42 protein-coding genes (1 of these 42 running past the window's edge) are annotated in these 57,671 nt (G+C 62.6%); 14 read left to right on the top strand and 28 right to left on the bottom strand.

What is annotated here, in order from left to right; genetic code table 11:
* The 16 genes from G3O00_RS05760 to G3O00_RS05685 form a co-directional block, all read right to left on the bottom strand.
* Nucleotides 1-338: the beginning of an SDR family NAD(P)-dependent oxidoreductase gene (locus G3O00_RS05760; RefSeq protein ID WP_206142376.1), read on the bottom strand. The gene continues 448 nt to the left of window position 1, outside the view; 338 of the gene's 786 nt are visible here — the first part of the coding sequence; its start codon is at nucleotides 336-338; its stop codon lies beyond the left edge, outside the window.
* The gene (locus tag G3O00_RS05755; RefSeq protein ID WP_206142375.1) at nucleotides 325-1,548 is read right to left on the bottom strand and encodes a capsular biosynthesis protein; all 1,224 of its coding nucleotides are present in this window, start codon (nucleotides 1,546-1,548) and stop codon (nucleotides 325-327) included. Before G3O00_RS05755 ends, G3O00_RS05760 begins: the two co-directional genes overlap by 14 nt.
* 241 nt (nucleotides 1,549-1,789) lie before the next feature.
* Nucleotides 1,790-4,006, bottom strand: coding sequence for a capsular polysaccharide biosynthesis protein (locus G3O00_RS05750; protein WP_206142374.1), 2,217 nt, complete (start codon nucleotides 4,004-4,006; stop codon nucleotides 1,790-1,792).
* Nucleotides 4,003-4,776: an SGNH/GDSL hydrolase family protein gene (locus G3O00_RS05745; protein ID WP_206142373.1), complete on the bottom strand. Its 774-nt coding sequence runs from the start codon at nucleotides 4,774-4,776 to the stop codon at nucleotides 4,003-4,005. The genes G3O00_RS05750 and G3O00_RS05745 overlap by 4 nt, the downstream gene beginning before the upstream one ends.
* Before the next feature lie 8 nt (nucleotides 4,777-4,784).
* Nucleotides 4,785-5,771, bottom strand: a complete 987-nt coding sequence (locus tag G3O00_RS05740) for a glycosyltransferase (protein ID WP_346778957.1) — start codon at nucleotides 5,769-5,771, stop codon at nucleotides 4,785-4,787.
* A gap of 76 nt (nucleotides 5,772-5,847) precedes the next feature.
* Nucleotides 5,848-8,364, bottom strand: a complete 2,517-nt coding sequence (locus tag G3O00_RS05735; protein ID WP_206142371.1) for a DUF6270 domain-containing protein — start codon at nucleotides 8,362-8,364, stop codon at nucleotides 5,848-5,850.
* A gap of 39 nt (nucleotides 8,365-8,403) precedes the next feature.
* Complete coding sequence (locus G3O00_RS05730) at nucleotides 8,404-11,781, bottom strand: heparinase II/III family protein (RefSeq protein ID WP_206142370.1); 3,378 nt, start codon at nucleotides 11,779-11,781, stop codon at nucleotides 8,404-8,406.
* A gap of 90 nt (nucleotides 11,782-11,871) precedes the next feature.
* Nucleotides 11,872-13,164, bottom strand: coding sequence for a hypothetical protein (locus tag G3O00_RS05725; RefSeq protein WP_206142369.1), 1,293 nt, complete (start codon nucleotides 13,162-13,164; stop codon nucleotides 11,872-11,874).
* A gap of 52 nt (nucleotides 13,165-13,216) precedes the next feature.
* Entirely contained in the window at nucleotides 13,217-16,624 is a 3,408-nt protein-coding gene (locus tag G3O00_RS05720; protein WP_206142368.1) for a heparinase II/III family protein, read from the bottom strand.
* A gap of 133 nt (nucleotides 16,625-16,757) precedes the next feature.
* Complete coding sequence (locus G3O00_RS05715) at nucleotides 16,758-20,981, bottom strand: glycosyltransferase (RefSeq protein ID WP_206142367.1); 4,224 nt, start codon at nucleotides 20,979-20,981, stop codon at nucleotides 16,758-16,760.
* Between the two features lie 72 nt (nucleotides 20,982-21,053).
* Nucleotides 21,054-22,322: a UDP-N-acetyl-D-mannosamine dehydrogenase gene (gene wecC / locus G3O00_RS05710; protein WP_206142366.1), complete on the bottom strand. Its 1,269-nt coding sequence runs from the start codon at nucleotides 22,320-22,322 to the stop codon at nucleotides 21,054-21,056.
* A 95-nt stretch (nucleotides 22,323-22,417) separates the two neighbouring features.
* Nucleotides 22,418-23,599: a UDP-N-acetylglucosamine 2-epimerase (non-hydrolyzing) gene (wecB, locus tag G3O00_RS05705; protein ID WP_241024974.1), complete on the bottom strand. Its 1,182-nt coding sequence runs from the start codon at nucleotides 23,597-23,599 to the stop codon at nucleotides 22,418-22,420.
* A 139-nt stretch (nucleotides 23,600-23,738) separates the two neighbouring features.
* Entirely contained in the window at nucleotides 23,739-25,529 is a 1,791-nt protein-coding gene (locus G3O00_RS05700) for a polysaccharide biosynthesis/export family protein (RefSeq protein ID WP_206142365.1), read from the bottom strand.
* 141 nt (nucleotides 25,530-25,670) lie between these two features.
* On the bottom strand, nucleotides 25,671-26,777 hold the full coding sequence (locus tag G3O00_RS05695; RefSeq protein ID WP_206142364.1) for a lipopolysaccharide biosynthesis protein: 1,107 nt from the start codon (nucleotides 26,775-26,777) through the stop codon (nucleotides 25,671-25,673).
* Nucleotides 26,770-27,432 (bottom strand): ABC transporter ATP-binding protein, encoded by a 663-nt coding sequence (locus G3O00_RS05690; protein WP_206142363.1) that lies wholly within the window; start codon nucleotides 27,430-27,432, stop codon nucleotides 26,770-26,772. The genes G3O00_RS05695 and G3O00_RS05690 overlap by 8 nt, the downstream gene beginning before the upstream one ends.
* The gene (locus G3O00_RS05685; protein WP_206142362.1) at nucleotides 27,429-28,232 is read right to left on the bottom strand and encodes an ABC transporter permease; all 804 of its coding nucleotides are present in this window, start codon (nucleotides 28,230-28,232) and stop codon (nucleotides 27,429-27,431) included. The genes G3O00_RS05690 and G3O00_RS05685 overlap by 4 nt, the downstream gene beginning before the upstream one ends.
* Nucleotides 28,233-28,560: 328 nt before the next feature.
* Here G3O00_RS05685 and G3O00_RS05680 point away from each other — a divergent pair, with 328 nt between their 5' ends.
* A complete protein-coding gene (locus G3O00_RS05680; protein WP_206142361.1) occupies nucleotides 28,561-29,373 on the top strand; it encodes a mechanosensitive ion channel family protein in 813 nt (270 codons plus the stop codon).
* A gap of 79 nt (nucleotides 29,374-29,452) precedes the next feature.
* Here G3O00_RS05680 and G3O00_RS05675 read toward each other — a convergent pair whose 3' ends face one another.
* Entirely contained in the window at nucleotides 29,453-30,136 is a 684-nt protein-coding gene (locus tag G3O00_RS05675; RefSeq protein WP_206142360.1) for a DedA family protein, read from the bottom strand.
* Nucleotides 30,137-30,309: 173 nt separating this feature from the next.
* Between G3O00_RS05675 and mutL the strand changes: the two genes are divergently transcribed.
* Nucleotides 30,310-32,301 (top strand): DNA mismatch repair endonuclease MutL, encoded by a 1,992-nt coding sequence (gene mutL, locus G3O00_RS05670; protein WP_206142359.1) that lies wholly within the window; start codon nucleotides 30,310-30,312, stop codon nucleotides 32,299-32,301.
* The gene (gene miaA / locus G3O00_RS05665) at nucleotides 32,298-33,272 is read left to right on the top strand and encodes a tRNA (adenosine(37)-N6)-dimethylallyltransferase MiaA (protein WP_206142358.1); all 975 of its coding nucleotides are present in this window, start codon (nucleotides 32,298-32,300) and stop codon (nucleotides 33,270-33,272) included. Before mutL ends, miaA begins: the two co-directional genes overlap by 4 nt.
* 5 nt (nucleotides 33,273-33,277) lie before the next feature.
* On the opposite strand, the gene tetR is transcribed toward miaA, so the two are convergent.
* Nucleotides 33,278-33,910 carry a tetracycline resistance transcriptional repressor TetR gene (tetR, locus tag G3O00_RS05660; RefSeq protein WP_206142357.1) on the bottom strand — a complete coding sequence of 211 codons (633 nt, stop codon included), beginning with the start codon at nucleotides 33,908-33,910 and terminating at the stop codon, nucleotides 33,278-33,280.
* A gap of 63 nt (nucleotides 33,911-33,973) precedes the next feature.
* On the opposite strand from tetR, the gene tet reads away from it, so the two are divergent.
* Together tet and G3O00_RS05650 are read left to right on the top strand one after the other, a co-directional pair.
* On the top strand, nucleotides 33,974-35,164 hold the full coding sequence (gene tet, locus G3O00_RS05655; RefSeq protein WP_206142356.1) for a Tet(A)/Tet(B)/Tet(C) family tetracycline efflux MFS transporter: 1,191 nt from the start codon (nucleotides 33,974-33,976) through the stop codon (nucleotides 35,162-35,164).
* A 102-nt stretch (nucleotides 35,165-35,266) separates the two neighbouring features.
* Complete coding sequence (locus G3O00_RS05650; RefSeq protein ID WP_241024979.1) at nucleotides 35,267-35,953, top strand: papain-like cysteine protease family protein; 687 nt, start codon at nucleotides 35,267-35,269, stop codon at nucleotides 35,951-35,953.
* A 67-nt stretch (nucleotides 35,954-36,020) separates the two neighbouring features.
* On the opposite strand, the gene purM is transcribed toward G3O00_RS05650, so the two are convergent.
* Nucleotides 36,021-37,076 (bottom strand): phosphoribosylformylglycinamidine cyclo-ligase, encoded by a 1,056-nt coding sequence (gene purM, locus G3O00_RS05645; protein WP_006484927.1) that lies wholly within the window; start codon nucleotides 37,074-37,076, stop codon nucleotides 36,021-36,023.
* Nucleotides 37,077-37,326: 250 nt separating this feature from the next.
* Here purM and hda point away from each other — a divergent pair, with 250 nt between their 5' ends.
* The 6 genes from hda to panB are packed head-to-tail and all read left to right on the top strand — an operon-like array spanning nucleotide 37,327 to nucleotide 42,416.
* On the top strand, nucleotides 37,327-38,061 hold the full coding sequence (gene hda, locus G3O00_RS05640) for a DnaA regulatory inactivator Hda (protein ID WP_006484992.1): 735 nt from the start codon (nucleotides 37,327-37,329) through the stop codon (nucleotides 38,059-38,061).
* A gap of 11 nt (nucleotides 38,062-38,072) precedes the next feature.
* Entirely contained in the window at nucleotides 38,073-38,750 is a 678-nt protein-coding gene (locus G3O00_RS05635; protein WP_011351031.1) for an HAD family hydrolase, read from the top strand.
* A gap of 5 nt (nucleotides 38,751-38,755) precedes the next feature.
* Nucleotides 38,756-40,294 (top strand): polynucleotide adenylyltransferase PcnB, encoded by a 1,539-nt coding sequence (gene pcnB / locus G3O00_RS05630; protein ID WP_206142355.1) that lies wholly within the window; start codon nucleotides 38,756-38,758, stop codon nucleotides 40,292-40,294.
* A 35-nt stretch (nucleotides 40,295-40,329) separates the two neighbouring features.
* Nucleotides 40,330-40,872, top strand: a complete 543-nt coding sequence (gene folK / locus G3O00_RS05625; protein WP_011351029.1) for a 2-amino-4-hydroxy-6-hydroxymethyldihydropteridine diphosphokinase — start codon at nucleotides 40,330-40,332, stop codon at nucleotides 40,870-40,872.
* Nucleotides 40,869-41,555, top strand: a complete 687-nt coding sequence (locus G3O00_RS05620) for a deoxynucleoside kinase (RefSeq protein WP_206142354.1) — start codon at nucleotides 40,869-40,871, stop codon at nucleotides 41,553-41,555. The genes folK and G3O00_RS05620 overlap by 4 nt, the downstream gene beginning before the upstream one ends.
* A 45-nt stretch (nucleotides 41,556-41,600) precedes the next feature.
* Complete coding sequence (gene panB / locus G3O00_RS05615) at nucleotides 41,601-42,416, top strand: 3-methyl-2-oxobutanoate hydroxymethyltransferase (RefSeq protein WP_206142353.1); 816 nt, start codon at nucleotides 41,601-41,603, stop codon at nucleotides 42,414-42,416.
* A gap of 131 nt (nucleotides 42,417-42,547) precedes the next feature.
* Here panB and G3O00_RS05610 read toward each other — a convergent pair whose 3' ends face one another.
* The 5 genes from G3O00_RS05610 to grpE all read right to left on the bottom strand — a co-directional run bounded on the left by G3O00_RS05610 (nucleotide 42,548) and on the right by grpE (nucleotide 48,983).
* Entirely contained in the window at nucleotides 42,548-44,482 is a 1,935-nt protein-coding gene (locus tag G3O00_RS05610; protein WP_206142352.1) for a bifunctional anthranilate synthase component I family protein/class IV aminotransferase, read from the bottom strand.
* Between the two features lie 13 nt (nucleotides 44,483-44,495).
* On the bottom strand, nucleotides 44,496-45,632 hold the full coding sequence (gene dnaJ / locus G3O00_RS05605; RefSeq protein WP_011351025.1) for a molecular chaperone DnaJ: 1,137 nt from the start codon (nucleotides 45,630-45,632) through the stop codon (nucleotides 44,496-44,498).
* A gap of 268 nt (nucleotides 45,633-45,900) precedes the next feature.
* Nucleotides 45,901-47,853, bottom strand: coding sequence for a molecular chaperone DnaK (gene dnaK, locus G3O00_RS05600; protein WP_011351024.1), 1,953 nt, complete (start codon nucleotides 47,851-47,853; stop codon nucleotides 45,901-45,903).
* Between the two features lie 148 nt (nucleotides 47,854-48,001).
* Nucleotides 48,002-48,427, bottom strand: a complete 426-nt coding sequence (locus G3O00_RS05595; protein ID WP_206142351.1) for a thioredoxin family protein — start codon at nucleotides 48,425-48,427, stop codon at nucleotides 48,002-48,004.
* 10 nt (nucleotides 48,428-48,437) lie between these two features.
* Nucleotides 48,438-48,983 carry a nucleotide exchange factor GrpE gene (grpE, locus tag G3O00_RS05590; protein WP_011351022.1) on the bottom strand — a complete coding sequence of 182 codons (546 nt, stop codon included), beginning with the start codon at nucleotides 48,981-48,983 and terminating at the stop codon, nucleotides 48,438-48,440.
* A gap of 355 nt (nucleotides 48,984-49,338) precedes the next feature.
* Between grpE and G3O00_RS05585 the strand changes: the two genes are divergently transcribed.
* The gene (locus tag G3O00_RS05585) at nucleotides 49,339-49,500 is read left to right on the top strand and encodes a hypothetical protein (RefSeq protein ID WP_006476841.1); all 162 of its coding nucleotides are present in this window, start codon (nucleotides 49,339-49,341) and stop codon (nucleotides 49,498-49,500) included.
* Here the strand turns inward: G3O00_RS05585 and G3O00_RS05580 are convergent.
* The 3 genes from G3O00_RS05580 to hrcA all read right to left on the bottom strand — a co-directional run bounded on the left by G3O00_RS05580 (nucleotide 49,472) and on the right by hrcA (nucleotide 52,198).
* Nucleotides 49,472-49,879 (bottom strand): RNA-binding S4 domain-containing protein, encoded by a 408-nt coding sequence (locus tag G3O00_RS05580; protein ID WP_011351021.1) that lies wholly within the window; start codon nucleotides 49,877-49,879, stop codon nucleotides 49,472-49,474. The two genes, G3O00_RS05585 and G3O00_RS05580, sit on opposite strands and share 29 nt — an antisense overlap.
* A gap of 84 nt (nucleotides 49,880-49,963) precedes the next feature.
* Entirely contained in the window at nucleotides 49,964-51,028 is a 1,065-nt protein-coding gene (gene hemH / locus G3O00_RS05575) for a ferrochelatase (protein WP_206142350.1), read from the bottom strand.
* Between the two features lie 147 nt (nucleotides 51,029-51,175).
* Nucleotides 51,176-52,198: a heat-inducible transcriptional repressor HrcA gene (gene hrcA / locus G3O00_RS05570; protein ID WP_096472512.1), complete on the bottom strand. Its 1,023-nt coding sequence runs from the start codon at nucleotides 52,196-52,198 to the stop codon at nucleotides 51,176-51,178.
* Between the two features lie 131 nt (nucleotides 52,199-52,329).
* Here hrcA and G3O00_RS05565 point away from each other — a divergent pair, with 131 nt between their 5' ends.
* Nucleotides 52,330-53,232, top strand: coding sequence for an NAD kinase (locus tag G3O00_RS05565; protein ID WP_011351019.1), 903 nt, complete (start codon nucleotides 52,330-52,332; stop codon nucleotides 53,230-53,232).
* 19 nt (nucleotides 53,233-53,251) lie between these two features.
* Nucleotides 53,252-54,901, top strand: a complete 1,650-nt coding sequence (gene recN, locus G3O00_RS05560; protein WP_206142349.1) for a DNA repair protein RecN — start codon at nucleotides 53,252-53,254, stop codon at nucleotides 54,899-54,901.
* A 117-nt stretch (nucleotides 54,902-55,018) separates the two neighbouring features.
* On the opposite strand, the gene glnE is transcribed toward recN, so the two are convergent.
* Nucleotides 55,019-57,670: a bifunctional [glutamate--ammonia ligase]-adenylyl-L-tyrosine phosphorylase/[glutamate--ammonia-ligase] adenylyltransferase gene (gene glnE / locus G3O00_RS05555; RefSeq protein WP_206142348.1), complete on the bottom strand. Its 2,652-nt coding sequence runs from the start codon at nucleotides 57,668-57,670 to the stop codon at nucleotides 55,019-55,021.
* Between the last annotated feature and the right edge of the window lies 1 nt (nucleotide 57,671).

Genomic DNA, 57,671 nt, shown 5'->3' with positions numbered 1-57,671 from the left:
TCGATCACGGCTGCCGTGCGTTCGAGGTCCTCCCAGTCGCCGGCGTGTGCGAGCGTGCTCGCGACGCCTGCATTCGCGATCAGCAGGTCGATCGGATACGCATCGTCGAACGCGTCCAGCCAGGTACGCATTGCGTCGGCGTCGCACACGTCGACGCGACCGCATTCGACCGTCGCCCCGCGTGCACGGCAGAGAGCCGCCACATCGTGGAGGCGCGCGGCATCGCGGCCGGTCAGCCCGATGACGGCACCAGGTGCCGCGAAGCTCAACGCAAGCGCGCGCCCGAGCCCAGCGCTCGCACCCGTGATCACGACATGATTTGCGCTACGCGAACGCATGACTGACCTCCACGCTAGCGGCCTCCAGACGCCGCACGGCACCCGTCACGGCCATGCCGATGCCGGTATCCGTATAGAAATCGCCGTTGATCTGCGTGTGATGGATGACGTAATCCAGGAAAACCTGAAACAACGCCTCGTCCGGTCGCTCGGCATGCTCCCAGAAACTGTCGAGCCCGCCCTGCCACGCCAGCCCCGGGATGTCGTAGATCGCCACGCCCAAGGCAATCAGCGGGCAATGGTGGTAAAGCGCCGACATGCCGGTCGTGCTGTTCACCAGCACCACGCCGCGCGTATGGTCGAGCAGCGTCGGAAGATGGCCAGCGTCGATGAACGACACACGCTCCGCGATGCCGAGCGTGCACGCAAGCTGCCGGACATGGCTGCGATAATCGAACTGGCCCGTGTCCAGCGGATGATTCTTGATCAGCAGATCGTGTCCGTCCGGTGCATGTTCCGCGAACGACTGCAGCACGAGGTCGATCGATTCGCGCACACCGTTGAACGGTGAATGATGGACGATCTGCGCGTCCGCATTGACCTGGAGCGGAAACAGGTAATACGGGCGACCAGCGAGCAGGCGACGCGTCACCTGAGCCGCCTCGCGCTCGAATAGCGGTTGCTTGAGCGCACGTGCCGCCAGCCCCGCGTATTCGACGAATCCGTTGCGCGGACGATGGCTGCGGTAATTCGGGAAACGCGCGCGATACAGCGTATTGGCCGCGCGATAGCGCATGTCGTGATATGCGCGCACGGCCAGCCGGTACCCGGTCGCTTGCCCGAGATCGCGCGGCGGCGTGACGCTGCGCCGGTCCCGATACCAGGCCGGATCGCGCGACAACAACGAACGGCCATTGACGCCGTGACGTTCGAGCGTCAACCAGTGCGGACGAACATACCCTTCTTCGAATACGTGAACAGTCACGCCGTAATCGCGTGCAGCCGCATGCACGGGCCGATGAATGGCCCGGCAGTCGCCGAACAGGATCACATCGGTCACGTCGCCGGTGCGAAGCAAACTCGCATACCACGCGGCAAGTTCGTCAGGATGCGCCGCGTAATCACTGGCCATGCCACTTCCTGCATAAGCCAGATCCCCCCCACAGAAATTGATTCTGCGAACACGATGGCCCCGGCTCCGCAGCGCATCGGCAAGCCGGCTAAAGAACGGCGATGCCGTGCCCTGCAGAACCAGAAAAGAGCGTCGCATTATTAATAAGATTTTTCATTTTTCAATATTTTTACGCACGTGCTTGAGATAAACACCCTATGCGCCGGCCGTTAAACCACTATTCCCGCCCTTATTTTTACCCCGGATTTATAGGTGAACGATTGTATCGTTTTACAAGATATCCTTACAACCGCGAAGGTTCGAAAGACGCTATCGCAGATTGGCCTTGCCAGATGCCGCCACCGGGCTTTGCACTGCACGGGCTACCGAGGCCCGCGGGCTAGAGCTTCGCAAGCCAGCGCTGAAGCGACATATAAAGCCTCTTGCGCGCCGAATCCCGATATTCCATATAAGTCGTCCGCGCCCACATTTTTACCTTCCCGGACTGTTGCATCAGCCGGTTTCGCCGCAACTTCCCCTGCCCCACCGACTGCCGCTGTGCGTGCAAAAGTGCGATCGCACAATGTGCGTCAATCGCGGCGCGGGAACCCGGATGGACATAACGCGGATAGCGCAGCAGCGTACCGACAATCAGTTCGTCGAGCATCAACCGGCGGCGGCGGCGCGCCCAGACCGGATGCGAATCGCGTGAAGCGCTTTCGATTGCCGCACGCTGCCCATGGTGCGGCGCGTTCCCGAAAACATCGTGCGTCAACCCCCAGCCTGCATAGAACGGCGCACCGTAGCAAACGACGCGCTTGCCGCGCAGCAGTGCTTCGAAACCGGTGAGCGAGGTCATCGTATGCACCTCGTCGGCCTGCTCGACGCATGCGATCACGTCGGACTCGGGCGCCACTACGTCGGCGAGCCGCAGCGCCTCATGCGGTGCAATCGCCCCCTTGCGGTTGCCGCTGACGACATCGGGATGCGGCTTGAAAACGATGAACGCATCGGGATGCGCGGCCCGCACCGCCGTCAGCAGGTCGAGATTCGTCGAGATCCACGGCGAACCGGTGCGAATCGACGCATCGTCTTCGACCTGGCCCGGCACCAGTATCACCTTTGCCGGCCGCGGCGACGGCAACGCGACACCGCCTTCGCCGACGTTGTACTTGCCGATGCGCGCATCGACCAGCGCGGTGCGCACGGTATGGGCCTCGGCAAGCTCGGCATCGTCAAAGCCGCCGCGCTCGAGGATCGCTTCGAGTCGCGACGGCGTGCGCGGATCGAAATAGATGCCGAGATCGTCGACGACGAGCGACAACGGCGCGATCAGGTTCGAACCGAGACCGACCGAGCGGATAAAGCCGTCCTCCATGCGCAGCACGGGCAAGCCCAGCTTTTGCGCGACTGCCGCACTCTCGGGATGCCGCGCGCCCCACAGGACGACACGCCGCGATGCATCCGGCGGCAGTCGTCGCAAGGCCGCGGGTGTATCGACGAAACGCACGCGGGCGCCGCCGTGCCGCAGAAACGGCGCCACCACGCTGCGTTTCCACAGGCTCAGCCCGATGCACACGAGTTCGCCTCGAGTCACTTCGTTCAACCGGCGTTGCTTCGCAAGATAGGCGATCACGTCGAAGATCGTGCCGCGCTTGCCGGTTTCCGGATTGACGTACCGGCAATATTGCAGGTACGCAGCGCCGAACAACTGGTGCAGCGTCGCGCTGCCGCGGCGCGCTGCGACAACCGGGGCATCCACATGCCGGTCGTCGGTGAGCCCCCAGCCGGCATACCATGGCAGCCCGAACGTCACGACCGGCTTGCCGCACAGCAGCGCCTCGAAGCCCATCTGGGACGAGACGGCGTAGACCTTGCCAACCCGCTTCAACAACGACGGCGGGCTGACGTCGGCGGGCAGCAGGCGCACGCGCGGGTCACTGAACGTTTCGTCGACGAGATAGCCGGACTTCTTGCCGCACATCACGTCAGGATGGGTCTTGATCCAGACGGGTTTGCCGGGATTTTCGGCGAGCGCGGCGGCGAGCATCGCGCGGAACGACGTGTCATCGGCACCGCCGAGGCTGACCGCAACGTCGCCACGCGTCTGGTCGATGACCAGGACTGCGTCGTCGCGCCAGTCTTTCGGCGGCACGAAGTCAGGGGCGTGGTTGTATTTGGACAGGCCGTGGCTGACGATCAGCGCGATCGCCCGACCGGCTTCGCTCGATTCGTTCGAAGACGTGTGTGCGGCGTCGCCCGCCGTCGCGATCGACGCTTTCACCAGCGCCTCGAGACGAGACGGGCGGCGGGCATCGTAGTAGATTCCGAGGTCGTCGATGACGATCGACAGTGCAGTGTCGCCGAGTACGCCAAGCGAGACCGAGCGGAGGAAACCGTCTTCGAGGCGCAGCACGTCCACGCCTTCCCGGGCCGCCCATACCTCGGCACGCCTGCCACTTTCGCGAAGGCCCCAGCCGACGATGCCGGAGGCGCCACCCGCACGCCGCCAGGGCAGACCGCATTCGACGGTCCCGTCGAGCCACGGGTTCGTGCCGCACCAGGACCATAAACCGACGCTCTGGAGCGGAACGATCCAGCGAGACGGCGAACTCATAACCGGACCTCACGTCGGTCTGCCTCACACCCGACGGAACGCCCAGCAAAAAGGACCTTGAGCTGTCGCACGAGGCTACGCGCATACGGCCCACGTGCATAGTGATGATCGAATCGGCGCGTATGCTTCCATGAAGACTTCACGAGACCGTCTGCCCCGAGTGCGTCCTGGCTCGAATCGAGGTAGGGCACCCCATGCGTGATACAGAAGGCCTTCACACGGGCATTGAATTCGCGGGCCAGCTCGGTACGCTCGCGTTGCGTCGCCGCGACCTGCTGGCGAACGGCAGCCGTCTCATCATGCGGCGCAGCCTGATCGGCTAGCGTCGGCAACGGAGCACTGAGCACTGCGACGCGATGCGATTCGGCGACTTCGGTGATGAAATCGCAATAATTGCGAATTGCCTCATCGAGCAATACCGGAATCGGGCACGAACGAAATTCAACCAGTTTCCACAGAGAATAAGCCGTGTCGACTTCGCCAAGATTGAGCAGGACCCAATCGTGGCTCGAAGAATGCAGACGATTCGTGAATCGAAGCAACGCGGATGTAATTGAGTGCCGGTTGTCGATTCCAATCGCCGTCGCACCTGGAACGTACTCGACGTCGAACTGCACTTGCGGCAACAGCAACACAAACCATGCGTGCTCGAATACACGGACGTGTGAATCTCCGAGGACCAGCACCCGCTTCCGCCCTCCTTTTTGCACGCTCGCCGCACATCGCCGCCAAAAACGAAACGGCAGACGTTCGCACACGTCCGGTGTCATCGCGCCCACTATCGCAACACCTCCTCGATCTGGCGCAAACGGTGCTGCCAGGTATGGTGCTGAGCGACATGGGCCGCTCCAGCACGCGCGCGTTCGAGATCGTCGCGGGACGGACCGCCACACAGACGTGCAAACAACTCACCTGCCTCTTCGTCACTTCGGACGACATGACAAAAGTCTGCGAACATCGTATCGACCGACAGCGCCGGCGTCGTTACCGCGATACCGCCGCAGCCGAGAATCTCGACGAGACGCCGGGAAAACATCGTCGGCGAATCCTCGACGGTGTTCACATTCAAGGACACAACGTAATCGCGATACATCTGGGCCGTTTGCTCGTGCTGGAGGGCATGCCGCACATCCAGTCCGTCGAGTACGGGAAACCGGTAATGGGCTGCCTTGCGGTTCGAGTTGCGGTCGACAACCGTCAGCCCAAGCCCACTCCGGCACGCCGCGCCGAATAGTGTGTCCTGCCATGTACGGCGGCGCGCGTGAACTTCGCTGCTGTAACTGCCGACGAAATTCGCGCGCCGGAATTTGAAATCGAAGCCCGTAAAGCCATGTGTTCGGGGTTGAATTGCAAACATCAGCGTATGAACTGAAGCATGCTCGCCCATCACGGCCTTGTACCGCGGCACAGCATTGGCATCCACCGTAAATACGTGATCGAATAGCTTCGCACTGTTCACGAAACGATCAAAATGAACGGAATCTTCCTTGTTCCAGAACACCGTCGGGATGCCCCTATCCCTCGCCGCCGCCACGAGCCGTACCAACGCATGATTGTTGCGCTCGGGATGATCAGGATAAGCCGCGATCCGATACTTCCACTTGTCGCGCAACCCGGACCACGCCGACTCGACGAGCAGGTAATCCGGACGTGCAAATGCCAGCCGCCAATGATAATCACGCGGACCAAGCGGAATGATTCGACCATCGAATACTAGACTCGACGACGTCAGCCCATCTGCAACTAGCGCGATGGTCGGATGCACTCCGGCACTCAAATTCGCACCTGCCGATTGACACACAACGACATCCGAGACTGTTCTGCAACGACTCGACCGTGCATCACGCCACCTTCTCTAGCACCAGCACACCGTCGAACAGATCCGCCGCATCCTCTTCGATGCCGAAATAGGCTAGTGCCCTCAAGTTACCGCCACGGAACCCTACTGAGAACCCGTCATCTGGAATCGGATTGCCTTTGAAACGTTTGGCTAAATAGCGCGCCACTTCCGGATGACTCTCTTCGACAGCCCGACTCGGGAACGGCACCAGAAAGCACGCACCAACCGGGTGAGACTCCGTACTCTCGCCGATGCCGACCGAGCAGAACCTCGCAAAATCGCCGTCGACCGGATGTGCCACACTGACCAACGGCCTACCAAGCAATGAATCAAGCCTTTTCACCAGTGACTCACGCTGCACAGACGCCCGTACGAATTCCCACTTCCCCAGTTTTACGCGCGGCTTCTGACTTTCTCGCGGCGCGTCGGGTACCGCATCGGCTTGTACGTCGTGTTCGGTCTCTGCATACTGGATCGCGTCCAGCGCACTGTCATACGCCATGAAGCGCTGCGACCGGAATCCGACGCTTCGCTTGAACAGGTTGATGCCCATCCCGTCGTCAACGACATAGAGATAATTGATCGATTTGACCCAAGGGAATTTCTCGATCAGTTCCTTCACGACGTAAAAAACGTTCAGGTTCATGACCCCGTTCTTCACGTGTTCCTTGTGACAGAGAATATGGTTGATCTGGGCGAGTTCCCCGAACATGAAAAGCGAAATGTACGAAACGAGATGGCCGTCGTGCACGATTCCGAAAAAGCGCTCGGTGTGGTATTCGCAGCCAACTGCGCTCGGATTCAGCACATAGACTGGCGGATTCGAATAGTAGTACTCGGGGATCGGCCGCCCCTGCCGCATCGGGTCAGACGTGCGGATCTCGTAAATGTCCTGTTCAAACCCCGCATGACCGCCCTCGTGAAAGCGATAGCCAAGACGGTTCGCTTTCTGAATCATGTTCCGCGACTTGTCCCCGATCGAACGCAGATACGTATCCACCGTATCCGGAATCGACAGGAACGCTGGGTTCGCCTTCTGCAGGCTTGCAGGCATCAGTTCGCCGCTCGCCGCCTCCACGAATACGGGCTCACGTCCGAATCGCGTGACGTCGTGCCGGGAAGCGAACGCATCCATCGACGTGAACCACTTGTCGCAATGAACGATGCATTCCGGTCCGCACCGATGCTTTCTGAGCATCAGGTTGGCGCGAATCGCGGGCTGGCGCGTGATGTTGACCGGCTGCGTGCTGTCTTTCCGCTTCGCCGTCAGCGCCGGACTGTCGAGCACAGCACCACCCGACTCGAAATTCACGTCCGCGAGCACAACAGGACCATCAAAGTTCCACGTCAGCACCTTGACCGACGTGATCCGGGCATCGACCACGATTTCCGTGCTCAACCTGTCGTCACGCATATCGCTCTTAAGATACCGGAAGTAACCGACCCACGACTTCATGTATCCCATTGCGTGCATGTCGGCGTCGACCAGATTTTCGCCGTCGACGACCAGCAGCAGGTTGCGGTTTCCGGACAGGTCACCGTTGACGATAGCACTGAACCGGATGCGAGCCGGTGCCGTCGCACGCACACTCGCTTCCAGCCCCTGCATCGCCTTCTGCAACGTTACCCGATCGCTAAACCACGCCGTCACCGGCGTCACGTCCTCGTGACGAAACCGGCTCCCGGCCAATCGCAGCTTGTCCTGGACGTATCTTACAAAACCCACGCTGCTCTCCTGCTTGTCGGAAGTCCTCTCAACCGTCGATCCGACCTGCGTCACATACCGCTCGATACGATCGAGCAGGCTGGTGTAATACTCACCCACATAGTGGAACGGGCTTTTCCCCCACTGATGATCGATTGCACCGACAAGCAACTTCGGATCGAACTGGAGAAACTGTTCGTCGGTAAGATCCTGTCGCATCCGTGCATATTGCCTGTGCAAGAAGGCGTTCGCCTGCGCAATGTCATTCTGCGAATATGCCGGTGCGAAATCGGTGCCGTCGGAGCACACTTGCGCCCAGTACACCTCGTTGACGACAAGTGCCTTCAGCCTGCCTTGCGCATCCAGCATCGCGACGAACGTACGCCACCCCTCTTCCCATCGGTCGAAGAATGCATCAGTAAACGGCTTGATGACCGTGCCGCGTCGCTTGCCTGCCTCGAATCCGGATGACAGCAGCTCGCCCGACACGGTGCAACTTGCCCCCCGCTCGTCCACAAACACGCTGAACCGTTCGTCGATCAGGTCTATCAACAGAAAATCAAACACACCGCCCGTCAGTGTTGCAGCCAGCCCATGCGTGACGTCCGATTGAACCATCCTGCGCTGAAACGGCGACACAATTGCGTCGAAGTCGACGTTCTCGACCACGCCCGGCGAAAACGCTGCCGCCAGCGAGCTGCGCGCAAGATAGCCCGCCAGCTCGTATCGCGCTGCTTGCGGATATCGATCTGTAAAGGCGTCTCGGCTTACGCAACTTCCGTGAATCAGAAGCTTCGGGTTACTGCGCGCCATCCATTTTTCCTCGTACTTGCTATTGTTGTAGCCACACAATCACGCCACGATCGCTCCAAAGAACGGGTCCGCGCGTTCTGCGAAATTCAATGCCGCCTCAGAGCATCGGTTCGATCCGTCATCGTCAAGACGAATGATCGTCGAATACACCCGCTCCGCGTTCGCCGACCGCAAATCAATACCGATGGTCGGCACGACCCGACCGAATTCGAATGCAGTCCAGCCACGAACCTTGCCTTCGGTCTGGCCCTTGTATATATCGGCATTTGCCCCGTGATTCCTGAGGGTGCCGGAAAACGACGGCGCGGTCAGGCGAATACCCCCATCGTCGGACAGCACGGTGAGTTCGGGGCCGAGCACGAAACGTTGCACGACATCGGCTGCGTCCGGCGCGTCGAACGTATCCACCACAACCACCTCGTCGGATTGCGCGACGAACACGTAGCGATTAAGCGTCGTATCGCATCCCGGCACGGTATAAGTACACGCAATACGGACGCCGTCATCCGACTCCTCGAAACGCTCGATCCGTCCGGACACCGGCCCGAATTTCGACTGGACTTCATGACGCGGCAAGCCGTCAAGCAGAGCCGGCACGATACCGCTGTGGCCGGTGGTCGACGTGACACACCGCGAATACGCATCGCTCTGGTCGTAGGAATAACTGCCTGCATCAACCACGACGTCGACTCCGTTGTATTGCAGATAGATCGACGAATCGTCCATCTGCTTGTGCCACTCCGTCGTGCCGCCACATACCAACGAGAAATAGAGACCGTCCCGCTTCACTACGGCAAAACCTGACTCAAAAAAGCAAAATGTACCGTCTCGCGACGGCAACCCGAGATCGTAGCGCGGCGAATCACCGATCGGCGGAATTTTACCGTCTGGGAGCACACACAGTTCGAGCGCACCAGATGCCTTCACGATCAGTGCATCAATCTTCTCGAACAAGGAATCGGCGATCCCTAGGTTCGCGAGCACCGCCCGCAACTTCCTGTAGAGCGACAGATTGAAATTGTGATAGCCGATCGTGTTTTCGTTGCATAGTCCGTCCTTGTCGAACGAATTATCTGCCAGCGACAGAATCCGATCGGCAGCAATGTCCAGATAACCCTGGCCGGCCCCGTCGTTCAATAATGCATACACATAGATCAGCGACATCGCACCCATCAGCTTGTGATTGCCGACGCCCAAATTACGGTCGTCGGAAATCCATTCGGCCCATCGATGGATTTCTTGCAACAGACGCATCCGGAATGCAGCTGACTCCGTTGCACCAGCCTCCTCGACCATCTGATGGCAGGTCAGCAGTACCTTCAAACGCTCACTGGCTGAATGATCGGCAGACGGGATGCTGCCGATCATCCGTCGATTCTCCGGAGATGCCGTGAAGCTCATGAAGTCCGAGATCAGTGCTATCGCCATCTGCCGTGCCGCCACATCCCGCGTCTGCGCCCACGTCGCGAGCAGGCGGCCGATATAAGCGAGCGAGTAATACCACATCCGGTCGGCATTCAATGCGAACTTGTGATTCCACGGAAAGCGCGCATTCATTCCGACTTCGACCCGCGTGGCTCCTGCCATGAACGACATCTGCGCGACGCCGTCGCTTAGCCAGCCTTCGGCAAGCGGCTGATAGTCGTTGACCAGCCGAATCAGATCCAGCCTGGGTGGACGATCGGCCGTTGCCGCAAGGAAGCTGGCGGCATCCATTACACGTGCTTCATTCTCTCCTTCAGCATCTACCGTCGCATCTGGCAGTTCAGTTACCTTCTCGAGCAACAGAAATCCATCGCAGAAGTCCTCAGCCCACTCGGCGACTTCGAAGAATGCAATCGCACGCAGTTCGCCCCCTTTGAAGCCAGCCTGAAAGCCATCATTTCCGACCGGCACGCCCTTGAAGCGCCGATGCAGATACTCAGCTACACCGTCTGCGAGATCCCGGCCACCGCGGCTAGGAAACGGTATGCCGATAACCGCCCCTGCTGGCTGTGCCAGGACCGAGGTCGAAAGCCCCTTGCCGATACACTCGACGAATCGCTCCGGAGCCGGCTCAGGCAACAGGGTGACCGTGCGCCCAACCCGCTCTTCCATACACTTGAGCGCGCCATCGAAACTGATCGACTCACGAATGAATGTCCACTCCGGTAACCGAAACCGCTCCTTCTTCTTGCCTGCCGGCCGTATGGCAGACTCGTCTGCAGCGGTAGAAGTGGAGCGATCACGATCGTCGTCGAACAATGCCAACGCACCGTCGTACACGAGAAATCCCCGTGACGCGAACCCGACGCTGCGCCGGAATGTATCGATTCCGTTGGCATGCTCGGCGATATACATGTAATTCACCGCCTTCACATGCGGATGGTGTCTGATCAGTTCATCGACCATATGCATGACGTTCAGATTCATTACGCCGTTTGCAACATGAGCCTTGTGGCAAAGGATGTGATTGACCTGCGCAAATTCACCGAACAGCAGCACGGTAATGTATGACACCAACCGGCTACCCAGAAAAATACCGAAGAATTTCTCGGTGTGAAGCTCGCAGCCGATCAAGCTGGGAGCGGTCACGTACTGCGGAGGGTTCGTGTGGAAATATTCCGAGATGGGCCGCCCCTGCCGCATCGGATCCGACGTTCGAATCTCGTAGATGTCCTGCCCGAGCGATTCCGGAGAAATCTCCCTGAACTCGTAGCCCATCTTGCGAGCCTTCCGGATCATGTTTCGCGATTTGTCGCCAATCACTTTCAGATACCGGTCTAGCGAGGCCGGGACGTCGAGGAAAGCGGGCTGCGCCCGCTGCAACGAAGCCGGAACAAGTTCGCCCGTCTGAGTCTCCACATAGACATCATCGCGGCTGAATGCCGTACTCTTCGACCGGACGGAGAACTCATCCATCGATTCGAACCAGCGATGACAATGAGCAACGCAATGGAAACCACATCCAGAGTGTCGAATCAGGAAATTCGCAGTCAACGGCCGGCTTCCGTCCGCCGTCTTCGCGTGCCATTTCTTCATGACTTGTCGCGATGACCCAGGAAATGCCGGTACGGCGCCCTCACTCGTCAAAACCACATCATCGAGAACGACGGGTGTCGTCATGTTCCACGCACGAATCTGGAACCCCGTCACTTCGGGAAGCACATCAAATTCGAAATCGATCCGCCCGTCCTCGATGAATGGCAACAGGTACTTGTAGAAGCCGAACGACGTCTTCACGAAACCGATCTCCGCGGCCTTCGTTTCGGTCAGTTGCTCGCCCGTGATCACGAAGAGCATGTTGCCCTTTTCCGGCGGAGTCCAGCCGATCGCCGCAGACAGGCGCACGGAGCTCTTGTGCTCGACACTGAATGTACCGCTCAGTGTTCCACGACCACGATTCAGTACTACCCGATCAATCCATGCTTCGTTCATAGCGATACCACGTCGTATTCATCGTTCACAGGTCGGCGGACCCGTATCGTACTCTTGCGATTCAAGCAATACCCTAGCGTCTTGCAACGCTTAACGCGCGGCGAACTTGACCGTCTCGATTTGGTCTGGACCCGCATGTGCCAGCTTGACCAGGAATGCGTTGATAGTGTCTCTCGGCGGTGGCTCGTGACCTTGAGCCTGGTTTCCGAGATGCAGAAAAAACCTGTCCCCCAACCAGCCCCAAAATTCGCTTCCACGAACACCATGGAAGCCCGTCTTCTCCAGAAAGGGTTTCAGGTGATGGTCCGTATGCCAGTCAGTGAAATTCTGCAGATAGATCACCCGATTTTCGGACTTTCCGTAGACCTGCCATAGATCGGCGACTGCAATGTCTTCGAGACGCCCTCTGAGCGTTTCGAGATCGTCGGTGCCGAAGCAGACACGACCGAAGTTCCGTACCGATGTCTCTTCGAACGCCAGAATCGAAGTTTGCGGATTCCACACGAACGCGGTCGAATCGGCAAATCTCGTCGACAGATACAATGATGCGAAGCCGCCTCCGGACCCGCCCCAGAATACGATCCGCTCAGGAGTGAGAACAGACCGAACCTTTCTCGTGATCAACTCATAGAGATACTGAAGCGGCGTCGGCGACGTGCCGACGTGCCATGCCAGTGTCAGCCCCGGATCAAGCAATAGCGCAGGGTCGGAGAAGATGAGAACGGAACTGTTCACGTCGTTCATCATCGAAACACCGCTGAAAATCGGTAGCTTGAAAACGTCCGATCGAGGCGCGTTTCCGTGGAGAAAGCAAAACAGAGCCGGTGTGTGTCGGTCGACGAGCAGAAACTCGACCATCAGGTCATTGACCGGAATGATATGTGCGGAACTCGGAAGCGTAGGCGCAGCCAAAAATTCACTGATGCTCGCCCAGATTTTCGGCGGATATCGTTCGGCATCGCGCGATGATGCGTAACGCTCCCCGAGCCCAGTTACCGAAGGGCTCGTCCACGCGACGAACGACATGAGACGAATGCAATCATCCGCGTTCCACGTCACGATATTGAAACGTACCGTGCCCGAGAATGGCACGGCTTGCGCAAATTCCCAGTCGATAGACACGCGCCCAGCATGGGTCGGGACATACCGGTACCACCACCCGTGATGGGAGCGCACAAGCCCGAACCGTTCGAGCTCCTCCGGCACCTCGCTGAACTCCACTTGAACCAGGGCGCGATTGGCCGTCGTCTTCGGTCCGCAATCGAGATCCATGCAAACCGAGAAGCGTGTCACGCCCGTGACGTCGAGCATGAATGGCGTGCCGGTATCGGAGAGCTGAATACCGACGGGCGAATGGTAACAATTCGGAATGTCCTTCAACATGGGTCGAGATCGCAAATCGGGTAAGGGCAACGCGGGATCCTGTATTCCCGGGTCAATTCATGAAGAACGGGTCTGATTTGTTCGAAAACGCGCGCGCCTGCTCCGAACAGCTCTCCGGACCGGTGCCATCCAGTAGAACAATCGACGAAAACTCACCTGTCACGCTTCCGTCGCGCAGGTCTATGCCGGTCGTCGGCGAGATTTCACCGAAATCGTAGGTGCTCCACCCTCGTACTTTTTCACCCTGCTCGCCCCGATAAAAATCGACATTCCGCGACGAATGAATAATTGCACCCTCAAACGTTTCGCCGATGAGTCGAATGATCCCGTGCTCGGCGTGCGCGGCAACACCGGGCGCGAGCAAATAACGCTGGACTGCAGCCTCCGGGTTAGGCGAACTGACCTGGTCCACGATTACAATCTCGCCAACCCAACGGACGTATACGAATCGTCGAAAGCTGGTCCAACAACCTGGTACCGAGTACGCGCATTCGATGCGCACACCATCCTCGCTTTCCTCGAACCGTCGGATGCTGCCGGTCACCGGCCCGTACTTTGCAATCAGTTCGTATCGCGGCAATCCATCGAACTGGGAAAGAAACACTCCACTGTGACCTGCTGACGAAGTGATGCAGCGCGTGTGAGGATTGCGCTGATCGTACGAGTAGCTGCCACCGTCAATGAATACGTCCTCGCCTTTGTACTGCAAGTAAATCGCCGTGTCGTCCATGTGCTTGTGCCAGTTCGTCCGCCCGCCACAAATCAACGACATGTAGAAATCGTCACGTTTAACAACCGCAAATCCAGATTCGAAGAAGCAGAACGACTGGTTAAGTGACGCTACGCGAGAGTCATAACGCGGCGAATCACCGATCGGCGGGATAAGACCATTCGGGAAGATAGCGAGTTGCAGTGCCCGCATCGCCTTCTCAAGTATCGGCTCGATATCCGCACGGACCGCTTCGGCGATCCCGAGTTTTCCAAGCGCATCGTGAATCCGAGCGTACAACGAGAGATTGAAATTGTGGTACCCGATCGTGTTTTCGTTACACAGCCCGTCCTTGTCGAACGACTCCTCCAGCAACGACTGTACCCGACGCAATGCGGTGTCGAGATACACGGATCCGACCGTGTCTGCCAAAAGCGAATAGGTATAGATCAGCGACATGCATCCCATGAGCTGATGATTACCCACACCAAGGTTGGCTTCCTCGGTCAACCATTCCGCGCAATAGTGCATCTCGTCAAGCAATCTCGGCATCAATGCAACGACCCGCGGCTCGCTCATTCCCTTGATGAGTTGATGCAGCGCAAGCATCACCTTCAAGCGCTCCGCGGTCGCGTGATCGGCCGAGGCGATCGAATCGACACCGGCTCGATGTTCCGCTGTCGCCACGTAATCGAGATAGTCCGATATCAAGGCCAGCGCCAAATCAAGCGCCGCCTTGCTGTTTGAAGACTTGAACGTCGCAAGCAGTCGTCCGATATAGATCAGCGAGTAGTACCACATGCGAACCGAATTGTTCGGCAACTCCGCGTCCCAGGTGAACTTCTGGTTTACGTCCACATCAACAGTCGCGCTTGCATACGGAAAACTCATCTTCACATTGCTGCCGATCAGCCAGTCGTTCGACAGAGGCTGATACTCGTCGGCAAGGTCGATTCGATCGAGATTTGACGCGAGATCGGAAACCGACGAAACGAATACGTCACGCGTCACGAATATTCCCTGCGACTTCTTTTGCGCTACCGAATCCGCACGCAATCCGCTCTTCCCGAACCGATGGAAAACCTCGCTCAGCCCTCGAACGTTGCTCTGTCCCACGCACGTCACTTTTTCTACTACCAGCAACCCTCTGAAGAACAGGGATTCATCATCGCTGACCTGGAAGTACCCCAGTGCACGAAAATCGCTGCCTTTGAACGCGGTCTCGAAACCGCGGTCGGTAATGGGACTGGACTTGAAACGCCGGCGCATATAGCCGCATAGCGCGTCCTCAGCATTCGGAATACGGTCAGGAAATGGAATGGCAAAGCAACTGCCCTCCATCCAGTCAATTACCGTCTCGCTCAATCCACGCGACAGGTAACGCTCGAACTCCTGATATACCGGCATCGGCAAGCGCGCGACTCGCCGCCCCAGCCGACTTTCGATCGCCGTCATGACGTCACCGCTCACGCGTTCGCGCAAGAATGCCCAGCTGGACGCCTTCGGCTTCATCCCGACAGCCTGCTTCTCCTGCACTGCCGGATTGGCCGTGAGCGATGGATTGTGTTTCCGTTGCGCATACAGTTCCACGACGCTGTCGTACGTCATGACACTCGCCTCTCGGAAACCGACACTCCTCTTGAAATGATTGATACCGCCGCTGGACTGCCCTATGTATAGGTAGTTCAGGCATTTCACCTCGGGCTGATGCCTGATGAGTTCGTCTACGACGTGAAACACATTGAGATTCATCGCACCACTGCTCGAATGGGCCTGATGGCACAACAAATGATTGACCTGAGCGAGTTCTCCAAAGAGGAAGAGCGTCACATATGAAACGAGCCGGCCGTCTTTGAATACTCCGTAAAATTTCTCGGTATGCAACCGGCAGCCAACTCGACTCGGAGCAAGAACGTGCACCGGTGGATTCGAATAGTAGTAGTCCGGAATAGGGCGTCCCTGCCGCATCGGATCCGACGTCCGGATCTCGTAGATGTCTTGATCGTAGCTTCCTGGACCGACCTCGCGAAATTCGTACCCGAGTCGCCGTGCTTTGCGAACCATGTTGCGGGATTTATCGCCTATCCCAGCCCAGTATTCGTCGATCGACTCAGGGATTTCGAGCATCGCAGGCCGAGCACGTTGAATGCTCGCCGGGATGAGCTCGCCGGTATCGCGTTCGACATAGACGTCATCTCGCCCGAATTCGGAAAGTTTCGTCCGGGCTTCGTAACCGTCCATTGATTCGAACCACTTGTTGCAATGCACGATGCATGCAGGCCCGCATGCGTGCCTTGCAAGCAGAAGGTTAGCAGCCAACGGCCGCTGTGGTTGTGAAACGAGTGGATCCCATCGCCGCACAATTCGACGTGCGCGTGCGGACAGAAACCTGACCTCCTCCGCGGTAGCCCCGGTCACCCGAAGGTCGTCCAGGATAACCGGCGGAACACCAACCCCCCAGAGGCGGATGCCGATCGACCGGACCTCGGGCAGGATTTCGAACGCGTGACGCAGCAAGTCACCGTTTACGGACGGTCTCAGGTATTGATAGTAGCCGCCCCTAGTGGGCACAAATCCAATCTCCGTTGCGTGTTGCTCGGTCAACGCATCACCGCTGATAAGAAGAATCAGATTCGTGCCGTCTGGCAGCCCACCTGCAATCGTTGCGCCGAACTCGATCGATGTCCGCTTCGCCACCTGTGCGGCACAATAGATCATCGAGTTTTTTTCGCTCAGTACGACGCGATCCATGTATTGGTCAACCATCATTCCCCGCAACAATTGCCGGCGACGGTGCAACTCGACGTATCAAGCAATCCCCTTCGCCATTATTTTCCTGTGTGTTCGTGCATACGGTCGGACTCCTGCACAAGATGCCGATCCGTTACACAATCTGGCCCGCTTCCCGGCCGGCTGCGTCCACACCGTTCGCAAAGCACGCGATCTCGCGGTGGATTACCAGATCGTGACCACTTTGCATTCTTACGCGGCGCGCCGCACGCGCGCTCATGTCAGCAAACAATCGAGGGTTCTCCGCGAGGGCGAGAAGCCCTTCGGCAATCGCGTGCACGTCTTCAGCCGGCGCGAGTACCCCGCTTGATTCGTCGACAAATTCCGGAATCGCTGCGACAGCATTGGTCACCGGAACGAGGCCCGACGCCATCGCCTCGTCTCGCGAAACCCCTTGTGTATCCATCCGGGACGGGCACAGAAACACGCCGTAGTCCTTGTGCAAGTCGGCGATCTCGCACTGCGTCAGGAAGCGCCGCTCAATACGGACATTCGGAAATTCCCGAAGCGGTGCAACGGTCTCATCGAAAAGCGCACCGTCCCCGATCAGATGGAACTGCATACGATCAAAGCCTGGCTTGCTTGACAACATGAGAATCGCAGCCACGCTTAGGTCATTGGCATAAACCTTCGATGCGTACGGTCGAATCGACAGAACCTTCGTTCGCAGTTCAACGTCCTTCTCCACATAGTCGAACCGCGTCGTGTCGATCGGGTTATGGATGATGCTGTATGCGTCGTCCGGCAACGTAATGCCAAGGTCCTCCATCGCCGTCGTCGCAAGATACTGCGACACGAATACGACATGCAGCGCCGGTGGCCGGTTCGTCAATACGTCACGCCAGAACTCGACGCGGCGCTCGCTCTTCGCGGCAGCCGCAGTACGCTGCTCGGCGTCGTCGTACAGGAATGCACGACGCTTGAAGTGCTGAATATCGGCGCCGTGTGCCCATACCACGATCTTTAGACGATCCGCATATGGCTTCAGCACGCGCCACATCGCATCATCGAGAAAATGCACGAGTACCGAGCGGTATCCGCCCGTCTTCAGCAAAAGCTCGAGGACATCCGCGCCGCCGGTCATTACATCGACGTTTTCGAATTCCTGATACTCGGCTGTCCGCTCATCACGGAAGCGGAACACGTCGCAGCGCACACCTTGTTCACGATAGGCGCGTACACGGCTGTGGACGAACGCGTTGCGATATAGATCGTCGTACGACGGATAGTGGTTCGTCAGAACGAGGTGAGGTCCCTGCGCAAACAAGTCGGCTGGCAGAAGCGAGCGATGGCCGAGCAACAGCGATTGCACGCGTGTCGAGCCACTTGCATAAACGCGTAGACCGATCCGCAGATACGCGGTGCCCGACGGCAGTTCGACGTCGTGATTGCGGTTCGCCGCCTTGACAACATGACCAATGCGGGCCTTCGCGCTGTCGAGAAACAGCACGGCGATCTGAAGATTTAAGCCAGGAGAAATCTCGAGATGGAACCGCAGGTTCCCGTTGTCGACCGACAACGCCGACGGTTCGAAATCGCGATCTGCATACCAGTACTCGTGCGAACCGTCAGGCAACGCGGAATCAACCTGGAGGCAACCTCCGCGCTCGACCATCGAAACACGACTGTTAGCCGGCGACTTCGACAACAGCGCGGCAAGATCGCCGCCACGAAGTTGCGGAAGTGCAACGCTGTCGACCCGCTCCGGCACGATCGCTTCAGCACGTCTCTGAATCTCCGCGAGCGTCAAGCCGTGATCCAGGTCGGCGATATCGTCGACTGCAGCGCGACCGTCGGCGTCGAGCGCGACACCGCTGCGGCAATAGTTGAATTCGTCGACGGCGAAACCGCTATCGCCACCGAACCGGGCGGTATACAGCTCCCGCACCCAATCGCGTAACGTAACACCAGGCAACGAGTCGAATCGTGCTATGCCGGCTCGCGCAGCAACACCGGCGACGCGCGCATAGGCCGTGCTCCCGTCCACCAGTGACAGGCCCTTGTTGGCCGACCAGACGTACTGGGCGCCCTTGCCAATCGCAAGTGCATCCGAATAGCGCGTCGCAAGCGCGAGATCCGTCAGATAGTGCGCGCCGTAGTAATCGTCCGCGACCATCACGGAAAGCCATGCGTCTGGTGATGCGAGCGCATGCAGCATTACGGTATCCGATTCGAGCGAAGACAGCACGCGCACCGAGCCGCCTTCCGGCGCCCCGTGGAGACTGAATTGCTCGGGAACGACCAATACCAGCGTCTTCGCCTCGTACTGCTGCCGAGCGAATGACTGCAGCAGGCAGTCTGCTTGCGCCTGATCTTTCGCGTAGCCGATCACGATGATCTGCGGCATCAGGGACGGCAGTGTTTCCTCGCTAACCTTCGAGATCACGTACGCCAGCCGATCCTGATACGTGTGTTCCCGCATCACCTTGCGAAGCGCGGCAAGGCGAAGTTTTCGCGCGCCGGACTCGTCATTGCCAAGTACTTCGAGGCGACGCCGAATCTCTGCCCCACTATCGCTCGTGACAACGAGGTCGCCAAACATCAAGCGCACCCCGCGCGAGAAATTGCTGACGGTAATCGTATTGGACGCAAGCAGTTCGTATACCCGGCGAGCGAACATCGATTGCGACTGCTTGATCGAGTTCAGGTTGATCGCGTAGCGGTAGCCCTTGTATGCCTTGTCGATCTCCGAGTACGGCAGATTTCCGACGACAAAAGGTTGATACTCGTCCGGAAATCGATAGTTCGCATCGTCCTTCCCGTAGTTTCTGTCGTAGATCTCCAGCGGCCGGAACTCAGGCAGATTGACAATGAAATTCCCGAGATCGCGCGTGCGCTCGGGATAGCGAACATAATAGGCGCCAGCAAAGCAGAACGCGTCTTTGCGCTCGTACTTCTCGACCGGATTGTTGACGAGCGGCTGCGCGGCGAACGGCAGCAGATAGACTCGGTCATGTCCAAGTGCCGACTTGTACCGATGAATACAGTCGATATCTGTCGTGAAGACAAAATCGAAGAGCTTTGCGGTGGTCAGGAACGTCTCGAAATGAACAGGATCTTCCTTATTCCAGAATATTGTCGGAATCTTGTGATCACGACACCACTGGATGATGCCCATGACCTCCTGGCTGAGGTGACCGACCTTGCTGCCCCAGAGATCGTCTTTGCCGCGCCAGGCTGATTCGATGAACAGCATGTCCGGATTGAACGTACTCAGTTCTGCTTGCCAGTGCGCGGGCGTCAATTGCAGCAGATTGCATTCGGGATCGTACGACCCAAACGTAAACTCGTCCATGATCGCAGCGACCTTCAGCTGCTTCATCCGATGCACGAGTTGCTGCCCATCGTCGTCATGCAATCCCTGTAGGCGCGCGCGCGCGGCTACTGCCACAGGTTCAGCGACCTCCCCATGCAAGCGGCCAGCGACCTCCTGCAGAACAGGTCGGAGGTTTGTGGTGTTCTGCCATTTGAGCGCCTTTTCATCACGCCGCTGGTTCGACAGACGATGAATCGCCAGCAGCTTGCCCGGCAATGCGACGAACCCGCCCCACGACTTGGTTGCAAAGATCAGCGCATGGCCGAGCTGAAATGAAAGAGTGTTCTTCGTCCGCAGAACCTGCTGGTTGGCTGCGATCAGTTGCTGGCGAAGGCGCTCGATCTGCGCATTTGCCTCGTTGAGCGCAACCTTGTTGCGAACCGCATCCACTTTGATCCGATCGAGATGCGCTGACGTCGATTTGCTTTCCGAGCGCAGCACGGAAAGGGTTGAACCGATCTCCTGACGCTCGACCGCTCGCGCATCGCGTTCCGCTTCCAGGTCGGCAACTTTCTGCTCAAGTGCAGTAACGCCGCTGACACGCAATTGCTCCTGCCGCTGCGCGTGACTTCGCGCCGCTTCGTTTTCTCCAGCCAGCGTCCTGATCGTCTCGTCGCGCCGGGCAAGCTCGGCTGCCAGCGCTTCGATCGTGGCACCGGTGTCGGTGCGGTACTGCCTGAACGTCTCCTCTTCGCGCTCGCGCTGAACCTTCAACGTGTCGAATCGGACTGCGAAATCGTCGAATGTCGGTGAATGCTCGATCTCGTCGCTAATGGTGACGTCAGTCGGCTGCGAGCTAGGAACTGGACTCGTAACGCGTTCGGTGTCTTGAATCCCGCGTAGGCGTTCGACCTCTGCCTCGAGCCGCACAACGATCGCGTCCTGCGCCGTCCGCTCGACCCGCAACGCAGCGCATTGCGCCGCATACTGGTCACACTCCTGCCGTAAAGCGTCCAGCTCACGGCAATTGTCGTCCGCCCCTGCCTCGACATTCACGCTCATCCGACTTCCCTGCCCTTTCAAAATTCACGTTCTTCTTTCCATCCGGTCGATGGAGGTGTCATCGAAGGTAGCTCACGCCCAGATACCTTTGGTGTCGACGAGTCGTTGATCCGCACGCAAAGCGGGTTTGATCTCCTTGAATCGCGCGTGATCGACCAGCATGACAAGCACGTCCGCCTGCGCCAGTGCATCGTCACAATCCAGCAGTTTCACGTTGCTCACCGAAAGCTCTTCGGGAACTGCCTCGACGTGCGGCTCGACGACGAGAACCTGGCCCGGATAGGCGTTGGCGAGCTTGTTTGCGATATCGAGCGACGGACTTTCGCGCAAATCGTCAATGTTCGGCTTGAATGCGAGACCGAAGCAGGCAATCCGGATATCGCGTGGCGACTTCCCTGCTTCGCACAGAGATTCGATAGCTGCACGAACCTTGTTGATCACCCACCTCGGCTTCGAATCATTCACTTCGCGGGCCTGCCGGATCAGTCGCGCCTGATCCGGCGTCTTGTTGACGATGAACCACGGATCGACTGCAATGCAGTGCCCCCCAACTCCCGGCCCGGGTTGCAGGATATTGACTCGCGGGTGATGATTCGCAATGCCGATCAACTCCCAAACGTTGATTCCAAGCTTGTCACAGATAAGCGAGAGCTCGTTTGCAAACGCGATGTTGACATCGCGGAAGGCGTTCTCCGTCAGCTTCGACATCTCGGCCGTGCGAGCGTCGGTCACGAGCAGTTGCCCGTTGACGAACGTCCGATAAACTTCCTGCGCGCGTACTGCCGAAACCAGATTAACGCCCCCGATAACGCGGTCGTTCTCGATCAACTCTCGGATAACCTGTCCGGGCAGGACTCGCTCCGGGCAATAGGCAACGAAGACGTCGCATTCGTCGCGATCCTTGGCGGGGAACACGAGATCGGGGCGTGCCTGCGCCAGCCATTCGACCATCTGTTCCGTCGTACCGACGGGAGAGGTCGACTCAAGAATTACGATATCTCCCTTCTTGAGAACAGGTGCAATTGACTCGCTTGCGGCTTTAACATACGACAGATCCGGCTCGTAGTTGCCGTGGAACGGTGTCGGTACGGCAATCATGAATGCATCTGCGACTTCCGGCCGCGTCGTCGCACGCAGCCACCCCTCCGTCACTGCTGCGTGGACAACGATGTCCAGCTCAGGTTCGACGATATGGATTTCGCCCCGGTTGATCGTGTCAACAGCATGCTGATCGATGTCGACACCGACGACCTTGATCTTGCGCGATGCGAGCACGGCCGCGGTCGGGAGCCCGATGTACCCGAGTCCGATGACGGAGATGGATTGAATGGAATTTTTCACGGAACATCCTCAATGATGTATCAGGTAGCGGCAAGTCATTGACTTGCCGTACAAACCAGATCAATAAACGGGCAACGCTCGTCGCTTGCGTGGTGTTACCCGGCGAGCACTCGGGTGGATTCGGATTCCGCAGAATCAGGCTCTGCGTCGTCGCGACCGATTTCGCCCACGAGCCGGTTCACGATGCGCTCGCATGCGCGCCCGTCTCCATAAGGATTGTGTGCGCGTGCCATCTCTTCATACCGCTTCGGATCGTCAAGCAAGTCGCGGCATGCCGCGACGATACGATCGCTTTCGGAGCCCACCAGAAGCACCGTGCCAGCTGCAACAGCTTCGGGACGTTCCGTGGTATCGCGCATGACAAGCACTGGCTTACCAAGCGACGGCGCCTCCTCCTGAATCCCGCCGGAATCGGTCAAGATCAACGTGGAGCGCGACATCAGGTAGACAAATGGCAAGTAGTCCTGCGGAGTCAGCAGATGAACGTTGGAGATGCCGGACAGTATTTCCTCTGCCGGTAACTTGACCTGGGGATTCAGATGAACCGGATAGACAAAATCCACATCATCATATTGCGCCGCCAACTGGCGAATCGCCTGGCAGATATTGCGTATGCCGTCTCCGAAGTTCTCGCGGCGGTGAGCGGTGACGAGAACCATGCGGCGACCGTCGCGCAATTCCGGAAATGCATCGCGCATCTGGCGTTGCAGTACCTGGTCGCATTCGAGTCGTTTGGTAACGGCCAAAAGGGCGTCGATGACGGTGTTGCCCGTCACGATGATGTTCTCGTCTCTCACGCGTTCTGCAATCAAGTTCTCGCGCGACACCTCGGTCGGAGCAAAGTGGATGTCGGCTAGTTGCCCGGTCAGCTTTCGATTGCCCTCTTCCGGCCAAGGTGAGTACATATCACCGCTACGCAATCCGGCTTCGACGTGCCCCACTTTGATCTTCAGGTAGAACGCCGCCAGCGCGCTTGCGAACGTCGTTGTCGTATCGCCGTGCACGAGCATATAGTCCGGTCTGAACGATTCGAGAACTGGCGAGATCTCGTTCACGATATCGCACGTTATCGACTGAAGCGTTTGTCCCGCCTTCATCAGGTTCAGATCGTAATCCGGGGTTATCTCGAAAAGATCGAGCACCTGATCCAGCATTTGCCGATGCTGGGCAGTGACGCAAACGCGACAGTCAACGCCAGCCTTCCCCCTTAGCGCATGCACCAGTGGCGCCATCTTGATCGCCTCTGGCCGCGTGCCAAACACGGTCAGAATTTTCATGGTAATTATTGTTGCTATTGTTTTCTCTACGCTCACAAGGAGCAATTTGCCCGGACGCACTTGTGCCAACAAGGCGTCCTCGGCCCTCTCGATGTCACGTTACATACCCTTGTTGCGGGTAACGTGAGTACTGCAACCATCACCAGAAGATCAGCTTCGCGGCAACCGCCATCTGATACAGGATTTGCGTGATCCCGCGCGTGATCTCGATACTCTTCGATTTCACCTTCGGCAACACCATAAGCTCGTCACCCTCAGCAATCTTCGTATCGCTGTCGGCAAGCTCGGCTTTGCCGTTCTGATGGATCACGATGATCTTGCTGTTGTCCGCTTTCTGCGTGTAGCCGCCGACGTGAGCTACGTAGTTTTCCGCCGTCATGCCCGATTGCCATTCAACGGCGTTCGGGAAAAGCACCTCTCCATGCACCATGACGACACTGGTCCGCTCGGGGATGTTGATGACGTCACCATCCTCAAGAATGACGCTCCCCATCGTCTGCTCATTGAGAACAACCTGCCCCTTAAACTCGGTCTTGCTCGCAAGCGCGGCAAACTTCGTGATGTTTTCCGCTTCCTTCGAACGCAGGTTTGCTTCCTCACTTGTCGCGGACGGTGCCGAAAGCGCCGCCTCCTGAAGCTTCTGCAATTCGACGCCCAGCATTTCCTTCTGGCGGTCCGCCACCGACTTACGGAACAACTGGGTTTCATCGACTCGCGACAACGGATTCGTCCGGACCTGACTGAGTACCTGCGCCATCGTCGAGCCGTACGGCAGCACCAGCGCGTGCTCTCCCGAATGAGCACCCTCGACCCGAACCTGAATCGTGCCAGCATAGCGATCCGACGTGACCGTAAGCTGATCACCATCGTTAAGCCTAACGTTTGACGCACCGGAAATCGGGTAATACTCGGTCGTTCGTTCCGTTCCTTGACGACGTACGATGCTGACGTGCGTCGCACCCGGTTTCGGACGTGCGACTGAAAGCGCCTGCTGCAACGTGATCACCGGCGTGGCAAATTCAAAGTCGTATGCGTTGTAGACCTCGCCTCGCACGGTAAACACATGCTCCCTCGGCCCAACAACGATTACGTCGCCATCGGCCAGCTGCAGCTGATCGATCTCGCCATTCAGCAAGAAGTCGTACAGATTGAACCGCTTGCGCACAACACCGGCGCGCTTGACCATCACGTCAACGTAGCTGCCGCGGTCGACATCGACACCACCGGCCTTGTCCAGGTAGGACAAGATGCTTTCCGATGCGATGCCACCGTACATACCGGGCTGCTTAACGTACCCGGTGACGAAAACCTTCACGGGCTGCGCGACATCGAGGCTGGCGTAAACGTTCACGTTCGCCTTGTATACCTTCCGCACCTCAGCCAGCACGCGCCCGTTCAAATCGGCATTCCGCACGCCGGCCACAGTGACCGGCCCGACATTCGGAACGAAGATATTCCCCTGCGGATCAACGACCAGTTGACCGTCGAATACGAATGCACCCCACATCCGCAACGTAACGGTATCCCCGATGCTGACCTGATAGCCCGGATTAAACCCAGTACCGCGGCTATTATGAAATGTTCCGCCAAACAACTGCGAGCCGAACATGCTGTTCGGCGCCTGCGGTGCCACACTGACATCAACCGGGCTTGGTGTGCCCGCCCCTGGGTTGCTTTGTTGACGCGACAGTTTGCCGCTTTGAAGTGCGAGCGATGCTGTTGCGATATCGTCGGGGTTGTACCCAAACCCCGTCGACGCGACACCGCGCTGTCCGCCGCCACCAGCCGTCGTGGACGTTGCCGAACTGCTATTGCTGTCGCCCCCCGAAAGCCCGAACAGCGTATCGCTGATACCCGCCCAACCTGCAGCGCTCATAGTGCTTAACATCAGCGCCACTAATACCTTTCGGCTTGTCGATAGATTGTTCATCTAGAAATTTGCATTCGTCGATGCCTGCCCATACACATTCGCTACCCCATCAGTGGCAACGACGATGAACCTGCCGGTCAAATTCTTGTGAACTGTCGCGCCATCCAAATCAATGGCCACGACAGATCTGGATCAAATCCGTCACGTCTTGTGATCTTCGATAATCGCTTGGGCCAGTCTGACAACACCAAACAACAACAGCAATCCGACAACGAGCGACATCATGATGTGAAGCCTGCGCGGATACTCAGCCTCTTCCGGTAAGTTCGACGTCACGATCACGGACAGACTCTTTGCCTTGTGCCCCGATTCGATCCGAGCCTTCTCAAAGGTCGACAGCGATACCTTGTACAGATCGGTCGCAAACTGCAGACGGGACTTCAATTCCGCGTACTGCGCAGCCGTGCGGTTCATCTTGCCGTCGCCGGGTGCGCTGAGCTTGGCCCGCTCAACCGCAATCTGCGCGGAAAGCGCTGACAGCGCGTTACGCTTCGCGACAACGGGCGGCGCATCGTCGTTCATGTACGTCTGCAGGTTGCGCAACTCCGCCTCAAGTTCCGCCTGCTTCGACTGCATTTCGACAACCATCCGGCCGCCCGCTTCGGCGCTTGCCGTTGGATCCAGCATGCCGGTCTTGTTTTCGAACGAGATCACTGCGTCGCGTGCCACCTTGACTTCGTCATATGACCGGTCTATTTCCTCGCGCGCGAAAAGCATGTCATTTCGCGAAATACGATGCGACAGTTCGTTCAGGAAAGATTCGCTTTCGCTCAGGAGCGCTCGATTGAACGTCTGCGCGAAGGCCGGCGACAATCCCTGCGTCCGGATCGTCAGAATCCCCGTCTTGTCATCCACGTCGACGCTCACACGCCGCAAGTAGTACTTCAGTGTTTCCTCACGCGTGGAATGCGGCGAAAGGCGGTTGAGCCAGTCAAGTCCGACGTGACCGAACGCTTCCTTGAGCTTCAGTCGCGCATCGACTTTCGCGAGCATGTCCGGCGATTCGATGTACTGCTTTAGGACGATCGCATCATCGCGCGCAGACGCATCCCCACCCCCACCGAGGAGGGCCTGAATGTTCAGCCCCGCCCCTACAGAACGCCCCGAATCCTTGACCAGCACCTGCGATTCGCTGACATAGCGATCCCGCGACACGAATCCGAGATACAACCCGCAAACGACAAGCGGCACCGCGAAAAGTGACACCTGCAGTCGATGCCCGCGCAGCTTCCCCAACCAATCAGACATTGTTTTCTTGCTTGTACACTTCGATTGCCTCGTTCACGTCCGGGTAGTACGTGACCTTCCCGTTCCCAATCAGCAACCCAACATCACAGACCCGGCTTACCTCGTCGAGGCCATGCGACACAAATATGAACTGACTGACGGCGCGCCTGGCCGTCATCAACGCCTCACTCTTTTTTCTAAAAACGGCATCGCCAACCGCGGTCACCTCGTCGATCACGTAGTAGTCGAAGTCGAACGCCATCGACAGACCGAAACCCAGTCGCGCGCGCATGCCGGTCGAGTAGCTGCGGATCGGCATATCGAAGAATTTGCCGAGCTCGCAAAAGTCCGCAACAAACTGCACTTTTTCCGCCAACTCATGCTTGCCCGCATACAGGCGGGCAACGAACTTGACGTTCTCGCGCCCCGTCATACTGCTCTGGAAACCGTTCGCGAGTCCAACCGGCCAAGAAATGCGCTTGCTCGTCACCACCCTGCCACGATCGGGTCGGTCGATGCCGCCAATGATGCTGAGTAGGGTGCTCTTACCTGCGCCGTTACGCCCGATCAAGCCAATGCTCTTACCCGACGGCACTTCGACATTGACATCCCTGAATACGTAATGCCGACCCGAAGGCGTCTTGTATGATTTTGTGAGATTCTCGAGGCGAATCATGATCTCAGCAGCGATGGCTCGCGGGCCTTGTACAGCGCCATGCCAGCAAAAAGGAAAACAAACGAACAAAACGCCGGATATGCGAGACCAACACCCTCAGCCGAGTACGCAGGCACGATCGTGTGCCGCAATAACTCGAGAATGTGGACGAGAGGATTCCACAGAACCCAACCCCGGTATTCTGCGGGAATGGTCGTCAGCGGATACATTACAGCGCTGGTGAAATAAAGCGGCCTCATGAATAGCGGAATGACTTTCTCGCTGACCGGGAACTCATGACCAATAACCATAAAAATCATGCCAATGCCCAGCCCAAGAAGCACCAGCACGATCCAAATCGCGGCAAGCTCGGGAATATCGCTCAACTGAACCGACTGCCCGCTGAGCCCGAGAATTATCAGCAACACGACCAGGACAACCGCACTGATAATGCACTCGAGACCTGCACGCGCGATCAATGTATCCAGTGGATGCACGGGGCGGTAACTCAGCAGCCCAAGGTTCGCCTCCAGCGCATTCAACGATCGCAGCGCGATATTAATGAACATGAAGTACGGCACCAAGCCGCAAATGAGAAATACGGGAAACGAAATACCAGGCATCGCGTGCTTCGCAATCAACCCAAGGATCGCGAACAGCACGAGCATATGCACAATTGGCTCGAGAAACACCCACAAATAGCCGAGCCGATGCTTGCCGAACCGGGTCTTCAGTTCGCGCAAGAACAGTGCATAAACAACCCTTCGCTGAATGGAGAACGCTTCGCCCAGCCTGGAGCCCCCGTTTGGCGGTTCTCCCATACCCAACCCCGGTCCTTCATTTATCGTTTGCGCCCGTTGCGCGATGGCATTTATGCCTCGCACATCTCAAATTTCAACTACTTCCATCTACCGCAGCGCCACATTGTACCAGCTTACAGACGCGAAAACTTCATTACCGTTTATTCACTTAACGATTTTATACATGCTTGCGGGTACTGCATTGCCTCATTCCGGGAAGTAAAAACTACCTCAGCCTTGTCGTTCAACGCATTGCGGGGTAGCAATGCCTTCACGTCTCGTAAAATACGGTAATAATCAGACGAGATTCCGCCTTAAACTGGCAGCTTCACTCAACCCGGAGCCCTCAATGATCGATCTCGCCACAGCCCAGCAATTCCTGATGACCCGCGGCCTCGACTTCGGCCTCAACCTCCTCGCCGCGATCGTGCTCTGGTTCATCGGCCGCTGGGCGATCCGCATCGGCGCGCGCCTGCTCGGCAAGGTCGTGCGCCGCAGCGGCAAGGTCGACCCGACACTGACCGACTACCTGACCTCCGTCGTCAGCGTGCTGCTGACGGTCCTGCTGATCCTCGCGATCCTGCAGATCTTCGGCGTGCAGACGACCTCGTTCGCCGCCCTGCTCGCCGGCCTCGGCCTCGCGATCGGTACCGCCTGGGGCGGCCTGCTCGCGCATTTCGCCGCAGGCGTGTTCATGCAGGTGCTGCGCCCGTTCAAGATCGGCGACGTGATCAATGCGGGCGGCGTCACGGGTACGGTCAAGGAGCTCGGCCTGTTCGGCACGACGATCATCACCCCCGACAACATCGTGACGATCGTCGGCAACAACAAGATCTTCTCGGACAACATCGCCAACTACAGCGCAACGTCGTATCGTCGCGTCGACCTGACCGCGAAGATCGCGAACGGCGTCGATGCAGTCGACGCAATCAACCGCCTGAAGACGTCGATCCAGCAGATCCCGAACGTGCTGACCACCCCGGCGCCGGACGTCGGCGTGCTGCAGTTCACGCCGGAAGGCCCGCTGCTGTTCGTGCGCCCGTCCACGGCCCCCGAAAACTACTGGCAGGTGTATTGCGACACCAACCGCGTGATCATCGAGACGTTCCGCGACGCGCAATACCCGACGCCCGAAACCCCGATCTCGCATCGCAACGCGTAACAGCGGCACCGGACGAAAAAAAAGCGTGGCACCTGCCACGCTTTTTTATTGCACCGAGAAGAAACCGAAACGCTCCCGCTCAACGCCCGCCCGTCTTCTGCGCATTATCCGACTGCCGCCCGCGCACCAGCTTCCACACCGCACCGAGCACGACCGGCACGACCGCCGCGCCGATCCCGACCAGCACGATCACGTTCAGGTACTGGCGGATAAACGGGATGTTGCCGAAGAAATAGCCGAGCAGCACGAGCAGCAGCACCCACACCAGCGCACCGATCACGTTGAAGAGCTGGAAACGCGCGACGCTCATCGACGACGCACCCGCGACGAACGGCGCGAACGTCCGCACGACCGGAATGAAGCGCGCGAGCACGATCGTCTTGCCGCCGTGCTTGTCGTAGAACGAGTGGGTCTTCTGCAGCGCGGTGCGATCGAGGAAGCGCTCGAGCACCGGGATATGCGTATTGAACACCTTCGGGCCGACCCAGCGGCCGATCATGTAGTTCACCGTGTTGCCGGTAATCGCCGCGACGAGCAGCAGCACGATCAGCAGGCCGACATTCATCTCGCCCGTCGCCGCGAACGCGCCGCCGATGAACAGCAATGAATCGCCGGGCAGGAACGGGAACACGACGAGCCCCGTCTCGCAGAACACGATCAGGAACAGCACGAGATAGACCCACGCGCCGTACTGCCGGATGAAATCGCCGAGGAAAGCGTCGATATGCAGGACAAGGTTGACGAAATGAAGCAGCGTATCCAAATGCGATTCCTCGATGGCGAAAGGGCCGGAACGGCCGAAAAAGGCTGAAGCGCCCGCCGGTCAAGGCCGGGCGTGTTACGGACCCATGATACCGAAACTACCTTAAGGCTCCGTGAAAAAACGTAACCGCCGGTCGCCCCGGCACGCATTCACCGCCTCGCTATAATTCGGCCATGTCCGATATCACCGAAACGGCCGCGGGCGCCGCGCCCGCCCCTGCTCCGCGCCCGCTGCGCGCGATCCAGCCCCTGCCCGACCAGCTGATCAGCCAGATCGCCGCCGGCGAGGTCGTCGAACGCCCGGCGTCGGTCGTCAAGGAGCTGCTCGAAAACGCAATGGACGCCGGCGCCAGCACGCTGCGCATCGTGCTGGAAGAAGGCGGCGTCAAGCGCATCTCGATCACCGACGACGGCTGCGGGATTCCGCCGGACGAGCTGGCGCTCGCGCTGATGCGCCACGCGACCAGCAAGATCCGCTCGCTCGAGGAGCTCGAGGCAGTCGCCACGCTCGGGTTCCGCGGTGAAGCGCTCGCGTCGATCGCGTCGGTCGCCGAGATGTCGATCACGAGCCGGACGGCCGATGCCGCGCATGCGATGAAGATCGACGCGCAGACGGGCGTGCTGTCCCCCGCCGCCGGCTCGACCGGCACGACGATCGAGGTCCGCGAGCTGTACTTCAATACGCCCGCGCGCCGCAAGTTCCTGAAGAGCGAGCAGACCGAGTTCGGACACTGCCTGGAAATGATCCGCCGCGCAGCGCTCGCGCGGCCGGACGTCGCGATCTCGGTGCTGCACAACGGCAAGGCGGTCGAGCACTGGAATGCGACCGAACCGGCGCAGCGCGTCGCGAAAATCCTCGGCGACAGCTTCGCGACCGCGCACCTGCCGCTCGACGAGCAGGCCGGCCCGCTTGCGGTCTACGGCTGCGCAGGCCTGCCGACCGCGAGCCGCGGGCGCGCCGACCAGCAATACTTCTTCGTCAACGGCCGCTTCGTGCGCGACAAGCTGCTGACGCACGCGGTGCGCGCTGCCTATGAGGACGTGCTGCACGGCAACCGCTACCCGTCTTACGTGCTGTTCCTCGACCTGCCGCCCGAAGCCGTCGACGTGAACGTGCACCCGTCGAAGATCGAGGTGCGTTTCCGCGATTCGCGCTCGATCCACCAGTACGTGTTCCATGCGGTCCAGCGTGCGCTGGCGCGCCACGCGGGTGCGTCGCCGGAAACCACGGCGGGCGGCCATGCCGCGCAACTCTCACCGGCGCCGCGCGGGCCCGCTTCGTTTCTGGACACCCCGCTCGGCCAGAGCCAGCAGGGCAACGCGATCGGCGGCAGCGGCTTCTCGCCGTCGTCGTCCTCATCGTCGGGCAACACCTGGATGCGCCAGGCGCGGATGACCCAGGGCACGCTGCCCGTCGCGCAGCCGCTCGCGCTCTATGACGCGCTGTTCGGCCGCAAGGACACGGGCGCGGGCGCGGGCACGCCGGACGGCACGACGACCATCGCCCGCGATTCGGCCGACGCGCCGCTTGCGCCGCTGCCGGGCTTCCTGGCTTCGCCGATCGCTGCCACCGCGCACGACGAGCAGCCGCTCGGCTTCGCGCTGGGCCAAATCCACGGCATCTACGTGCTCGCGCAGAATGCGCACGGCCTCGTGATCGTCGACATGCACGCAGCCCACGAGCGGATCCTGTACGAACAGTTCAAGAACGCGCTTGCCGATCGCTCGGTCGCCGTGCAGGCGCTGCTGCTGCCGATCTCGATGACGGCCACCCCGGTCGAGATCGGCACGGTCGAGGAAGAACGCGACACGCTCGAATCGCTCGGCTTCGACCTGGCGGCACTGTCGCCGACGACGCTCGCGATCCGCGCGGTCCCGGCGCTGCTGAAGGATGCCGACCTGCAGTCGCTCGCGCGCGCGGTGCTCGCCGATCTTCACTCGTTCGGCGGCTCTCGTGTGCTCACCGAGCGTCAGCACGAACTGCTCGGTACGCTCGCCTGCCATCACGCGGTGCGCGCGAACCGGCGCCTGACGCTCGACGAGATGAATGCACTGCTGCGGCAGATGGAGGCGACCGAACGCGCGGACCAGTGCAATCACGGCCGGCCGACGTGGTATCAGCTCACGCTGAACGATCTCGACCGCCTCTTCATGCGCGGCCAATGAGCGCGGTACCGCACGCCAGCCCGACGACGATCGCCTGCCTGCTCGGCCCCACCGCTTCGGGCAAGACGGCCGCGGCGCTGGCGCTCGCCGCGCGCCGCCCGATCGAGATCGTCAGCGTCGATTCGGCGCTCGTCTACCGCGACATGGATATCGGCACTGCGAAGCCTTCGCGCGACGAGCGCGCGAGCGTGCCGCATCACCTGATCGACATCATCGATCCGGCCGACGCGTATTCCGCCGCGAGCTTCCGCGCGGACACGCTGCGCCTCATCGGCGAGATCGCCGCGCGCGGTTGCACGCCGCTGCTCGCGGGCGGCACGATGCTGTACTACAAGGCGCTGACGCAGGGGCTCAACGACCTGCCGGGCGCCGATCCGGATGTGCGCGCGACACTCGATGCCGAAGCCGAGCGTGACGGCTGGCCCGCGCTGCACGCGCGGCTCGCGCAAGTCGATCCCGACACGGCCGCAAGGCTCGCGCCGAACGACTCGCAGCGGATCCAGCGGGCGCTCGAAGTGTTCATGCTGAGCGGGCAGCCGATGTCGGTACTGCTCGCCGCGCCGCGACGTACGGACGATGCGGCCGCCGCTTACCGCTTCGTGCCGGTCGCGCTCGAACCGTCGGATCGCGCGGTACTGCACAAACGAATCGAACAGCGCTTCGACGCGATGCTCGACGCAGGCTTCATCGACGAAGTCGAGCGACTGCACCGTCGCGACGACCTTCATCCCGACCTGCCGTCGATGCGCTGCGTCGGCTACCGGCAGGCGTGGGAATTCCTCGACGGCGACACCGACTACCGGACGATGCGCGATAAGGGCATCTTCGCGACGCGCCAGCTCTGCAAGCGCCAGATCACCTGGTTGCGCGCGATGCCGGAGCGGATCGTCGTCGACTGCATCGCACCGGACTCGACGGCCCGCGCACTCGACGCGCTCGAACGCGTGCTCGACGGCAGCACGCCGGGCTGACCGCGTCAGCCGCGCTCGCGCGCTGCCAGGCGCGCGCGGGCGCCGTCTACGATCCACGCGACGCCGCGCTCGAACGCGTCGTCACCGCTGCGCCCGCGCAGCGCGGCCCAGCCCTTGGCAAGCAACGGGTACTCGGCCGCGTCCGGTAGCGGCGCAGCGGCTTCGTCGCTTGATTCCGCCTGCTCTTCCAGCACCCATCCGACCACGAAGCGGCCCAGCGCATACATCACGTCGACCGCCTCGTCCGGCGCGAAACCCGCGTCGCCGAGCAGCGCGATCTTGCGTTCGATCGAGCTGAAATGCAGCGCGCGCGGCCGCGTGCCGGCATGCAGGCGCGCGCCGTCGCGATAGGCCAGCAGCGCGCGACGGAAACTGCGCGCGTTGTCGAAAAGCCACGCATCCCACGCTTCGCCCGCCCGCGGCAGCGACGCATCGTGACGCTCGAGCATGATCGCCTCGGCCATCGCGTCGAGCAGTTCGCCCTTGTTCCGGAAATGCCAGTAAAGCGTCGGCGACTGCACGCCGAGCCGCTCGGCGAGCTTCCGCGTCGACAGCCCGTCGATGCCGACTTCGTCGAGCAGTTCGAGCGCCGCGCGCAATACCGTGTCGCGCGTCAGCCGCGCCCCTGTGTCCTTCATCTCTATCACCGATAGGGAAAGCTGTGGAATAATCGCCACTCTATCACCGATAGAGTTACGCTCTTGAATCCGTCCCTGATTGCCATCCTGGCCACGGTCCTGCTCGACGCGATCGGCGTCGGGATCGTGATGCCGATCCTGCCGGGGCTGCTGCGCTCACTCGCCAGCGCAGGCAGCACCGACACCCATTACGGGATCCTGCTCGCGCTTTACGCGTTCGCGCAGTTCCTGTGCGCGCCGCTGCTCGGCGCGCTGAGCGACCGCTTCGGCCGCCGGCCCATCCTGCTCGTGTCGCTCGCGGGCGCCGCGCTCGACTACCTGCTGATGGCGCTCGCGCCAACACTCGCGTGGCTTTACGTGGGGCGGCTGATCGCGGGCATCACCGGCGCGAACGTCGCGGTCGCGACGGCCTATGTCACCGACGTCACTGCCGAGCCCGATCGCGCACGGCGCTTCGGCCAGCTCGGCGCGATGATGGGCATCGGCTTCATCGCGGGCCCGTTGATCGGCGGCCTGCTCGGCGCGCTGCATGTGCGCGCGCCGTTCGTCGCGGCCGCCGTGCTCAACGCGCTCAACCTTGCGCTCGTCTGGCGCGCGCTACCGGAATCGCGGCCGCGTTCGGCCCGCGAAGGCCATGCGGTCGGCGCGCTCAACCCGTTCGCCAGCCTGCGCCGGCTGAGCGGCGCACCGGCGCTCGCGCCGCTGATCGGCATTTACGTGATCGTGGCGCTGGTGTCGCAGGCACCCGCGACGCTGTGGATCCTGTACGGCCAGGAACATTTCGGCTGGTCGACTCCGATCGCGGGGCTGTCGCTGGCGGGCTACGGCGCGTGTCACGCACTGGCGCAGGCATTCGCGATCGGTCCGCTGATCGCCCGGCTCGGCGAGCGCCGCGCACTCGCACTGGGCCTCGCGGGCGACGCGCTCGGGCTCGCGGCGATTGCATTCGCGACCGCCGCATGGGTGCCGTTCGCGCTGCTGCCGCTGTTCGCGGCGGGCGGGATGACGCTGCCGGCCCTGCAGGCGATGCTCGCGCGGCAGGTCGACGATGCGCGCCAGGGCGAACTGCAAGGCGCGCTAGCGAGCGTGGCGAGCCTGATCGGCGTCGCGGGGCCGCTGGTCGTCACCGCGACCTATGCGGCGACACGCGCGACGTGGCCGGGGCTCGTCTGGGCCGCGGCTGGATTGTTGTACCTGTTCGTGCCGCCGCTGCTAGTCGGCGCGCGCAGAACCGGTACCGGCATGGCGCAATGACAGCTCTGGCTCACACCTTCTGCCAACTCCATTACCATAGGCCTGATCGCCCGCCAAGCGATCCCTTGAATTACAACAAACTGACGCGAGGGTGCCGTGAAAATGAGAGAACCGGGGGTACCGTATTCCAATCTGACGGGCGAGAAAACTCTGTCGAAACGCAGGCGTCTGATGGCAGGCGCGGCGTTGGCCGGCCTCGTAACGGCAGCCCGCGCCATACCCATTGACGGCGTAGCGCGCGCGATTCCCGCTATCGACCAGGGGAACGCAAACCTGTGCTGGCTCGCCGGCGCTGCCATGCTCGTATCGTGGCAATCCGGCAAGACCATTTCGATGAATACGCTGGCGCACGCACTGGGCCCTGAATTCTTGTGGCTCTATCAGCAGGGTTTGCGTTCGTCCGCTGCCGGCGGACTGCCGTTCAAGTTGGTCGAGCCTCTCGCGCGCGCGATCCATGCGGATACTGCCAGACTCGCATCGTTCGACATACCGTGGTGGACGGAAAGGCTGCGTAATAGCCCGATGCTGATCTTCGGATGGGACACGAACGCGACAATGGCACATGTCCGCATTCTGGCGTCACTATCCGGCGACACGTCGATCGGCAAGTCAATGTGGGCAACCCTGATCGACCCGGCCGGCGGAATCGTGAAAAACGAGCCGTTTCGTGACGTCATCGCCTTCTATGAAGGATTGCCACGGCATGTGATGACGAACGGACAGCCGCTGCAAGAGGATAGATATCCGTCAACGCAATTGCTGTTCTACACGCAAGGCAATCTGCGCTGACCGACGGCCCATAGCAAAACGCCCGACTTTCGTCGGGCGTCCTTCATCACTGGTGCAAAAGCGCGCGTCAGACCACGACCGTCTGCGCCTCGCCTTCGCGGGTCGCACGCACGGTGCCGATCTTCCACACCTGTTCGCCGGCGGCGGTCAGGTCGGCGATCGCTGCGTCGGCATCGGCCGCCGAAACGATCACGGCCATGCCGATGCCGCAGTTGAACACGCGGTGCATTTCCGCATCGGCGACACCGCCGTGCTCCTGCAGCCACTTGAACAGCGGCGGCAGCGGCCATGCGTTCTGGTCGAGCTCGGCGGTGAGGCCTTCGCGCAACACGCGCGGAATGTTTTCGACGAGACCGCCGCCCGTGATGTGCGCCATGCCCTTCACCGACAGCTTCTGCATCAGCGCGAGCAGCGGCTTCACGTAGATGCGGGTCGGTGCCATCAGCGCGTCGGCCAGCGAGCGGCCGTGGAAATCGGCCGACAGGTCGGGGTTCGCGCGCTCGATGATCTTGCGCACGAGCGAGAAACCGTTCGAGTGGATGCCGCTCGATGCGAGGCCCAGCACCACGTCGCCTTCGGCGATCGTGCTGCCGTCGATGATCTTGCTCTTCTCGACCGCGCCGACCGCGAAGCCTGCCAGGTCGTATTCGCCGTCCGGGTACATGCCCGGCATTTCGGCCGTTTCACCGCCGATCAGCGCGCAGCCCGACAGTTCGCAACCCTGCGCGATGCCCTTGACGACCGTTGCCGCGGTGTCGACGTCGAGCTTGCCGCACGCGAAGTAGTCGAGGAAGAACAGCGGCTCGGCGCCCTGCACGAGGATGTCGTTCACGCTCATCGCGACGAGATCCTGGCCGACGGTGTCGTGTTTGTTCAGATGAAACGCCAGCTTGAGCTTGGTGCCCACGCCGTCGGTGCCCGACACGAGCACGGGCTCCTTGTACTTCTTCGGCACTTCGAACAGCGCGCCGAACCCGCCGATGCCGCCGAGCACGCCGTCGCGCAGGGTTTTCTTCGCAAAAGGCTTGATCTTGTCGATGAGCGCGTCGCCCGCGTCGATGTCGACACCTGCGTCGCGATAGGACAGACCCTGAGCGTCAGGAGCGGATTTCGGAGGATTCATGGGGGAATGCGAGAAGGTCGGTAAAATGCGATTTTACCCGAAGCCGGCCCGTTGGCCGGAATTCCCAGCACCGAATCGTCAGGGATTGCATCTTGGTCAACACGTCCCCGTTTTCATCGCCGAGCGAACCGCGCCGAAACCGGCGCGGCGCCGTGCGTGCGGCCGCGCGTGAAGCCCGTGAAGACGCAGTTCCCGGCGCGTGCCCGGCGTACGGCGCGCGTATTTTCAACCGACCCGCATTGTGACTGTTGTGTCCCGTCAACTGACGCTCGATCTCGGCACGCCGCCGCCCGCCACGTTCGACAACTTCATCATGAACGAGGAGAACGACGAGCTCATCTCGCGCCTGCAGAAGCTCGACCTCGCGCTCGCGGCGGGCCCGGTGCCGGATCGGTCGTTCTACATCTGGGGCGAGCCCGGCTGCGGCCGCACCCACCTGCTGCAGGCGCTCGTGAGCGATGCGTCGTACGGCTATGCGCGCTACCTGACGCCGCAGAGCCCGCTCGGCGCGTTCACGTTCGACCCGCGCATCGGCATCTACGCGATCGACGACTGCGACCGGATGAGCGACACGCAGCAGGTCGCGCTGTTCAACCTGTTCAACGAAGTGCGCGCGCACCCGTCGAGCGCGTTCGTCGCGGCAGGCCCCGCGGCGCCGCTCGCGCTCGACGTGCGCGAGGATCTCCGCACGCGCCTCGGCTGGGGGCTCGTGTTCCACCTGTCGCCGCCGTCCGACGCCGGCAAGATCGCCGTGCTCAAGCTCGCGGCGAAGGAGCGCGGGATCGCGCTCACCGACGACATCGCCGCCTATCTGCTGACCCATTTCCGCCGCGACATGCCGAGCCTGATGGCGCTGCTCGACGCGCTCGACCGCTTTTCGCTCGAGCAGAAACGCGCCGTCACGCTGCCGTTGCTGCGCCGCATGCTGGCGCGTCCCGGCGACGACATCACACCACCGGGCACGGGCCCGAACCGCTTCGAGTAAAATGCGCTTCCATGACTAATCTGGCACTCTTTGACCTCGATCACACGCTGATCACGACCGATAGCGACCACGAATGGGGCCGCTTCATGGTGAAGCTCGGCATCGTCGACGCGGAAAGCTTCTCGCGTCAGAACGATCAGTTCTTCGCCGACTACAAGGCCGGCAAGCTCGACATCCACGCGTACCTCACGGCGATGCTCACGCCGCTCGCGAAGTATTCGCGCGCGCAGCTCGCCGAATGGCACGAGCAGTACATGCACGAGGTGATCCGGCCCGCAATGACACCCGCCGCGCTCGAACTCGTGCGCAAGCACCTCGATGCAGGCGACCTGTGCTGCGTCGTGACGGCGACCAACGAATTCATCACGCGCCCGATCGCCTCCGCGTTCGGCGTCGACACGCTGATCGCCTGCGAGGTCGAAACGACCGACGGGCATCCCGATTCGCCGTACACGGGCCGGCCGACCGGCACGCCGAGCTATCGTGAAGGCAAGATCGTGCGGACCGAAGCGTGGCTCGCGTCGCTCGGCAAGCAATGGAGCGACTTCACCCACACCTATTTCTACAGCGACTCGCACAACGACATCCCGTTGCTCGAGAAAGTCACCGACCCGATCGCGACCAACCCTGACGACACGCTGCGTGCGCATGCAAGCAACCGCGGCTGGCGCATCCTCGATCTCTTCTGAACGTCGTGATCAAAAAATTCATCCGCAAGCTGCTCGGTCAGGACGAAGCCGAGCAAACCTCCCCCGCAACGGCCCCGGCCGACGAAGCGGCCCCGGCTACCCCGCGCGCCCCGAAGGGCGCCCGCGGCGGCGGCGCGAAGAAGCCGCGCAGCAACCATGAACCGACCGTCGTGCCGGCCAGCGTGCACGGCATCAACCCGGCGCTGATTTCGAAGAATGCCGTGCGCGTGACCGACACGCTGCAGCAGGCAGGCTTCCGTGCCTTCATCGTCGGCGGTGCGGTACGCGACCTGCTGCTCGGCATCGCGCCGAAGGACTTCGACGTCGCGACCGATGCAACGCCGACCGAAGTGCAGCGCCTGTTCCGCCGCGCGCGCCTGATCGGCCGCCGCTTCCAGATCGTCCACGTGCAGTTCGGCCAGGAGCTAATCGAGGTGTCGACGTTCCGCGCGCTGGTCGATGCGCCGCCCGAGGCTGCCGCCGCCGAGCCGCCGAAGCGCCTGAAGCGCGACGAACTCGATCGCCGCACGCACGCGGTCGACGCGAGCGGCCGCGTGCTGCGCGACAACGTGTGGGGCGAGCAGCACGAAGACGCCGCGCGCCGCGACTTCACGATCAACGCGATGTACTACGACCCGTCGACGCAGACGGTGCTCGACTACCACGACGGGATGGCCGACGTACGCGCCCGCCTGTTGCGGATGATCGGCGATCCGGCCACGCGCTTCCGCGAGGATCCGGTGCGGATGCTGCGCGTCGTGCGCTTCGCGGCCAAGCTCGGTTTCGAGATCGAGCCGCATACGCGCGAGCCGATCAACGCGCTCGCCGACCTGATCAACAACGTGCCGGCCGCGCGCCTGTTCGACGAAATGCTGAAGCTGCTGCTGTCGGGCCACGCGCTCGCGTGCCTGACGCAGCTGCGCAAGGAAGGCCTGCACCACGGACTTCTGCCGCTGCTCGACGTCGTGCTCGAACAGCCGCAGGGCGAGAAGTTCATCACGCTCGCGCTGAACAACACCGATGCACGCGTGCGCGCCGGCAAGCCGGTCTCGCCGGGCTTCCTGTTCGCGACGCTGCTGTGGCACGACATGCGCCAGCGCTTCGAGCAATACACGGCCGAAGGCGAAATCCCGGTGCCGGCGCTCCATCGCGCGATGGACGACGTGCTCGACATGCAGACCGAGAAACTCGCGATCCACAAGCGTTATTCGGCCGACATGCGCGAGATCTGGGGCCTGCAGCTGCGCCTCGAGAAACGCTCGGGCCGCAGCGCGATGCGGCTGCTGGAACACCAAAGGTTTAGAGCGGGGTATGATTTCCTCCTGTTACGCTGCGAATCCGGCGAGCTTGATGCGGAAGTCGGACAGTGGTGGACGGATTTCATCGAAGGCGACGCGGCCGCTCGCGAGGCATTGCTCACGCAGGGCGGCACGAAGGAAAAATCGCCCCGCAAGCGGCGCCGCCGCGGCGGCGTGCGAAACCGCAAGCCGGGTGAAGGTGCTGCCGAGCAGGCACCGGACGCCTCGGACGGTTCCGACGACTGACGCGCTCGCCGGCGAACGACGTAGGAAGTGATGCCATGACGGTTGCATATATCGGACTGGGGGCGAATCTCGGCGATGCGCGCCAGACCCTGAAGGACGCGGTGGTGTGCCTTGCGCAGCAGCGCACCATCTCGATCCTCGGCAAATCGAGCCTGTATCGCACGGCGCCCTTCGAAGCGGGCGGCGACGACTACTACAACTGCGTCGTCAAGCTCGACACGACGCTGTCGGCCCGTGAGCTGCTCGCGCTTTGCCAGAAGATCGAACATCACTTCGGCCGCGAGCGTCCGTATCGCAACGCGCCGCGTACGCTCGATCTCGACATCCTGCTGTTCGGCGACGATTCGATCGACGAGCCCGACCTGATCGTCCCGCACCCGCGCCTCACCGACCGTGCGTTCGCGCTCGTGCCGCTCGTCGAGATCGAGCCGGCACTCGACATCCCCGCGCGCGGCCGTGCCGATGCCTTCCTCGCCGCCGTCGCGGATCAACGGGTCGAGAAGGTGCAGACCTGCCAGTGCCTGATGCAGAAGGCGCTCGCTGCCAGCGAAGACGCCGACAAGAACCGCTGCCGATGACCCCGACTCCCCTTACCGTTACTGCGCCCGACCTGCGCGCCCCTCATCGCTATCTCGTGATCGAAGGCCCGATCGGCGTCGGCAAGACGACGCTCGCGCGCCTGCTCGGCGAACGCTGGTCGATGCAGGCGCTGCTCGAGCGCCCGCAGGACAACCCGTTCCTCGAACGCTTCTATCGCGACACCGCGCGCTACGCGCTGCCCGTGCAGCTGTCGTTCGCGCTGCAGCGTGCGCAGCAGGCGCGCGAGCTGATCGGTGCGCTCGAAACGGGCCGCCCGGTCATCGCCGATTTCATGCCGCAGAAAAACGACATCTTCGCGCGGCTGAACCTGCCGGAAGACGAATGGCAGCTCTACCGCTCGGTCGCGACGCACGTGGACGTGCCGCAGGCGCCGTCGCCCGACCTCGTCGTCTATCTGCAGGCGAGCCCTGAAGTGCTGTTCTCGCGCATCCAGAAGCGCGGGCTGCCGATGGAGCTGCAGATCAGCGATGCGTACCTGCGCTCGCTCGTCGACGCGTACAACGAATTCTTCTACCACTACGACCGCACACCGGTGCTGACGGTCGCCGCGGAACACCTGAACCCGCTGGATTCCCCCGAAGATCTCGCCCTGCTGGTCGAGCGCATCGAGACGATGCGCGGCCGCAAGGAATTCTTCGTCAAGGGCGAGACGACGCGCTGACGCGTCCTCGCCTGTCGTTCCTCACCCATTCGAACCGGATTTCCCATGACCTATCTCCAGGAATCGAGCCGGCCTGCCGTCACGGTGCCCAAGCTGCAGGCAATGCGCGACGCCGGCGAGAAGATCGCGATGCTCACCTGCTACGACGCGAGCTTTTCCGCACTGCTCGACCGTTCGGGCGTCGACGTGCTGCTGATCGGCGATTCGCTCGGCAACGTGCTGCAAGGCCACACGACCACGCTGCCCGTGTCGCTCGACGACATCGCGTATCACACCGCCTGTGTCGCTCGCGCGCAGCCGCGCGCGCTGATCATGGCCGACCTGCCGTTCGGCACGTACGGCACGCCGGCCGAGGCATTCGCAAGCAGCGTCAAGCTGATGCGCGCCGGTGCGCAGATGGTCAAGCTCGAAGGCGGCGAATGGCTCGCCGAGACGGTCCGCTTCCTCGTCGAGCGTGCGGTGCCCGTATGTGCGCACGTGGGCCTCACACCTCAGTCGGTCCACGCGTTCGGCGGCTTCAAGGTGCAGGGCAAGACCGAAGCCGGCGCCGCGCAACTGCTGCGCGACGCACGCGCGGTCGAAGCGGCGGGTGCGCAGGTCGTGCTGCTCGAAGCCGTGCCGACGCTGATCGGGTCCGAAGTCACGCAGATGCTGCGCGTGCCGACGATCGGCATCGGCGCGGGCGCCGACTGCTCGGGCCAGGTGCTCGTGCTGCACGACATGCTCGGCGTGTTCCCCGGCAAGCGGCCGCGCTTCGTGAAGGATTTCATGCAGGGCGAGCCGAACATCCAGGCGGCCGTCGAAGCTTACGTGCGCGCGGTCAAAGACGGTTCGTTTCCCGGCCCCGAGCATTCGTTCTGACGTCTGTCGCGGCGCCGGCGATGCGTTCGCCTGCACCTCGATGAAAAAAGCGCGGCGCCCTTTGCGGGGCGCCGCGCTTTTTCTTTCCTGCGCTGCCAGCACTGATCGACTCTCTGGCGGTTACTTCACTTTCAGTGCAGTACCGCGTCGAGCGCGCCGCGTAGCGCGTTGGTCAGCAGCAGCGCCTCTGCACGCGCGAGATCGTCGCGGGTCACGACCCGCTCCGTCGCGCCGAACGCACGATCGTCGAGCAGCACGCCGCGCATCACGCCCGGCAGCACGCCCGACTCGAGCGGCGGCGTCACCCACTGGCCGTCGAGCTTCACGAACAGGTTCGAGCGCCCGCCTTCCGTCACCTCGCCGCGCTCGTTGACGAACAGCATGTCGAAGCCGCCAAGCGCCTCCGCGGCCTGCCACGCGCGATCGTATTCGGCGCGGCGTGTGGTCTTGTGCAGCAGCAGCGCATCGCTCGTACGGGTCGGTGCGAAGCCGTGCACGGACGCCAGCAGCACGCCGACCGGCCCCGCCGGCAGCGGCTTGAGCGGTGCCGCGACGATCTCGACCGTGCCGTCCTTCGCGAGCGAGAGCTTCATCCGGTATGCGCCGTCGCCGTCGAGCGCCGCACAACGCGCGTCGATCTCGCGACGCAATGCATCGGTGTCGAAACGGAAGCCGAACGCATCCGCGCTGCGCTGCAGCCGCGCGAGATGGCGATCGAGATGCCGGATGCCGTCCGCACGCGTGGCGGCAGTCGTTTCGAACAGCTGGAAGCCGGGATCGGCATCCGTCAGGAATCGCGCTTTCAATTCGCACTCCGCATATTCGTCGGCCGCGACACTGTTGAGCACGATGCCCGCACCGACACCCATCGTGCCACGGCGCCGGCCGGTGATTGCCGTTGCCGGTTGGCGTGCTTCGACGTCGGCTCGCGTGGCACCTTCACGCTCATCGCCTTCGCCGGCCGCATCGAGCGTCAACGTACGGATCGCGACCGACAGGCAAAAATCGCCGCAACCTGCCAGGCGATCGCCTGGCGCGTCGGAATCCGCGCCTTGCTTCGCAGCGTCAAGCCAGCCGATCGCACCCGTATAGAGCCCGCGCGGCGTCGACTCGATCGCATCGATCAACTGCATCGTCTTGTGCTTCGGCGCGCCCGTGATCGATCCGCACGGAAACAGCGCGCGCAGCATCTGCGCGAACGTGGTCCCGTCGCGCCAGCCGGCCTCGACCGTCGACGTCATCTGCCACACCGACGCATACGGCTCGACGGAGAACAGCGCCGGCACGCGGACCGTCCCGGTGCGCGCGATCCGCGACACGTCGTTGCGCAGCAAGTCGACGATCATCACGTTTTCCGCGCGGTTCTTCGGATCGTTCGCAAGGAACGTGGCCGCCGCCGCATCGTCGCGCGGGTCGGCCGAACGCGGCGCGGTGCCCTTCATCGGCCGCGCGCGCAGCACGTCGCCGTGCTTCTCGACGAACAGCTCCGGCGAGCACGACACGACCCACGTACCGTCGGGCAACGCGATCAGCGCGCCATAGCGCACGGGCTGGCGCGCACGCAGCCGCCGGTACAGCGCGAGCGGCGTGCCGAACACGTCGAAGTTCAGCCGGTACGTGTAGTTGACCTGATACGAATCGCCTGCGCGCAGCGCGTCGTGCACCGCGGCGATCGCCGCGTCGAACGCATCGCGCGACACGCTCTTCGCGACATGCGCGACGCCCGCGATCGACGGCGTGCCGCCGCCGTCCCGCTGCGCGAGCCACGCGTCGACTTCGTCGCGCGACAGGCGCTCGCAGCGCGCATACAGCAAAAAGCGCAGCGGGGCATGGCCCGGCTGCGCTCGTTGCAGATTGCGTCCGAATTCGTAATCGCCGACGACGACCGCATGCAGCCCGTCGCGCAGATCCTGCGCCACGGCTGCGTCGACCTCGTCGAGTCGAGCCGGATCCGTGCACACACGTTCGCGCACGAACCCCGAATACAAACGACTCGACCGCGCGAGCGCGGTCGAGTCGCAATCGTCCAAGAGCGCGAACGACGCGCTCTCGTTACCTTCAGTCATGCTGTTACTCGAGTTACTCGAAGAAGCTCTTCACACGGTCGAACCAGCTCTTGCTTTGCGGGCTGTGACGCGCGCCGCCCTCGGCCAGCGACTTCTCGAACTGCTTGAGCAGGTCGCGCTGGTTATCGGTCAGCTTCACCGGCGTCTCGACCTGCACGTGAACGTACAGATCGCCCGCGATGCTCGAACGCAGCCCCTTGATGCCCTTGCCGCGCAGGCGGAACGTCTTGCCCGACTGCGTGCCTTCCGGCACCGGGAACGACGCACGGCCGGCCAGCGTCGGCACCTCGATCTCGCCGCCGAGTGCGGCGGTCGTGAACGGGATCGGCATCTGGCAGTGGAGATCGTCGCCGTCGCGCTCGAACACCGAGTGCGGCTTGATGTGGATCTCGACGTACAGGTCGCCCGGCGGCCCGCCGTTGATGCCCGGCTCGCCATTGCCGGCCGAGCGGATCCGCATCCCGTCGTCGATCCCGGCCGGGATCTTCACTTCGAGCGTCTTGGTTTCCTTCACCTTGCCCGACCCGTGGCAATGCACGCACGGCTCGGGGATGTAGGTGCCCGTGCCGTGGCACTTCGGGCAGGTCTGCTGGATGCTGAAGAAGCCCTGCGACATGCGCACCGTGCCCTGGCCGTGACAGGTCGGGCAGGTTTCCGGCTTCGTGCCGGGCTTCGCGCCCGACCCGTGGCAGACCTCGCACGATACCCAGCTCGGCACGCGGATCTGCGTGTCGTAGCCGTGTGCGGCCTGCTCGAGCGTGATTTCCATGCTGTAGCGCAGGTCGGCACCGCGATACACCTGCGGGCCGCCACGGCCGCCGCGCGCGGCGCCGCCCGCTGCCTGGCCGAAGATGTCGCCGAAGATGTCGCCGAACGCGTCCGCGAAACCGCCGAAGCCCTGTGCGCCCGCACCGCCCATGTTCGGATCGACGCCCGCGTGGCCGTACTGGTCGTACGCTGCCCGCTTCTGGCCGTCCGACAGCATTTCATAGGCTTCCTTCACCTCCTTGAAATGCTCTTCCGCATCCTTGTTGTCCGGATTGCGGTCAGGGTGATACTTCATCGCAAGCTTGCGATACGCCTTCTTGATTTCGTCGTCGCCCGCATTCTTCGCGACGCCCAGAACCTCGTAGTAATCCCGTTTCGCCATATCGATTCACTGTGCAGCCGCGCATCGCGCACGCGGCGGCTCCTTTCGCCTGCAGTAAAGTCTCTCGACTCGTCTGGCACTGCGCCCGTCCGCGGACGGCTCGTGCAGCACCCGCCAAAAAACAAATGTGCCCGGAGGGCCGCGAAGCCCGCCAGGCGTGGAGTCGATCCGGCCATCCGGAAGGAAAGACAGACCGCTTGTCAGCCAACCCGTCAGCCGCGCCGCGCGCGGGTTGCGCGCGCGGCGTGCGGCACCGGGGCAACCCGGCTTAGTCCTTCTTCACTTCCTTGAACTCGGCGTCGACGACGTCGTCGGCAGCCTGTTGCGCGCCGCCTGCGTGGGCCGCGCCTTCCGCTGCACCCGCTGCGCCGGCCGCACCTGCTTGCTGGGCCTGCATGTCGGCGTACATCTTTTCGCCGAGCTTCTGCGACACCTTGCCGAGCTCCTCGACCTTCGCGTCGATCGCAGCCTTGTCGGCCGACGAGTCCTTCAGCAGTTCCTCGAGCGACTTCAGCGACGCTTCGATGGCTTCCTTCTCGCCCGCGTCCAGCTTGTCGCCGTACTCGGTCAGCGCCTTCTTCGTGCTGTGGACCAGCGCGTCGCCCTGGTTGCGCGAATCAGCCAGCTCGCGCAGCTTGTGATCTTCCGCTGCGTTCGCTTCCGCGTCCTTGATCATCTGGTCGATTTCAGCTTCGGACAGACCCGAGTTCGCCTTGATCGTGATCTTGTTTTCCTTGCCGGTCGCCTTGTCCTTCGCGCCGACGTGCAGGATGCCGTTCGCGTCGATGTCGAAGGTCACTTCGATCTGCGGCACGCCGCGCGGTGCCGGCGGGATGCCTTCGAGGTTGAACTCGCCGAGCAGCTTGTTGCCCGCTGCCATTTCGCGTTCGCCCTGGAACACCTTGATCGTCACGGCGCCCTGGTTGTCGTCCGCCGTCGAGTACACCTGGGCGTGCTTCGTCGGGATCGTCGTGTTCTTGCTGATCATCTTCGTCATCACGCCGCCGAGCGTCTCGATGCCGAGCGACAGCGGGGTCACGTCGAGCAGCAGCACGTCCTTGCGGTCGCCCGACAGGACCTGGCCCTGGATCGCCGCGCCGACTGCGACAGCTTCGTCCGGGTTCACGTCACGACGCGGATCCTTGCCGAAGAATTCCTTCACCTTCTCCAGCACCTTCGGCATGCGCGTCTGGCCGCCGACCAGGATCACGTCGTCGATGTCCGACACCTTGACGCCTGCGTCCTTGATCGCGATGCGGCACGGTTCGATCGTGCGCTCGACGAGGTCTTCCACCAGCGCTTCCAGCTTCGCGCGGGTGATCTTCAGGTTCAAGTGCTTCGGGCCCGACGCGTCTGCCGTGATGTACGGCAGGTTGATTTCGGTCTGCTGGCTCGACGACAGCTCGATCTTCGCCTTTTCAGCGGCTTCCTTCAGGCGCTGCAGCGCGAGCACGTCCTTCGACAGGTCGACGCCCTGCTCCTTCTTGAACTCGCCGATGATGTAATCGATGATGCGCTGGTCGAAGTCTTCGCCGCCGAGGAACGTGTCGCCGTTGGTCGACAGCACTTCGAACTGCATTTCGCCGTCGACGTCCGCGATTTCGATGATCGACACGTCGAACGTACCGCCGCCGAGGTCATACACGGCGATCTTGCGGTCGCCCTTCTCGACCTTGTCGAGGCCGAACGCGAGCGCGGCTGCGGTCGGCTCGTTGATGATCCGCTTGACTTCGAGGCCCGCGATGCGGCCGGCGTCCTTGGTTGCCTGGCGCTGGCTGTCGTTGAAGTACGCCGGCACCGTGATCACGGCTTCCGTGACCGGCTCGCCGAGGTAGTCTTCGGCCGTCTTCTTCATCTTGCGCAGCACTTCCGCCGAAACCTGCGGCGGCGCGAGCTTTTCGCCGTGTGCTTCAACCCATGCGTCGCCGTTGTCGGCCTTGACGATGGTGTACGGCATCAGGCCGATGTCCTTCTGGACTTCCTTCTCTTCGAAGCGGCGGCCGATCAGGCGCTTCACTGCGAACAACGTGTTCTTCGGGTTGGTCACCGACTGACGCTTGGCCGGCGCGCCGACGAGCACTTCGTTGTCGTCCATGTAGGCGATGATCGACGGCGTGGTGCGCGTGCCTTCCGAGTTCTCGATGACCTTGACCTGGTTGCCTTCCATGATGGCGACGCACGAGTTCGTGGTGCCGAGGTCAATACCGATGATCTTTCCCATTTTTTCCTAATCTCCAGAAATGCTTGTTTGCTGCGCAAAACCCCGCGTTTTGGGGCGGTTTTGCGCGCCAGAATTCAACTCTGTTCCCGAAATGCGTCCGTCCGGTCCGTTTTCAAGACCCGACGAGCGATGCGGATATTAAATTTTTTCAATCGCCGCCGGCTAGCGGATCGCCGCCCGACGGATCGCCGCCCGACGCGGCGATTTTCGCGCGTGCCGCCGACACCGCCGCCTGGAACTGCGCGAGGCCATGCCAGCCCGTCGCGCGGCCCAGCCGCTTGCCGCGGTGGAAGAAGAACCACGTCGGCACACCGTGCAGCCCGAAGCGGCGCCCCAGCTGATGGTGTTCGTACACGTTGCAATGGAACCACTTCAGGTCCAACGCGCGGATCGCGTCGGGCTGGGCGAGCATCGCCTTCTTCGCGATCTCGCAGTTGAAGCAGTCGACGCCCCAGAAGAACACCACCGCGAGCGCGTCGCCCGCACCGTCGATCGCCGCGTCGAACGTGCCGGCGTCCAGCGCCTGCATGTCGAACGTGTTGAACGCGGCCGGATCGACGCCGGCGGGCAGCATCGCGACGGCCTTACTTCGGCTGCGCGACGGTGACGAGCGCCGGACGCAGCACGCGGTCGGCGATCGTGTAGCCCTTTTGCAGCACGGTGACGACGGTGTTCGGCTCCTGCTCGGCCGGCACCATCGAAATCGCCTGGTGCTGGTGCGGATCGAACTTCTCGCCGACCGGGTTCAGCGCGACGACACGGCCCTTCTCGAGTGCGTTCGTCAGCTGGCGCAGCGTCAGCTCGACGCCTTCGCGCACCTTCGTGATATCGCCAGATGTATCGTTGACGGCCGCTTCCAGGCTGTCCAGCACCGGCAGCAGGTGCTCCGCGAAACCCTCGATCGCGAACTTGTGCGCCTTCGAGACGTCGTCCTGCGCGCGGCGGCGGACGTTCTCGGTCTCGGCCTTCGCCCGCAGGTAGCTCTCCTGCAGCTCGGCGACCTTGGCTTGAGCCTCCGCGAGCGCCGCGTCGGCTGCTTCGGCGGCGGGAGCAGCGCCTTGCGCCGCCTGCTTCTCGCTGCCGATATCTTCGGCCGATTGGGTAGCCGGGTTCTCTTGCGTGTTTTCCATGTCGCTGAAAGTCGATTAGAGGTTGAAGCCAAATCGGCAACCGCCGGACCGTATATCCGATGGCACCGCACATTGCTGGTGCAAATAAGGGTGAAAACTACGATTTCAAGAGGGTTATTCGCCGACATTCTCCAATGCCGCGAAACAACCGCGCGTCACGCCGGGGCATCGCCCGCATAGTCCGCCATTACAGGCGAAACGGGCTGTAACAACGCTTACCTGGCAAGTACTAGCTTGGCACAGGCCCGCTGCACTACACTGCACTCAAGCGTCGGAAAAGCGTGTTTACCCCTAGCTGACCGCCGCCTGACATCCACCTGGCGCCGTTTTCACCCTTCTTCTCGAGGGGAGTACCGTGAAACTGACCTTTGCGATCTCGGTGGTCGCGCTGGTACTCATTGCCGGCACCACCACCATCTGCCTGTCCGGAGCCGTTACCGACCGCACGACCGAATACGGGAGCGCGCGGGCGACGTTCGACCAGATGTTCAGCTCCCACCAGAAAATCTGTCGATGATGCGCCGGTCGCGCTTCGTCGGCCGGCCGTGCAATTCGGCCGCCGGCTCGCGATACGTGCGGCGCCGCTCCAGTTCGGCGAGCCGTGCGGCCCGCCCCGCTTCCGTTTCCGCGTATAGCGTCTGCGCGACGCTCGCCGGCCCGCGCACGTCGCACACGCCAAGCACGGCAATGTGCCAGACGATGCCGTCGATCGCAATCTCGACCTCGTCGCCCACGCGCACTTCCTTCGCCGGCTTGACCGCCGCGCCGCCGATCTTCACGTGCCCCTTGTCGACCGCATCGGTCGCAAGCGAGCGCGTCTTGAAGAACCGGGCCGCCCACAGCCATTTGTCGATGCGCAGCTTCGCGCCCGGTTCGGTCGAAATCTTGTAATTCATCGCAGCCTCCGCCGGGCCGCCCCAAGGAGGCTGACCGCCCCCTCGGGGGGCAGTGAACGTAGTGAGCGTGGGGGTCGTTTCATCTCAGCTCACCGTTTCGGGCTGCGCGGCCCTGACCGGCCAGCCCTGCAGATTCTCGGCAACGATCTCGCCGAGCGCGCCGATCCACGCGGGCGCGCCGTTCAGGCACGGAATGCGGTGGAACGCCTTGCCGCCGCCGGCGAGGAACTCGTCGCGCACTTCCATGCCGATCTCCTCGATCGTCTCCAGGCAGTCGGCCGTGAAACCGGGACAGAACACGTCGGCCCGCCGCACGCCGGCCTCGCCGAACTCGCGCAGCGTCGGCGCGGTGTAAGGCTGTAGCCATTCGGCCTTGCCGAAACGCGACTGGAACGTGACGCGGCACTCGGTCGTCGACAGCCCGAGCGCGGCCGTCAGCAGCGCACCCGTCTGCTGGCACTGGTCGTGATAGGGGTCGCCGAGGTCGAGCGTGCGCTTCGGCACGCCGTGAAAGCTCAGCACGAGCTTGTCGCCGGCCGCGAAATCGGGCCGGCCGTGCTGCGCCCAATACTGGCGCACCTGCTCGGCCAGCGCATGGATATAGGCCGGACGGTCGGCATAGTGCCGCACCGTGCGTACCTCGGGCTGGTTGCGCATGCGCGCGAACGCGTCGAAAGCGGCGTCGAATGCGGTGGCCGTGGTCGACGCCGAGTATTGCGGATACATCGGCATCAGCAGCACGCGCTCGACGCCCGCACGCTTGAACTGCGCGAGCGCGTGCGAAATGTTCGGGCTGCCGTAGCGCATCGCGTAGTCGACCATCACGTGATAGCCGTTCGACGTGAGCAGATGCCGCACGCTGTCCGTCTGGCGCTCCGTGTACACGCGCAGCGGCGAGCCCTCGGGCATCCAGACGGCTGCGTATTTCTTTGCGGACGCGCGGCCGCGCAGCGGCAGGATCAGCGTGCGCAGCAGCACCTGCCAGACGGCCTGCGGAATCTCGACGACCCGCGGATCCGACAGGAATTCGGCCAGGTAGCGCCGCACCGCGCGCGGCGTAGGGGCGTCGGGCGTGCCGAGATTGATCAGCAGCACACCGATGCGATGGGCAGCCGCGGTGCTCGAAGGCGGCTCAAGATCGAAACGCATGGGCAATTACGTGCTCGGGGCACGGGACCGGACGGCTCTCAATTATAGCGGGCCGCCCCGCACCGGTCGGCTGGCCGTTCGGCCGACTGCCTGCTTACGCAGTGCCGCGGCACGATGACGGGGCGGAATCGGGCTGGCGCTGGCGGGCTACTGCTGGCTCAGCGTGAGCGACAGCAGGCGCGCGGTGATGTCGACGATCGGTATCACGCGGTTGTACGCCATGCGGGTCGGGCCGATCACGCCGAGCGTGCCGACGATCTGTCCGTTCACCTCGTAAGGCGCGGTGACGACGCTCATTTCCTCGATCGGCACGAGCGTCGATTCGCCGCCAATGAAGATCTGCACGCCCTGGGCGTGGCTCGACACGTCGAGCAGTTGCAGGAGGCCCGTCTTTTGGTCGAATACATCGAACAGCTTGCGCAGCCGCGCCATGTCGGAAGAAAGATCCGCCACCTCGAGCAGGTTGCGCTCGCCGGAAATCAGCACGGTGTCCTCGGTATCGGGCACCTCGGTGCTGGCCGTCACGGCCAGATGCATCAGCGCCGTCATGTCGCCGCGCAACTGGTCGATCTCGTCGCGCAGGCGGCGGCGCACCTCGTCGAACGACAGTCCGGCGAAATGCGCGTTGATGTAGTTGGACGCCTCGGTCAGTTGCGACGGCGAGTAATCGCGCGGCGTCGCGAGCATCCGGTTCTGCACGTCGCCCTCGGGCGTGACGATGATCAGCAGGATGCGCTTGTCCGACAGGCGCATGAACTCGATCTGCTTGAACACATGGCTGCGGCGCGGCGTCAGCACGACGCCCGCGAACTGCGACAGGTTCGACAGCACGCTCGCGGCGGCCGCCACGACCCGCTGCTGCGGCTCGCCGGCCTGCAGCGTGTTCTGCACCTGCCGCGCGACGGCTTCGGCGTCGATCGGCGCCTCCACCGTCAGCATCGTGTCGACGAACAGCCGGTAGCCACGCGGCGTCGGCACGCGGCCGGCCGACGTGTGCGGGCTCGACACGAGGCCGAGCTCCTCCAGGTCGGACATCACGTTGCGGATCGTCGCCGGGCTCAGCTCGAGCCCGGAGTAACGGGACAACGTGCGCGATCCGACTGGCTGACCGTCGGCGATATACCGTTCGATCAGGGTTTTCAGGAGGGTTCGTGCGCGAGGATCTAGCATGGTGGAAAATTTTAGCGCAACCGCGCGACCGCGGCGAGTGGCGTCGGCTACCGTTGCACGGGCCGGCCCGATCCGGCCCCGCCTGCGCACAGCCGGTTCTTTTCGTCAACGAGCTATGGTGTAATGCCGGCATGAAAACCGGTAATCAGTTCAACACTGTCGCGCTCGTCGGCCGGAGCAACACGCCCAACATCGCCGAGCCGCTCGCCACGCTGGCCGCCTGCGTCGCCAAGCGGGGCTTCGAGGTCGTCTTCGAAGCCGAGACCGCGCGCGAGATCGGCATCACCGGCTACCCGGCGCTGACCCCGGCCGAAATCGGGGCGCGCGCCGACGTGGCGGTCGTGCTGGGCGGCGACGGGACGATGCTCGGCATCGGCCGTCAGCTCGCGCCGTACAAGACACCGCTGATCGGGATCAACCACGGGCGGCTCGGCTTCATTACCGATATCGCGGCGGCCGACATGCAGGCGCTCGTCCCGGTGATCCTGTCGGGCAAGTTCGAGCGCGAGGAGCGCGCGCTGCTCGAAGCCCGGATCATGCGCGACGGCGAACCGATCTACCACGCGATCGCCTTCAACGACGTCGTCGTGAACCGCAGCGGCTTCTCCGGGATGGTCGAGCTGCGCGCATCGGTCGACGGCCGGTACATGTACAACCAGCGTTCGGACGGCCTGATCGTCGCCACGCCGACCGGCTCGACTGCTTACGCGCTGTCGTCGGCCGGCCCGATCCTCCATCCGCAGCTGGCGGGCATCGTGCTTGTGCCGATCGCGCCTCATGCGCTGTCGAACCGGCCGATCGTGCTGCCCGACGATTCGAAAATTGCGATCCAGATCGTCGGCGGGCGCGACGTCAACGTGAACTTCGACATGCAGTCGTTCACCGCGCTCGAACTGAACGACACGATCGAGGTGCGCCGCTCGAAGCACACGGTGCCGTTCCTGCACCCGATCGGCTACAGCTACTACGCGACGCTGCGCAAGAAGCTGCACTGGAACGAACACGCCTCGAACGAAGACGACAAGGCGTCCTGACACCGCTCCGCCCGACACCATGCTCCGCCACCTCTCGATCCGCGACTTCGTCATCGTCGCCGCGCTCGATCTCGAATTCGACAGCGGCTTTTCCGTCTTTTCCGGCGAAACCGGCGCCGGGAAATCGATCCTGATCGACGCCCTTGCCCTCGCGCTCGGCGAACGCGCCGACGCAAGCGTCGTGCGCATCGGCTGCGGCCGCGCCGACATCACCGCCGAATTCACACAGCACGACCGCGTCGCGCGCTGGCTCGACGAACACGCGTTCGACACCGAGGACACGGTGATGCTTCGCCGCGTGATCGATGCGAACGGCCGGTCGCGCGCGTTCATCAACGGCACCAGCGCGACCCTCGCGCAGCTGCGCGAGCTCGGCGAAATGCTCGTCGACATCCACGGCCAGCATGCGCACCAGTTGCTGATGCGGCCCGACGCGCAGCGCGAGCTGTTCGACACGCACGCCGGGCTCGTCGCCGATGCCGCGAACGTCGCACGCGCGTGGCGCGTGTGGCGCGACGCGACGCAGGCGATCGAGGCGGCAAAAGCGCACGAGCGCGAGTTGCAGCTCGAACGCGAAAAGCTCGCCTGGCAGCTCGCCGAGCTCGACAAGCTCGCGCCGCAGCCCGGCGAATGGGACGAAGTCAGCAACGAGCACAAGCGCCTGTCGCATTCGGCGAACCTGATCGAAGGCGTGCGCGGCGCACTCAACGCGCTGTCCGAGTCCGACGACGCGATGCTTGCGCAGCTTGGCGCGATCGTGTCGAAGCTGCGCAGCCTCGCCGATTACGACACCACGCTCGGCGACGCGCTCGCGTCGCTCGAACCGGCCGAGATCCAGCTGCAGGAAGCCGTCTATTCGCTGTCCCACTATGCGCAGCGCGTCGATCTCGATCCCGAGCGGCTCGCGCAAGTCGAGACGCGCCTCGATGCGCTGCACTCGACCGCCCGCAAGTTCCGCTTGCCGCCCGACACGCTGCACGAAGAACACGCGGCCCGCCGCGCCCAGCTCGCCGCACTCGATGCGGCCGCCGATCTCGGCGCGCTCGAAGCGGTGCAGGCCAAGGCGCGGGAAGCCTATCTCGCCGACGCCAAACACCTGTCCAAGGCGCGCACCCAGGCCGCCAGGACGCTCGGCACGGCCGTCACGGCCGGCATGCAGGAACTGTCGATGGCGGGCGGGAGCTTCGAGGTCGCGCTCGTGCCGCTCGCCGACGGCGGCCCGCACGGGCTCGAGCAGGTCGAATTCCGGGTCGCCGGGCACCCCGGCGTACCGCTGCGGCCGCTCGCGAAAGTTGCGTCGGGCGGCGAGCTCGCGCGGATCAGCCTCGCGCTCGCGGTGATCGCCAGCGCGGCCAGCCCGACACCGACGCTGATCTTCGACGAAGTCGATACGGGGATCGGCGGCGGCGTCGCCGAAGTCGTCGGCCGCCTGCTACACCAGCTCGGGCGCGATCGCCAGGTGCTGTGCGTGACGCACCTGCCGCAGGTCGCCGCGCGCGGTGACCACCACTTCCAGGTCGCAAAAGGCGCCGACGACCGCGGCGGCACCGTGTCGACGGTCATCGCGCTCGACCGCGCCAACCGGATCGAGGAAGTCGCGCGGATGCTCGGCGGGCTCGAGATCACGGCCACGACGCGCAAGCACGCGAAGGAAATGCTGGCGGCCTGACGCCGGCCATCCGTTATCCGTTCGTCGAATGCAAAAGACCGGCGCACGCGCCGGTCTTTTGTTGGGGCACGGCGGCACAATCGCGTCCGCCCTGCCGCACCGCATCGAACGGCCGTTTCAACTATCCGTTTCAACCGCCCCGAACACGCGCGTCCACAGCGCCGTCACGGCCGCGCGCTCGTCGGCCACCACGGCCGGATCGACCCGCGCCTTCTCCATCCCGTCGAGCCGCAGCTTGTGCTGCAGCTTCCGGTACTTGCGGTACGCCGCCCCGACCCGCTCGGCCTCGTCCTCGCCCATCAGCCCGAAGCGCGCGACCTCGCGCAGCAGCGCAATATTGCCCGTATTGCGGATCAGCTCGGCGTCGCTCGACGCGTGCAGCAGCACCCAGTACTGGACGATGAACTCGATGTCGACCATTCCGCCGCGATCGTGCTTCAGGTCGAACAGCTCGGTCTGGTTCGGGTGGCCGGCGAACACCTTGCCGCGCATGTCGACGATCTCCTTCGCGAGCACGCCGCCGTCGCGCGGCGTCGTCAGCACCTGCTGGCGGATCGCCTCGAAGTCCGCGCCGATCTGTGCATCGCCCGCGCTGTAGCGGGCGCGCGTCAGCGCCTGATGCTCCCAGACCCACGCGGTATTCGCTGCATCGCCCTCGCGCAACTGGTAGCGGCGGAACGCGTCGAGATCGGTGACGAGCAGCCCGGCCTCGCCGTTCGGCCGCAGCCGCAGATCGATGTCGAACAGCGCGCCCGCCCCGGTCGCGGTGGTGAGCCACGTGATCAGGCGCCGCGTGAAGGTCGTGTAGACGTCGGCCGAGCGCTCGTCGGCGTCGTCGTACAGGAAGATCAGGTCGAGATCCGATGCGTAGCCGAGCTCCTTGCCGCCCAGCTTGCCGTACGCGATCACCGCGAACTTCGGCACGTCGCGATGGCGCTTCGCGAGCTGCGACCAGACGACTTCGATCGTCACGTCGAGCACCGCGTCGGCCAGCTCGGACAGCCGGTCGCTCACGTGCTCGACCGACAGTTGCCCGGCCAGATCGATCAGCAGGATCCGGAACACCTCCGCGTGCTGTGCGTGCCGCAGCAGGTCCATCTGTTGCTCGGGGCCGTCGGCCGCCGCGAGGCGCGCGCGCAATGCGTCCTTGAACGCGGGCCAGTCGAACGGGCTCGCGATCGCCTCGTCGTCGAGCAGTTCGTCGAGCAGTTGCGGGTGGCGAATCAGGTAGCCGCCGCCCCAGCGCGTCGCGCCGAGCACCGACAGCACGCGATCGAGCGCGGCCGGATATTCGGTCAGCAACGCGAGATAGACACCGCGCCGGCTGACCGTCTCGAGCAGGTCGAACAGGCGCACGACCGTATCGTCGCGGCGCGCGGCGTCGATCTTCGGCGCGGCCTCGAGCGCCCGCTGCGCGACGCTGTCGAAGCGCTGCCGGCTCTTTTCCGGCAGGCCCGTGTAGCGGGACGACTGCCAGATCGCGCGCAGCCGGGTGAGCACCGCGGCCGGATCGGTAAAGCCGAGGCCGTCGAGACGCGCGACCAGTGCGTCGTCCTCGCCGTCGTCGGCCAGCGCGCCGCTCCAGATCCACGCGGCCGCGGTATCGTCGCCCGCCGCACACGAGCCGCCGCCCACCTTGTCAGCAAAAATCTCGTGGAATTGCGCTTCGACGAACGTGCGGTGGCCGTCCAGCACCGTCATCAGCGCCGCGTAGTCGGCAAAGCCGAGCGACGCGGCCAGCGCCGCGCGCTCGTCCGGCTCGACCGGCATCGCGTGCGTCTGCGCGTCGTTGCGGTACTGCAGCCGGTGCTCGAGCGTGCGCAGGAAGTTATAGGCGTCGGTCAGGCGCGCGCGCACATCCTCGCCGATCAGTCCGCGCGCCTGCGCATGGCGCAGCACCGCGAGCGTCGGCCGCACGCGGAATTCTGCATCCTGACCGCCGCGGATCAGCTGGAACACCTGCGCACTGAACTCGATCTCGCGGATCCCGCCGCGCCCGAGCTTGATGTCGTCGGCCTTGTCGGGCCGCATCGACGCGCGGCGCGCGGCTTCCTGACGGATCTGCTGGTGCAGCGAGCGGATCGCGCCGATCACGCCGAAGTCGAGATAGCGGCGGTACACGAACGGCTTGACGATCGACTCGAGCTGCGACTCCAGCCGTTGCGCCGCGTCGCTGTCGCCTTCCGACACGAGCCGCCCCTTGATCCATGCATAGCGCTCCCACTCGCGGCCCTGCACGTAGAAATACTCTTCGAGCATGCCGAGGCTGCAGACGAGCGGCCCCGAATCGCCGTTCGGACGCAGCCGCATGTCGACGCGAAATACGTAGCCGTCGGCGGTGACTTCCGACAACACGCCGATCAGCCGCCGGCCGAGCCGCGTGAAGTATTCCTGCGTGGACAGCGGCGAACGCGCGCCTCCGGTCGTCTCGCCGTCGTCCTCGTAGACGAAGATCAGGTCGATGTCCGACGATACATTCAGCTCGCGGCCGCCGAGCTTGCCCATCCCGACCACGCCGAGCACGACGCGCTGGCCGTCGGCGCTGCGCGGCTCGCCGTAGAGCGCCTCGAGCTCGGCCGACAGCAGCGCGAGCGAGCGCTGCACGGCCACTTCCGCGAGATCGGTCATCGCGCCGGTCACCTCGGTGACATCCGCCAGCCCGCGCAGGTCGCGCTCCGCCACCGCGCCGAATGCCTCGGCGCGCAGTTGCCGCAGCGCGCGCTTCAGTTGGTCCTCGGTCGGCGCGGCGGCGCCGGCCGGCGTTGCCAGA

It is taken from the genome of Burkholderia sp. Ac-20384, assembly GCF_017104605.1.
Lineage (GTDB): Bacteria > Pseudomonadota > Gammaproteobacteria > Burkholderiales > Burkholderiaceae > Burkholderia > Burkholderia lata.
Note: the sequence above shows the minus strand (reverse complement) of the source record. Positions and strands in the feature narration are given on the sequence as shown.

Coding starts and splice junctions, on each gene's coding strand:
- hemH (WP_206142350.1), bottom strand. CDS start 51,028: ATGCGTTTCGATCTTGAGCCGCCTTCGAGCACCGCGGCTGCCCATCGC.
- G3O00_RS05730 (WP_206142370.1), bottom strand. CDS start 11,781: ATGAACGAAGCATGGATTGATCGGGTAGTACTGAATCGTGGTCGTGGA.
- grpE (WP_011351022.1), bottom strand. CDS start 48,983: ATGGAAAACACGCAAGAGAACCCGGCTACCCAATCGGCCGAAGATATC.
- miaA (WP_206142358.1), top strand. CDS start 32,298: ATGAGCGCGGTACCGCACGCCAGCCCGACGACGATCGCCTGCCTGCTC.
- G3O00_RS05755 (WP_206142375.1), bottom strand. CDS start 1,548: ATGCGACGCTCTTTTCTGGTTCTGCAGGGCACGGCATCGCCGTTCTTT.
- G3O00_RS05720 (WP_206142368.1), bottom strand. CDS start 16,624: ATGGATCGCGTCGTACTGAGCGAAAAAAACTCGATGATCTATTGTGCC.
- G3O00_RS05745 (WP_206142373.1), bottom strand. CDS start 4,776: ATGACACCGGACGTGTGCGAACGTCTGCCGTTTCGTTTTTGGCGGCGA.
- G3O00_RS05685 (WP_206142362.1), bottom strand. CDS start 28,232: ATGGGAGAACCGCCAAACGGGGGCTCCAGGCTGGGCGAAGCGTTCTCC.
- dnaK (WP_011351024.1), bottom strand. CDS start 47,853: ATGGGAAAGATCATCGGTATTGACCTCGGCACCACGAACTCGTGCGTC.
- G3O00_RS05750 (WP_206142374.1), bottom strand. CDS start 4,006: ATGAGTTCGCCGTCTCGCTGGATCGTTCCGCTCCAGAGCGTCGGTTTA.
- G3O00_RS05650 (WP_241024979.1), top strand. CDS start 35,267: ATGAGAGAACCGGGGGTACCGTATTCCAATCTGACGGGCGAGAAAACT.
- G3O00_RS05635 (WP_011351031.1), top strand. CDS start 38,073: ATGACTAATCTGGCACTCTTTGACCTCGATCACACGCTGATCACGACC.
- recN (WP_206142349.1), top strand. CDS start 53,252: ATGCTCCGCCACCTCTCGATCCGCGACTTCGTCATCGTCGCCGCGCTC.
- G3O00_RS05565 (WP_011351019.1), top strand. CDS start 52,330: ATGAAAACCGGTAATCAGTTCAACACTGTCGCGCTCGTCGGCCGGAGC.
- G3O00_RS05715 (WP_206142367.1), bottom strand. CDS start 20,981: ATGAGCGTGAATGTCGAGGCAGGGGCGGACGACAATTGCCGTGAGCTG.
- folK (WP_011351029.1), top strand. CDS start 40,330: ATGACGGTTGCATATATCGGACTGGGGGCGAATCTCGGCGATGCGCGC.
- G3O00_RS05690 (WP_206142363.1), bottom strand. CDS start 27,432: ATGATTCGCCTCGAGAATCTCACAAAATCATACAAGACGCCTTCGGGT.
- G3O00_RS05700 (WP_206142365.1), bottom strand. CDS start 25,529: ATGAACAATCTATCGACAAGCCGAAAGGTATTAGTGGCGCTGATGTTA.
- G3O00_RS05735 (WP_206142371.1), bottom strand. CDS start 8,364: ATGGCGCGCAGTAACCCGAAGCTTCTGATTCACGGAAGTTGCGTAAGC.
- G3O00_RS05725 (WP_206142369.1), bottom strand. CDS start 13,164: ATGTTGAAGGACATTCCGAATTGTTACCATTCGCCCGTCGGTATTCAG.
- G3O00_RS05580 (WP_011351021.1), bottom strand. CDS start 49,879: ATGAATTACAAGATTTCGACCGAACCGGGCGCGAAGCTGCGCATCGAC.
- dnaJ (WP_011351025.1), bottom strand. CDS start 45,632: ATGGCGAAACGGGATTACTACGAGGTTCTGGGCGTCGCGAAGAATGCG.
- tetR (WP_206142357.1), bottom strand. CDS start 33,910: ATGAAGGACACAGGGGCGCGGCTGACGCGCGACACGGTATTGCGCGCG.
- G3O00_RS05695 (WP_206142364.1), bottom strand. CDS start 26,777: ATGTCTGATTGGTTGGGGAAGCTGCGCGGGCATCGACTGCAGGTGTCA.
- panB (WP_206142353.1), top strand. CDS start 41,601: ATGACCTATCTCCAGGAATCGAGCCGGCCTGCCGTCACGGTGCCCAAG.
- G3O00_RS05680 (WP_206142361.1), top strand. CDS start 28,561: ATGATCGATCTCGCCACAGCCCAGCAATTCCTGATGACCCGCGGCCTC.
- hrcA (WP_096472512.1), bottom strand. CDS start 52,198: ATGCTAGATCCTCGCGCACGAACCCTCCTGAAAACCCTGATCGAACGG.
- purM (WP_006484927.1), bottom strand. CDS start 37,076: ATGAATCCTCCGAAATCCGCTCCTGACGCTCAGGGTCTGTCCTATCGC.
- G3O00_RS05620 (WP_206142354.1), top strand. CDS start 40,869: ATGACCCCGACTCCCCTTACCGTTACTGCGCCCGACCTGCGCGCCCCT.
- G3O00_RS05595 (WP_206142351.1), bottom strand. CDS start 48,427: ATGCTGCCCGCCGGCGTCGATCCGGCCGCGTTCAACACGTTCGACATG.
- wecB (WP_241024974.1), bottom strand. CDS start 23,599: ATGAAAATTCTGACCGTGTTTGGCACGCGGCCAGAGGCGATCAAGATG.
- G3O00_RS05610 (WP_206142352.1), bottom strand. CDS start 44,482: ATGACTGAAGGTAACGAGAGCGCGTCGTTCGCGCTCTTGGACGATTGC.
- mutL (WP_206142359.1), top strand. CDS start 30,310: ATGTCCGATATCACCGAAACGGCCGCGGGCGCCGCGCCCGCCCCTGCT.